Annotated in this window: 46 protein-coding genes and 1 other RNA gene (2 of these 47 running past the window's edge); 33 read left to right on the forward strand and 14 right to left on the reverse strand. The window is 52.5% G+C overall.

All coding sequences use genetic code 11. The features are described 5' to 3' along the window. On the reverse strand, positions 1 to 871 hold the 5' portion of the coding sequence (locus DUE52_RS04805) for a lysophospholipid acyltransferase family protein (protein ID WP_114404826.1). It extends 5 nt beyond the left edge of the window; 871 of the gene's 876 nt are visible here — the first part of the coding sequence; its start codon is at positions 869 to 871; its stop codon lies beyond the left edge, outside the window. A gap of 115 nt (positions 872 to 986) precedes the next feature. Here DUE52_RS04805 and DUE52_RS04810 point away from each other — a divergent pair, with 115 nt between their 5' ends. The 3 genes from DUE52_RS04810 to DUE52_RS04820 all read left to right on the forward strand — a co-directional run bounded on the left by DUE52_RS04810 (position 987) and on the right by DUE52_RS04820 (position 5,535). After that, a complete protein-coding gene (locus tag DUE52_RS04810; protein ID WP_114404939.1) occupies positions 987 to 1,640 on the forward strand; it encodes a WbqC family protein in 654 nt (217 codons plus the stop codon). A 65-nt stretch (positions 1,641 to 1,705) separates the two neighbouring features. Beyond that, positions 1,706 to 4,234 (forward strand): ATP-dependent Clp protease ATP-binding subunit, encoded by a 2,529-nt coding sequence (locus tag DUE52_RS04815; protein WP_114404827.1) that lies wholly within the window; start codon positions 1,706 to 1,708, stop codon positions 4,232 to 4,234. 191 nt (positions 4,235 to 4,425) lie between these two features. Then, the gene (locus tag DUE52_RS04820) at positions 4,426 to 5,535 is read left to right on the forward strand and encodes a hypothetical protein (protein ID WP_114404828.1); all 1,110 of its coding nucleotides are present in this window, start codon (positions 4,426 to 4,428) and stop codon (positions 5,533 to 5,535) included. Between the two features lie 11 nt (positions 5,536 to 5,546). Here the strand turns inward: DUE52_RS04820 and DUE52_RS04825 are convergent, their stop codons facing one another. Next, entirely contained in the window at positions 5,547 to 6,470 is a 924-nt protein-coding gene (locus DUE52_RS04825) for an alpha/beta fold hydrolase (RefSeq protein WP_114404829.1), read from the reverse strand. Between the two features lie 356 nt (positions 6,471 to 6,826). Between DUE52_RS04825 and DUE52_RS04830 the strand changes: the two genes are divergently transcribed. Further along, complete coding sequence (locus tag DUE52_RS04830; RefSeq protein WP_133299763.1) at positions 6,827 to 7,501, forward strand: hypothetical protein; 675 nt, start codon at positions 6,827 to 6,829, stop codon at positions 7,499 to 7,501. Positions 7,502 to 7,566: 65 nt separating this feature from the next. On the opposite strand, the gene DUE52_RS04835 is transcribed toward DUE52_RS04830, so the two are convergent. Further along, complete coding sequence (locus DUE52_RS04835; RefSeq protein ID WP_114404831.1) at positions 7,567 to 8,340, reverse strand: phosphatidylinositol-specific phospholipase C/glycerophosphodiester phosphodiesterase family protein; 774 nt, start codon at positions 8,338 to 8,340, stop codon at positions 7,567 to 7,569. Between the two features lie 198 nt (positions 8,341 to 8,538). Here DUE52_RS04835 and fabG point away from each other — a divergent pair, with 198 nt between their 5' ends. The 10 genes from fabG to trmD all read left to right on the forward strand — a co-directional run bounded on the left by fabG (position 8,539) and on the right by trmD (position 19,524). Continuing rightward, positions 8,539 to 9,285 (forward strand): 3-oxoacyl-[acyl-carrier-protein] reductase, encoded by a 747-nt coding sequence (fabG, locus tag DUE52_RS04840; protein ID WP_114404832.1) that lies wholly within the window; start codon positions 8,539 to 8,541, stop codon positions 9,283 to 9,285. A gap of 104 nt (positions 9,286 to 9,389) precedes the next feature. Further along, positions 9,390 to 11,474: a vWA domain-containing protein gene (locus DUE52_RS04845; protein WP_114404833.1), complete on the forward strand. Its 2,085-nt coding sequence runs from the start codon at positions 9,390 to 9,392 to the stop codon at positions 11,472 to 11,474. 49 nt (positions 11,475 to 11,523) lie between these two features. Next, complete coding sequence (locus tag DUE52_RS04850; RefSeq protein WP_229312066.1) at positions 11,524 to 12,447, forward strand: DUF2279 domain-containing protein; 924 nt, start codon at positions 11,524 to 11,526, stop codon at positions 12,445 to 12,447. Between the two features lie 15 nt (positions 12,448 to 12,462). Next, entirely contained in the window at positions 12,463 to 13,476 is a 1,014-nt protein-coding gene (locus DUE52_RS04855; RefSeq protein ID WP_114404835.1) for a Smr/MutS family protein, read from the forward strand. A gap of 16 nt (positions 13,477 to 13,492) precedes the next feature. Further along, entirely contained in the window at positions 13,493 to 14,893 is a 1,401-nt protein-coding gene (locus tag DUE52_RS04860) for a DUF4403 family protein (protein WP_310587776.1), read from the forward strand. Positions 14,894 to 15,018: 125 nt separating this feature from the next. After that, positions 15,019 to 15,473: RNase P RNA component class A (gene rnpB / locus DUE52_RS04865), an RNA gene on the forward strand. 108 nt (positions 15,474 to 15,581) lie between these two features. Beyond that, positions 15,582 to 17,129: an OmpA family protein gene (locus tag DUE52_RS04870; RefSeq protein WP_229312067.1), complete on the forward strand. Its 1,548-nt coding sequence runs from the start codon at positions 15,582 to 15,584 to the stop codon at positions 17,127 to 17,129. Positions 17,130 to 17,415: 286 nt separating this feature from the next. Continuing rightward, positions 17,416 to 18,147, forward strand: a complete 732-nt coding sequence (locus DUE52_RS04875; RefSeq protein WP_114404837.1) for a 30S ribosomal protein S16 — start codon at positions 17,416 to 17,418, stop codon at positions 18,145 to 18,147. 122 nt (positions 18,148 to 18,269) lie between these two features. Continuing rightward, a complete protein-coding gene (gene rimM / locus DUE52_RS04880; protein ID WP_114404838.1) occupies positions 18,270 to 18,860 on the forward strand; it encodes a ribosome maturation factor RimM in 591 nt (196 codons plus the stop codon). Then, complete coding sequence (gene trmD, locus DUE52_RS04885; RefSeq protein ID WP_114404839.1) at positions 18,850 to 19,524, forward strand: tRNA (guanosine(37)-N1)-methyltransferase TrmD; 675 nt, start codon at positions 18,850 to 18,852, stop codon at positions 19,522 to 19,524. The genes rimM and trmD overlap by 11 nt, the downstream gene beginning before the upstream one ends. Positions 19,525 to 19,545: 21 nt before the next feature. On the opposite strand, the gene DUE52_RS04890 is transcribed toward trmD, so the two are convergent. The 3 genes from DUE52_RS04890 to DUE52_RS04900 form a co-directional block, all read right to left on the reverse strand. Next, entirely contained in the window at positions 19,546 to 21,738 is a 2,193-nt protein-coding gene (locus DUE52_RS04890) for a transglycosylase domain-containing protein (RefSeq protein WP_114404840.1), read from the reverse strand. A 65-nt stretch (positions 21,739 to 21,803) separates the two neighbouring features. Beyond that, entirely contained in the window at positions 21,804 to 22,253 is a 450-nt protein-coding gene (locus tag DUE52_RS04895; protein WP_114404841.1) for a GNAT family N-acetyltransferase, read from the reverse strand. A gap of 171 nt (positions 22,254 to 22,424) precedes the next feature. Next, positions 22,425 to 23,483 (reverse strand): RluA family pseudouridine synthase, encoded by a 1,059-nt coding sequence (locus tag DUE52_RS04900; RefSeq protein ID WP_374755890.1) that lies wholly within the window; start codon positions 23,481 to 23,483, stop codon positions 22,425 to 22,427. Between the two features lie 122 nt (positions 23,484 to 23,605). Here DUE52_RS04900 and DUE52_RS04905 point away from each other — a divergent pair, with 122 nt between their 5' ends. The 3 genes from DUE52_RS04905 (at position 23,606) to DUE52_RS04915 (ending at position 26,043) form a co-directional block, all read left to right on the forward strand. Further along, entirely contained in the window at positions 23,606 to 24,055 is a 450-nt protein-coding gene (locus tag DUE52_RS04905; RefSeq protein WP_114404842.1) for a hypothetical protein, read from the forward strand. Positions 24,056 to 24,061: 6 nt separating this feature from the next. Continuing rightward, a complete protein-coding gene (locus DUE52_RS04910; RefSeq protein WP_114404843.1) occupies positions 24,062 to 24,943 on the forward strand; it encodes a 1-aminocyclopropane-1-carboxylate deaminase/D-cysteine desulfhydrase in 882 nt (293 codons plus the stop codon). 107 nt (positions 24,944 to 25,050) lie between these two features. Continuing rightward, positions 25,051 to 26,043, forward strand: a complete 993-nt coding sequence (locus DUE52_RS04915; RefSeq protein ID WP_114404844.1) for an aldo/keto reductase — start codon at positions 25,051 to 25,053, stop codon at positions 26,041 to 26,043. A gap of 84 nt (positions 26,044 to 26,127) precedes the next feature. On the opposite strand, the gene DUE52_RS04920 is transcribed toward DUE52_RS04915, so the two are convergent. The 3 genes from DUE52_RS04920 to DUE52_RS04930 form a co-directional block, all read right to left on the reverse strand. Next, a complete protein-coding gene (locus DUE52_RS04920; RefSeq protein WP_114404845.1) occupies positions 26,128 to 26,679 on the reverse strand; it encodes a cupin domain-containing protein in 552 nt (183 codons plus the stop codon). A 182-nt stretch (positions 26,680 to 26,861) separates the two neighbouring features. Beyond that, the gene (locus tag DUE52_RS04925; protein ID WP_114404846.1) at positions 26,862 to 29,900 is read right to left on the reverse strand and encodes a PAS domain-containing protein; all 3,039 of its coding nucleotides are present in this window, start codon (positions 29,898 to 29,900) and stop codon (positions 26,862 to 26,864) included. 72 nt (positions 29,901 to 29,972) lie between these two features. After that, a complete protein-coding gene (locus DUE52_RS04930) occupies positions 29,973 to 31,559 on the reverse strand; it encodes a serine hydrolase domain-containing protein (RefSeq protein ID WP_114404847.1) in 1,587 nt (528 codons plus the stop codon). A 99-nt stretch (positions 31,560 to 31,658) separates the two neighbouring features. Here DUE52_RS04930 and DUE52_RS04935 point away from each other — a divergent pair, with 99 nt between their 5' ends. The 4 genes from DUE52_RS04935 to DUE52_RS04950 all read left to right on the forward strand — a co-directional run bounded on the left by DUE52_RS04935 (position 31,659) and on the right by DUE52_RS04950 (position 36,386). Beyond that, positions 31,659 to 33,857 carry a B12-binding domain-containing radical SAM protein gene (locus tag DUE52_RS04935; RefSeq protein ID WP_114404848.1) on the forward strand — a complete coding sequence of 733 codons (2,199 nt, stop codon included), beginning with the start codon at positions 31,659 to 31,661 and terminating at the stop codon, positions 33,855 to 33,857. A 344-nt stretch (positions 33,858 to 34,201) separates the two neighbouring features. Beyond that, positions 34,202 to 34,423 carry a VF530 family protein gene (locus DUE52_RS04940; RefSeq protein ID WP_114404849.1) on the forward strand — a complete coding sequence of 74 codons (222 nt, stop codon included), beginning with the start codon at positions 34,202 to 34,204 and terminating at the stop codon, positions 34,421 to 34,423. Between the two features lie 10 nt (positions 34,424 to 34,433). Continuing rightward, entirely contained in the window at positions 34,434 to 35,351 is a 918-nt protein-coding gene (locus DUE52_RS04945) for a glycoside hydrolase family protein (protein WP_114404850.1), read from the forward strand. Between the two features lie 27 nt (positions 35,352 to 35,378). Further along, positions 35,379 to 36,386 (forward strand): glycoside hydrolase family 43 protein, encoded by a 1,008-nt coding sequence (locus tag DUE52_RS04950; protein ID WP_114404851.1) that lies wholly within the window; start codon positions 35,379 to 35,381, stop codon positions 36,384 to 36,386. Positions 36,387 to 36,512: 126 nt separating this feature from the next. Here DUE52_RS04950 and DUE52_RS04955 read toward each other — a convergent pair whose 3' ends face one another. Both DUE52_RS04955 and DUE52_RS04960 read right to left on the reverse strand, forming a co-directional pair. Further along, the gene (locus DUE52_RS04955) at positions 36,513 to 36,884 is read right to left on the reverse strand and encodes a hypothetical protein (protein ID WP_114404852.1); all 372 of its coding nucleotides are present in this window, start codon (positions 36,882 to 36,884) and stop codon (positions 36,513 to 36,515) included. A 24-nt stretch (positions 36,885 to 36,908) separates the two neighbouring features. After that, positions 36,909 to 37,616: a DsbA family oxidoreductase gene (locus DUE52_RS04960; RefSeq protein ID WP_114404853.1), complete on the reverse strand. Its 708-nt coding sequence runs from the start codon at positions 37,614 to 37,616 to the stop codon at positions 36,909 to 36,911. Between the two features lie 347 nt (positions 37,617 to 37,963). On the opposite strand from DUE52_RS04960, the gene DUE52_RS04965 reads away from it, so the two are divergent. From DUE52_RS04965 to DUE52_RS04975, 3 genes are all read left to right on the forward strand, one after another. Further along, positions 37,964 to 38,557 (forward strand): Crp/Fnr family transcriptional regulator, encoded by a 594-nt coding sequence (locus tag DUE52_RS04965; RefSeq protein WP_114404854.1) that lies wholly within the window; start codon positions 37,964 to 37,966, stop codon positions 38,555 to 38,557. An 80-nt stretch (positions 38,558 to 38,637) separates the two neighbouring features. Further along, the gene (locus DUE52_RS04970) at positions 38,638 to 39,240 is read left to right on the forward strand and encodes a DinB family protein (protein ID WP_114404855.1); all 603 of its coding nucleotides are present in this window, start codon (positions 38,638 to 38,640) and stop codon (positions 39,238 to 39,240) included. A gap of 18 nt (positions 39,241 to 39,258) precedes the next feature. Beyond that, positions 39,259 to 40,575: a gluconate:H+ symporter gene (locus DUE52_RS04975; protein WP_114404856.1), complete on the forward strand. Its 1,317-nt coding sequence runs from the start codon at positions 39,259 to 39,261 to the stop codon at positions 40,573 to 40,575. 13 nt (positions 40,576 to 40,588) lie between these two features. Here DUE52_RS04975 and DUE52_RS04980 read toward each other — a convergent pair whose 3' ends face one another. The 3 genes from DUE52_RS04980 to DUE52_RS04990 are packed head-to-tail and all read right to left on the reverse strand — an operon-like array spanning position 40,589 to position 44,492. Then, entirely contained in the window at positions 40,589 to 42,838 is a 2,250-nt protein-coding gene (locus DUE52_RS04980; RefSeq protein WP_114404857.1) for a xanthine dehydrogenase family protein molybdopterin-binding subunit, read from the reverse strand. Positions 42,839 to 42,846: 8 nt separating this feature from the next. After that, positions 42,847 to 43,845: an FAD binding domain-containing protein gene (locus tag DUE52_RS04985; protein ID WP_114404858.1), complete on the reverse strand. Its 999-nt coding sequence runs from the start codon at positions 43,843 to 43,845 to the stop codon at positions 42,847 to 42,849. Next, positions 43,842 to 44,492, reverse strand: coding sequence for a (2Fe-2S)-binding protein (locus DUE52_RS04990; RefSeq protein WP_114404859.1), 651 nt, complete (start codon positions 44,490 to 44,492; stop codon positions 43,842 to 43,844). Before DUE52_RS04990 ends, DUE52_RS04985 begins: the two co-directional genes overlap by 4 nt. 175 nt (positions 44,493 to 44,667) lie before the next feature. Between DUE52_RS04990 and DUE52_RS04995 the strand changes: the two genes are divergently transcribed. From DUE52_RS04995 to DUE52_RS05035, 9 genes are all read left to right on the forward strand, one after another. Continuing rightward, on the forward strand, positions 44,668 to 45,705 hold the full coding sequence (locus DUE52_RS04995; protein ID WP_114404860.1) for a LacI family DNA-binding transcriptional regulator: 1,038 nt from the start codon (positions 44,668 to 44,670) through the stop codon (positions 45,703 to 45,705). Between the two features lie 72 nt (positions 45,706 to 45,777). Then, entirely contained in the window at positions 45,778 to 47,019 is a 1,242-nt protein-coding gene (locus tag DUE52_RS05000; protein ID WP_114404861.1) for a mandelate racemase/muconate lactonizing enzyme family protein, read from the forward strand. 120 nt (positions 47,020 to 47,139) lie between these two features. Continuing rightward, complete coding sequence (locus tag DUE52_RS05005; RefSeq protein WP_114404862.1) at positions 47,140 to 50,274, forward strand: SusC/RagA family TonB-linked outer membrane protein; 3,135 nt, start codon at positions 47,140 to 47,142, stop codon at positions 50,272 to 50,274. A gap of 27 nt (positions 50,275 to 50,301) precedes the next feature. Further along, positions 50,302 to 51,849, forward strand: coding sequence for a SusD/RagB family nutrient-binding outer membrane lipoprotein (locus DUE52_RS05010; RefSeq protein WP_114404863.1), 1,548 nt, complete (start codon positions 50,302 to 50,304; stop codon positions 51,847 to 51,849). Between the two features lie 128 nt (positions 51,850 to 51,977). Continuing rightward, entirely contained in the window at positions 51,978 to 53,213 is a 1,236-nt protein-coding gene (gene dgoD / locus DUE52_RS05015) for a galactonate dehydratase (RefSeq protein ID WP_114404864.1), read from the forward strand. Between the two features lie 102 nt (positions 53,214 to 53,315). Further along, positions 53,316 to 54,314 carry a 2-dehydro-3-deoxygalactonokinase gene (locus tag DUE52_RS05020; RefSeq protein WP_114404865.1) on the forward strand — a complete coding sequence of 333 codons (999 nt, stop codon included), beginning with the start codon at positions 53,316 to 53,318 and terminating at the stop codon, positions 54,312 to 54,314. 11 nt (positions 54,315 to 54,325) lie between these two features. Continuing rightward, positions 54,326 to 54,970 carry a bifunctional 4-hydroxy-2-oxoglutarate aldolase/2-dehydro-3-deoxy-phosphogluconate aldolase gene (locus tag DUE52_RS05025; RefSeq protein ID WP_114404866.1) on the forward strand — a complete coding sequence of 215 codons (645 nt, stop codon included), beginning with the start codon at positions 54,326 to 54,328 and terminating at the stop codon, positions 54,968 to 54,970. A 49-nt stretch (positions 54,971 to 55,019) separates the two neighbouring features. Then, a complete protein-coding gene (locus DUE52_RS05030) occupies positions 55,020 to 56,324 on the forward strand; it encodes an MFS transporter (protein WP_114404867.1) in 1,305 nt (434 codons plus the stop codon). 168 nt (positions 56,325 to 56,492) lie between these two features. Beyond that, positions 56,493 to 57,671, forward strand: the 5' portion of a protein-coding gene (locus DUE52_RS05035) for a sulfatase family protein (RefSeq protein WP_114404868.1). 210 nt of this gene lie beyond the right edge of the window; 1,179 of the gene's 1,389 nt are visible here — the first part of the coding sequence; it begins with the start codon at positions 56,493 to 56,495; its stop codon lies off the right edge, out of view.

The raw sequence follows: 57,671 nt of genomic DNA on the forward strand, positions 1-57,671 counted from the left end.
ACTTGACCTGCGTCTTCACGTACTTGTCGCGTTGGTGCTTCCAGCGTTTGTGTGACCAGAGCCAGTCGGAGGGGGCTTTCCGGAGCGTTTTTTCCAGGAGGTCGCGGTATCGGTTCAGGATTTCTCCTTCCGGTAAGGCCAGGTATGGCGGTTCGGCGATGGGATAGAATGTCATGGCGTAGTAACCCCGCCGGACGCGTTCCATTTCAATGTAGAAAACTGGCAAGCCAAAACTCCGGGCCAGTCGCTCCGTGCCCGGATAAAACGGCGTTTCCTGGTTCATGAAAGACGTCCAGTAGCCGTACTCGGGCTGGTCGGGAATCTGATCGGCGACGAGGGCAATCAGCCGAGGGTCGTTCCGCCGGGTCACCATCTCACGAAGCAGCGCTTTCATGGGCACCGGTTTGGCCCCGAAGCTCGAACGAATGAAATGAACCAACCGCTCCGAAACGGGATTGGCCAGTCTTTTGTAAACCGCATCGGCGGGCATGCCATTCACAACGGAAGCAGAGGGTGCCCATTCCCAGTTGCACTGGTGCGATGCCATAACCAGAACCGCCTGCCCCTGTGCCAGTTTGTCCTGCACCAGTTCCTTGTTGGTGAAAAGAACCCGCTTTTGTAACTCGCCGGATGACATGCCCGGCAACTTGAACGTCTCCACCAAAACGTCCGCGAAGTTTCGGTAAAATTTTTTAGCGATCTGGCGACGTTCCGTATCAGATTTTTCAGGAAATGAGCGTTTTAAATTCGTATCGATCACTGTCTTGCGATAACGGATAACGTAGGCCAGCAAAAAGTATAAAACGTCAGAAACCACATACAGGGCGGTAATCGGGACTCGGGAAAGGAAACGAAAAAAAGAGAGTGACATTCGAAAATGGATAATCCGATCCGCAAAATCATACCTCCAAATTAAAATTTTGCGAAACCGTTTGCTTGTTCAATACGAAATTCATTTATTTGGTGCTATCAACGCGTCGAGTATATTGGAAAAGTACCACGTTGGTCAACTAAGTCAGGGAATTCGGATTGAATTGCACTATCTGCCCAGCCTGACCTATTTTACCGCTCTCTTACCCTTCGATACCGTTTGGCTGGAAGCAGCCGAACATTATGGAAAGCAAAGTTACAGAAATCGGTGTTATGTCCTGACAGCAAATGGCATCGACCGATTGACGGTTCCGGTACGCAATGGTACGCACAAGCAATCGATTCGTGACGTGCAGATCGATGACCGTCAAGCCTGGACCGATCGTCACTGGCGATGTTTGGTAACGGCTTACAGCAAAGCTCCGTTTTTTGAGTATTATGCTGATGAACTCGAAGCGGTATTTCGCAGAAAATGGGTCTTTCTGTTTGACCTGAATCTCGAACTGCTGACATTATGTCTGAAATGGCTGCGCTGGCAAAAGACGCTGTTGATGACGAAAGCTTTTGAAAAACAGGCAGGTAGCGGAGTTCTGGATGCTCATGGTCAAATTGCCGACCGGAACGATGCACAAAATGGCAGGTTTTACCGCCCGGTTTCGTACCAGCAGAACTTTGGCAATGTATTTGTACCTGACCTTAGCATTCTGGATTTGATTTTCTGCCAGGGAACAGCCGCCACCGACGTCTTAAAGCAGTCTCTCAACCCGTGAACAATACCGAAAAATTTTTCGTTACTACGAAAAGACGCAACTAAGTACGATACAACCCTAAGCGAATGGAAGCTAAATTTTCGAACCGAGTTAAAGAAGTTATCTCGCTCAGCAGAGAGGAAGCCCTGCGTCTGGGTCACGACTACATTGGTACAGAGCATCTGCTGCTGGGTATGATTCGGGAAGGCGAAGGGGTAGCCGTTGGGTTATTGAAAAAATTGGGCATTTCTCTGGACGAACTGCGCGTGACGATCGAGCAGGCGACCAAAGGAACCGCAACCAACAATGTCAAAAATCTGGCCAATATACCACTCACCCGTCAGTCTGAAAAAGTACTCAAAATCACGTACCTGGAAGCAAAAATCTTCAAGAGTCCGCTGATTGGCACCGAGCACCTGCTCCTGTCGATTCTTCGTGATGAGGACAATGTGGCCACCCAGATTTTGAACAAATTTAATGTCAACTACGAGGTAATAAAGGAAATGCTGGAATATCAATCCTCCGGTACACGTCCGCACATGGGCCCCGAAACTGACGACGACGACAACGACCGTGGCATGTTCGGTAGCAGCAGCTCCGGGTCGGGAAAAGATCCGAAAGGGTCTGAAAAGTCGAGAACGCCGGTTTTGGATAACTTCGGACGTGACCTAACCAAACTCGCCGAATTGGGGAAATTAGACCCGATTGTTGGCCGTGAAAAAGAAATTGAACGCGTCGCCCAGATTCTGAGCCGCCGGAAAAAGAACAACCCGATTTTGATTGGTGAGCCCGGCGTTGGTAAAACCGCCATTGCGGAAGGGCTGGCGCTGCGGATCGTTCAGAAAAAAGTATCGCGGGTGCTGTTTGGCAAACGCGTGGTAACCCTGGATCTGGCGTCGTTAGTCGCCGGGACCAAATACCGCGGTCAGTTTGAAGAACGCATGAAAGCGGTCATGAACGAACTGGAAAAATCGCCGGAAGTGATTCTTTTCATCGATGAGCTTCATACCATTGTCGGTGCCGGTGGTGCTTCGGGCTCGCTCGATGCCTCCAACATGTTCAAACCGGCTCTGGCGCGGGGCGACATTCAATGTATTGGGGCCACCACACTGGACGAATACCGCCAGTATATTGAGAAAGACGGCGCTTTGGCCCGTCGGTTCCAGGTCGTGATGGTCGACGCGACCTCGGTTGAAGAAACCATCGAGATCCTGAACAACATCAAGGACAAGTACGAAGACCACCACCACGTCAACTACACCCAGGAAGCGGTGGAAGCGGCTGTTAAACTGTCGGAGCGGTACATCTCCGACCGGTTTCTGCCCGACAAAGCCATCGACGTTCTGGACGAAGTGGGAGCCCGCGTACACATCTCCAACATCTCGGTTCCCGAAGATATTCTGCGGCTGGAAGACAGCATTGAGAACATCAAGAAGGAGAAAAACCAGGTGGTGAAAAGCCAGAAATACGAAGAAGCCGCCCAGCTTCGCGATAAGGAAAAACGCCTGATCGACCAACTGGACCGCGCCAAACTGGCCTGGGAAGAAGAAACCAAAAAGAAACGGTATACGGTTTCGGAAGAAAACGTAGCTGAGGTTGTCGCCATGATGACCGGTATTCCGACCAGCCGCGTAGCCACCAACGAAGGTGCCAAGTTGCTGAACATGGCCGAACAATTGACTGGTCGCGTGATTGGTCAGGACAAGGCGGTTCAGAAACTGGTGAAAGCCATTCAGCGGACGCGCGTCGGGTTGAAAGATCCCAAGAAACCCATCGGTTCGTTCATCTTCCTCGGCCCAACCGGGGTTGGTAAAACGGAACTGGCGAAAGTGCTGGCTTCCTACCTCTTCGACAAAGACGATGCGCTGGTGCGGATCGATATGTCGGAATACATGGAGAAATTCAGCGTAAGCCGGCTGGTTGGAGCTCCTCCGGGTTATGTAGGTTACGAAGAAGGCGGTCAGTTGACGGAAAAAATCCGTCGGAAACCGTACTCTGTGGTTCTGCTGGATGAGATCGAAAAAGCGCACCCGGATGTGTTCAACATTCTGCTGCAAGTGCTCGACGACGGTATTTTGACGGATGGTTTGGGTCGCCGGGTCGATTTCCGGAACACCATCATCATCATGACGTCGAACATCGGGGTTCGTGACCTGAAAGATTTCGGTTCCGGTATCGGTTTTGCCACCCGTGGCAAGTCCGAAAACCAGGACGAGATCATGAAGAGCACAATTCAGAATGCGCTGCGGAAAGCCTTCTCGCCGGAATTCCTGAACCGTCTGGACGATGTGATCGTGTTCAACTCGCTGCAACGCGAAGACATTCACAAGATCATCGACCTGATGCTGGGCAAACTGCTTGGTCGCGTTACAAGCCTGGGCTACAAAGTCGAACTGACGGAAAAAGCGAAAGACTTCCTGTCGGAAAAAGGCTACGACCCCCAATACGGTGCGCGTCCGTTAAGCCGGGCGATCCAGAAGTTCCTGGAAGATCCCGTCGCGGAAGAAATTCTGAAAGGCGATCTGAAGGAAGGCGATGTGATCATGGCCGACTACGAAGAGAACGGCGAAAACCTGACCATCACCGTGAAGAAGCACGAGCAGGTGACTGAATAAGGCGAATTAAGAACAATTAAGATACGATTTCGAATAGGCTGGACACAAGTTCAGCCTATTTTTTTGGAAGTTGATGGGAATTGCAGCGGATTGGTTTGGGAATGTTGAACCGGTATTATTATTGCTCTATTCTTTCCGTAACTCAACTTCTTATGAAATTCATAGCTACTCTGTCTTCTTGCCTTCTTTTCGTGCAACTCTCATTTGCCCAAACAGAACTAGGCCGGGCTCTCTGGAGCGGTAATCTGCAAATCAATACCACCCAACTCGCAGGCGACTACCCCAACGGTTATACCCGGCGGAGTCCTCAACTCAATTTTTCCATCAACCACGGGGTTTTTCTGCAAAGCAACTGGATGCTGGGGCTGGCGGTCAGTGGTTCCCATTACAAACAGGTGAATGCAAACACCATTCCGCTCAACCAGCAGTATACGAGGGGCGGCCTGTCGGCTTTTGTTCGAAAATATTGGGGTACCAACAACTGGCGAATTTATGCCGGGGGCGGCATCGGCGGCAGTCTCGATCAGTACCGCCAGGAAGTGTATGATGCCACAACGAGCATCCGGAGTGAAAACCGCACGAATACCTACCAGGTTTCGCCCTTCACCCAGATTGGGGGCGTCTATTTTCTGGATGGCCGCTGGGGCATGGAGGTCTCGACCAACAGCACCATTTTCCCTTTTACGTTTAGCGGATTGACAGCGGGATTGATTTACATGACCGGTCGGACGCGGTCGGAACGGGAGATTCAGGCGGCAACGCCACCGACGGTTGGCTCCCAGGCCCGCGCCGGGCGGTTTACGGTCGGGGCGAGTGTGGTTTTTTCGGGATCGAAAGAAGACGTAAACCTTCGGACTTTTGAATCCCAGAGCCTGATTGCCGCTCCGGCATTCGGTTTTTTTGTCGCCAATAATTTTTTAGTAGGTCTTTCGGTTCCCATCACCTGGAGCAAGAACCAGGGAGCCAACTCCACCAGCGAAACCAGCCTGGGCTTTGCGCCCTACGTTCGGGCCTACCTGTCTAACACCCGGCTTCGTCCGTATGTCGGAGCGACGTTCACGTATTCCGCCTATTCTTTTAAGCAGGATCCTTTTCCGAAAGAACAAATTAACCACACCGCCGGGGGGACACTCAATGCCGGGTTAGCCTATCTGATCGGGCAGAATTTCATTGCGGAAGCCAACCTGCTGAATCTCAATGTCAGCAAGCAGACGCAAAACAACGAGTTGAAAAACGGGCTGTGGCTACAGGGGTTGCAGGTGACCACCTCACCGGCTTTTACGGTTCAGTACGTTTTTTAGAAACCGGTGGTTTAAAAAGGGCTGCATACGGTTTTACTCACCAGTTGATACAACAGATCAATCGCTTCTTTGGACGTTTCGATACCGTGGCCGGTTTGGCGTAAAATCTGGCTACACTGTAGCGTCAGAATGTGCTCTTCGGCCAGCCGAATGGTTGTGTCGGGCGGGAAGAGCGGGTCGTTTTCCCCCAGAATCAGGTAAATATCCGTGGTGATCCGATGCAACTCTTCTTTCCTGAGGGGAGCCGGATAGTCGCCCCGAAACCGGTGGTTCACCAGCGCATACAGGAGGTAATCGCTGACGAGTTGTCGATAAGCGCGCGGAACCGTGTGGTTTGGAGGACAGAAAATGGCCTTATCCAGAAACGTGTTCAAATTACCCGGTGTCGGAAACACCATCGGCAGCAGGTTGTAGTAGAGATTTCGGATTGAGGTTGAAAAGGACTGAATACCTGCTGGATTGATCAGAATGGCCTTATTGACCCGTTCCGGGGATTCCAGGCAGAGCTTCAGACAGATCAGTCCGCCGAGTGAAGCACCTGCAAGGGTCGTTGTCTTCAAACCCAGCCCGTCGAGCAGTTCGGTTGCCCACATCCCATAGTCGTTCGATTTCACGCCGGGACTTTGCCCATCGCTCAGGCTGGGCTGTCCATTGACATCAACAAGGAAATACCGGTACGTTTCGCGGAAAGGCTGCAACGCATTGTCCAGATCCCAGAACAGGCCGCAGGTCCGGGCACCCGGAAAAAAGACCATCGTCGGTGCGTCCTGCAAATGCGTATTGGCCGCCCAAATCCGGGTGTTGCCGAACGACGTGGAAACCGTAATCCGCTCGTACCTAAACCCGTTCAGGGCTTCCACCTGCTGGTTCCAGTCTTCCAGAAAAAAAGTGGCTTCGGCTGGGTTTTTAAACGTTGATCGGCGGGGTGATTGCATATTAATTCGGGATAGGATGTGCCTCAATGAACAAAAATAGTGCTCCGTGGCCGAAGGATATAAAACCAATGAATAACGGGTAGCTATGGGTTGACAACTGGCAAATTCGGGAGAAAACCGGGTAGAAAACCGGTCAAAATTCGGTCAAAATAATCTCCCCGGAGCCTAATCAACAAAATTCGTACAAATCCACGTCGATTGGACCGGGCCTTTCTGGATTTATAAGACGGTATTGGGGCAAAGACCAATGGCGCGTGTTTGCGGGGGGCGGTTTATCGATTCATTACGGAATCGTTGATTACAATGCTGCCGTTACAAACCGATCGGATGAAAATTCCTTTTTCATTCAGCCATACGTGCAGGTAGGAGCCGCTTATTACCTCACCGACCGGATTGGCCTGGAAGCTTCAGCCAGTTCAAATTCATTTCCGCTTCATTTTAGCAGCTTTGGACTTGGTCTAACCATTCTGACTGGTGTGACCAGAAATGGGCCAGAGGGATACGAGGCTCCTCAAACGGGAAAGGGGCGTTGGGTGTTAGGAGGGCAACTCGGTTTCTTCACCCAGGGCACCAAGCCCGGCGTAGCCTATCCGGAAGGACAACGAACAACGGAGTTCTCGATCGCTCCTTCGGTCGGATGGTTTGTTAAAAAGAATCTTTTACTCGGTGTTTCGATTCCGATTGTTGCCCGATGGCAGGAGGAGAGGTCAGGGTTTTCTTATGGACTCAATCCTTATCTGAAAAAATACATTTCTGATAACCGGCTACGGCCTTTTGTTGGGGGCGATTTTAGTTACCAAATTTCCGGAAACAAACCGGACGGTGGCTATGGCTCCGTCCAAAAGGCGGGCCTGGCAGCGAGTGCCGGTTTGGCCTATTTTTTGGGTGATCGGTTTATCGTGGAAGCTACGCTGGGACGGATTTACGTTGATCGCAGTTTTTACCCGAAAGACCAGAAAATGGATCAATGGTCGGGTGGAGCATCGGCAACGCTGCAACCGGGCTTTTCCATCAATTATGTTCTTGATTGAAATAAAAAACTGGTCAAGTTGCCGGGGCTTGACCGGTTTTTTTGCTACTATTCTCTGGTGATCGTTTACTTCAAGGCCTTGGCACACTCCTCCACTTTGTCGGTATTGATGTAATCGACCCCAATCTTGGCCAGTTGTTTCCAGGAATTGGCATTGTCGGGGGCGGCCCAGAAACGGATGGGTTTGTCCTGAGCGTGCGCCCGTTTGATAAATCGTTTCAGCGTTTCCCGGTCCTTGTCCGGCATTTCTCCCTCGCCATTCCAGCGGGAATAGGTTTGAAAGGTGTCGCTGAAAAGGGCGACGTGTTTGATCGTTTCATCGTCGTATAATTCGCTGGGCCGTCCGTCGAACAGGATGTAGGCGGGGTAGTCGATCCAGTTGGCAATGGGCGGACGGCTGCCGCTGACCACCAGTTGAATGGCCATCGGATTCATGGCCCGGTCGAAGCAGGTACGGTAGGGTGCCACGGCTTTCTGCAACTCCTCAATGGCTTCAACGCCATTGTCCTTCAGATCGATCAATAGCTGAAACGTGTATTTCCGGTCTTTGCTCACCGAGCCATTGGCCGACTGGCGGCTTTTGTTTTGCCCAAACAAGGTGGCAATGGGCTTTAAATACAGCGAATCCAGTGTGCGGCCCGGCTGAATTTGGGATTTATCGTGGGCAACCATTAACTTACCGTCAACCAGAAAAACGTCGGCTTCAATAGAACCGGCCTGGCTGCGGATTGCGGCCGTTAGCGGCTCCGGTTTTTCGTAATCGTTATGAGCGTGAACTTTCTGGGCAACACTCCATTGACTCCAACAAACGATCAAACAGATACATATAAACCTTGCCATAATGATGAGAGAATGTTCGGTGAAGGGACAGGGATTCGTTTCGCAACAGAAATTGGGTTTTCTTTCCGGTTTGCTGTGGAAAATAAATCGCTGATGCGACTCTTTGCAACGTTTCGGGCAAAAGTAGTCGGATGATCGAATATATACTACTATTTTTGCGGCCAATCTTACAAAGCCTCGTTACTTACATTTTACTCCATGAGTTTACTTCAAGGAAAAGTTGCATTGATAACCGGAGCCTCCCGGGGCATCGGTCGGGCCATTGCCATTCGGTTTGCCCAGGAGGGCGCCGATATCGCGTTTACGTATCTCTCCAGCGTTGAAAAAGGGCAGGCACTGGAAGCCGAACTGGCGGCTTTTGGGGTCAGGGTAAAGGGCTATCGTTCCGATGCTTCGGATTATAAAGCCGCCGAAGAACTGGCGAACCAGATCATAGCCGATTTTGGCACCATTGATGCCGTGGTCAACAATGCCGGCATTACCCGCGACGGCCTGCTGATGCGGATGAGCGAAGAACAATGGGATGTCGTTATCAACGTTAATCTGAAGTCGGTCTTTAACCTGACCAAAGCCGTGATCAAACCGATGATGAAAGCCAAGAAAGGCTCCATCATCAACCTGACTTCCGTGGTCGGGATCCGGGGCAATGCCGGTCAGGCCAATTATGCCGCTTCCAAAGCCGGTATTATCGGATTTACCAAGTCGGTCGCGCTGGAACTGGGCTCCCGCAACATTCGTTCGAATGCCATTGCGCCCGGTTTTATCGAAACCGAAATGACCGGCGAAATCAACGAGAAAGCCGTAGAAGAATGGAAGCAGTCGATCCCGCTCCGGCGCGGTGGACAACCGGAAGAAGTCGCTGACTGCGCCGTTTTCCTGGCTTCCGACTTGTCCCGCTACATCACCGGACAGGTGCTGCAGGTGGACGGGGGAATGCTTACTTAAATGAGTTAAGAGTTATGAGTTAAGAATGAAGAGTTGGTCGCCCAAATGGTTGACTGACATATTATTTAACTCTTAACTTTTAACTCTTAACTCTTAACTGAAAGATGCGCTCCGAACTTTATTTCCAATCGTCTCCCTGGTGGTTACTGCTGTGTCTGGCGGTTGGGGCGGCCTATGCGTTTGCGTTGTACCAGCGGAACTCCGGATGGAGTCAGCGGATGAATCTCTCCCTGGCCGCGTTCCGGTTTCTGGTGGTCAGCACCGTGTGTTTTCTGCTGCTCAATCCACTGATTCGCAGCACGCAGACCATCACCGAAAAACCCAAAGTGGTTCTGGCGATTGATAATTCGGAGTCGATGATGGTGGGCGGAAGGCCACAGCTCGACCGCGCCCTCGAAGCAGCCAACCAACTGCGCGAGCGGCTGACGAGCGACGACATCGACGTGTCGGTGCAAACGCTGGGAGACAGCCTGGTAGCCGGTGACCTGAAAACGATTCCGTTCAACCAGCGAACCACCGATTTGTCGAATCTGCTGGGCGGAATTCGAAATGCCTACGAAGGCCGGAACCTGACCGACGTGGTGCTGATTTCGGACGGCATTGCCAACCAGGGGCTTTCGCCAACGTTCGGGCGGTATAACTTTGCCCTGCACACTGTGGGCGTGGGTGACACCATTTCGAAGCGCGATATACAACTGAAAGACGCCGTTGCCAATAAAATTGCCTACCTCGGCAACCAGTTTCCGATTCAGGCCGATGTGGTCAGCTACGGTTTTCAGGGCCGCAGCGGAACCGTGGTGTTGCGGCAGAACGGCAAGGAACTGAGCCGGCAAACCGTCAACTTCAGCCAGGCCGAAACCTTTCAGCAACTGACTTTTCAGGCGTTTTCGAACCAGAAGGGCATGCAGCATTACGTCGTCGAAGTGTTGCCCCAGGACGGTGAATTTACCCCCCGCAACAACCGCCGGGATGTGTATATCGACATCATCGACGGCAAGGAGAAAATTCTGTTGCTGGCCCTGAGTCCGCACCCGGACGTGAAAGCCCTGCGCAGCATTATTGAGAAAAACCAGAACTACGAGCTAGACATTCGCATTCTGAACGGCGGAACCGCCGAGATTCCGGACAAGGTCTACGATCTGGTGATTCTTCATCAATTGCCGGATAACCAGAACGCCGGTGCCGCCGTGGTGCAGCGCGTCATGCAAAAAAATACACCCCTGCTGTTTATTCTAGGGACTCAGTCGGGCCTGCAATCGTTCAATGGCCTGAATCCGGTGGTTCAGGTGGTGGCGGGTGGTGGTCAAACCGACAAAGTAACCGGACGGTTTAATCCTGATTTCCGTCAACTGAATCTGGATGCGCAGAAACTGACCCTGCTGGATCGGTTGCCGCCCATGCTGGTTCCATTCGGCGATTACAAGCTGTCGCCGGGCAGTGAAGTGGTGCTGTGGCAGCAGGTGGGAAGTGTTCGGACGAGCAAACCGTTGCTGGCCATCAACATCACGACGCCACGCAAAGCCGCCGTTCTGGCGGGGGAAGGATTCTGGGAATGGCGTCTCGAAGAATTTGCCCTGACCGATAACCAGGCCGTTGTGGACGAGCTGATCCAGAAAGTGATGCAACTGGTTTCGATCAAGGAAGACCGCCGGAAACTGCGGGTGTATCCGATTCGGAACGAATTTCTGGCGGGCGAGAAGGTGACGTTCGAGACCGAAATGTACAACGACATTTACGAAAAACTGTTCGACCGGCCGGTTCGGCTGGAAATCACCAACGAGCGGGCGGTTCCGCGGAGTTTTAACTACACACCGACCGGCAGTAATTCCCGGTTTGAGGTGAGCAATTTGCCGGAGGGCGTCTATCGCTTCCGGGCCACGGCCTCACTCAATGGCCGGACGGAAACCGCCAGTGGCGAATTTATCGTGCGGGAGCAGCAGTTTGAAGCCATCAACACCACCGCCGACCACATGATGCTCCGGCAGTTGGCGCAGCAAACCGGTGGCCGTTTCTACAACGCGTCGACGCTGGCATCGCTGGCAGACGATCTGGTAAAAAACAAACCACCCGGACGACTGAGCAGCAATGAAGAACTGAACGAACTTATTAATTTACGCTGGTTGTTTTTCCTGATCGTCATTCTGATCAGTGCCGAGTGGGGATTGCGGAAATATCATGGAGCGTATTAATAAGAAGGACGGAATCAAGGAGGAAGGAAGGAGAGTAAGCGAAGAAAGGATGATGAAATGGAAAGGAATACGAACTATTTTTCTGCTGTTTTTCCTCCTTTCCTCCCTTCCTCCCTTCCTCCCTTTTTCCTTCGCGCAGGACACGACCAGTCGGGCGGCTGAACCCTGCTATCGCTGCCGGCTCCGTAATTTGCTCATTGCCGAAACCGTCGTCTACGGGAGTACCATTTACGGCCTGAGCCGGGCGTGGTATGACAACCCGCTGACCAATTTTCATTTTTTTAACGACAACCGGGAGTGGCTGCAAATCGATAAGGTGGGCCACATGGTGACGGCCTACCAGATTGCCCGGGTTTCGGCACAGGCGTACCGTTGGGCGGGTTTGTCGGATCGGAAAGCCGCCATTTATGCCGGGATTACCGGTCTGGTTTTTCAAACGCCCATCGAAATTTTGGACGGTTTTTCGCCCGAATACGGTTTTTCGGTGGGGGACATGATTGCGAACATGGCAGGCCCCGCTTTGTATACGGGACAATACCTGGCCTGGGGTGAACTGCGGATTCAGCCGAAATTTTCGTTTCACAACACCGCGTTGGCAAAAGTGCGTCCGAATTTGCTGGGCAGTAGCTGGAATGAGCGGTGGCTGAAAGATTATAACGGGCAAACGTATTGGTTATCGATTAATCCGTCGACCTTTGCCCGGCGGGATTCAAAATTGCCCAAATGGCTGAATATTGCCGTGGGGTATGGAATTCAGGATATGGTTGCGGCCGAAACATCGAAAAGCATCGAGCTTGGGTACCGGCCCTACCGGCAGTATTACCTGTCGCTGGACATTGATTTCACCCGGATACCGACCCGAAAAAAAGGCTTGAAAACGTTGTTCTTTTTGTTGAATACGCTGAAAATGCCCGCACCGACGCTGGAATACAACGGTCGGAACGGTTTTCAGTTTCATGCGTTATACTTTTAGTAGAGTACATTAACTATGAATATTGGTGACAAAGTGCGCATGTTGCGGGCGAAGGAACAGGGGGTCGTTACGCGCTTCCTGCCCGGCAATCAGGTAGAAATTGAAATAGAAGACGGTTTCCGGATTCCGGTTTTGCGGTCGGAGATCGTGGTGGTGTCGGCTCTGGAATCAACGCGGTTTCAGTCCGCTCCCGGTATTGAAGCCCAAAAATCGGCGAAACCCGAAATCATCAGTAGTGCAGGCATTTACCTGGCTTTTGTTCCACAAAACGGCCCCGGTAACCTGAAAATAGTCGTTGCCTATCTGGTGAACAATACCGACTGGGATCTGCCTTTTTCCATCGGTGAAGAACGCGAAAACCGCTATTCGGGGCTCTATGCGGAAGTACTGAAAGCGCGCTCCTTTTTTAAACTGGGCCAGCCGTATGCGCTGGCCACCTTCGAAAACTGGCCGACTTTTTTGATTCAGGCTCTTTGGCACCGGCGCGGTGCCGCTTCGTTGCGCGAACCGTTGATCCGGCGACTCAAGTGCCGGACGCAGTCGTTTCAGGCCAGCAGCGGCCCGATTCCGGTGTTGAACCAGACTGGTCATGTTTTTCAACTCGATGTGGAAGATGTGGAGGAGGAAAAACCGGTTGCGAAGGAAGCCGCCAAACCGCTGGATGCCACAGCCCTGCGCGAAAGTTTGATGGGAAATACCGGAAAAAAAGAACTGTCGGCCAAAGAACCGGCTAAGTTGGTACGGCCGTCGTCGATCATCGACCTGCACATTGATAAACTGCTGCCCAATGGATTCGGGAGCCGAACCAATGCCGAGTTGCTGGAAGTTCAGCTTCAGGAGTTCGAGAAAAACCTGGAAAAAGCGATTGCCAGCGGCATGGACGACATTACGTTTATTCACGGGGTTGGCAATGGTGTTCTGCGAAACGAACTCCACCGGCGGCTGGGCAAATACCCCGGCGTTGCCTATTTTGAAGATGCTCAGAAGGAAAAATTTGGCTACGGTGCGACCAAGGTTAAGATTAAATAAAATAATTTTTACTACATTGACCCGATTCCTGAGTCTACTGCTGGTTTTTCTGGCAGTACAGGCTTGCAAACACACCGCTACGACAAATCCGAAGCCGCCGAAAGCCGCCTATTCGGTAACCAAAATGGAGGTACAGAACGACAAGTTTTTATCGACTGTAAATATTCCTGTATCCATTGCGCTGACCGACGTCGAGCGGCAGATCAACAGTCAGGTAAACGGCCTGGTGTATGAAGACAACAGCCTGACCGACAACGACGACGATCAGTTTATGACCAAAGTCTGGAAGCGGGCTCCCATCCAGGTGACGGCGCAGGACAGCCTCTTTTTCTTTCAGGTTCCGCTGAAAATCTGGGCCAAAGCCGGCATGTCCGTACTGGGTTTTACAAAATACCAGGAGACGGAATTCGAACTAAACCTCAAATTTGCCACCCGGTTTTCCATCGACAAAAACTGGACGGCCAGCACCCAAACCACCGCTCAGGGCTACGACTGGGTAAAAAAACCGGCCTTAAAAATTGCGGGGATTGACGTTCCGGTCACCAGCATCGTGGGACGGCTCATCGACAAAAATCTGGGTAAGATCACCAAAGCACTCGATGAACAAATTCATAAGCAAATCGATCTGCGAACGCCGGTGCTGACGGCCTGGAACACCATCCGACAGCCCTACCTGGTTTCCGAAAAATACCGCACCTGGTTGCTGGTCGTTCCCAAACGCATTCTGATCACGCCTTTTCGGTTTGAAAAAGGAGCCATTCGGTCGACAATTGGCATCGAAGGGTATACCTTGACCCAGACCGGAGCCAGACCCGACGTCCGCCCGGCAGTTACTATTCCGGAATTAATCGTCTCAAAAGAAATCCCCGATCAATTTCGCATCGGTTTGCTCAGCGAAGCGACCTACGCCGAAGCAGCGAAGGTGGTTTCGGACGAATTTGTAGGGCAGTCCTACGAATTTCGCGACGGACGTTACAAGATTACAATTCGGGGGATCGATTTATACGGACAGAATAACAATCTGATCATCAAGGCCACGCTGGAAGGCAGCATCAACGGTGCTATTTATCTGCGGGGACAGCCTTTTTATGACCAGAAGACCCGGACGATCTCGTTGCGGGACCTGCATTATGACCTGGATACAAAAAATATCCTGTATAAAACGGCGAGTTGGTTATTACAGGGTAGCTTTGCACGCACGTTGGAAAAACAACTGACGATTCCGGTCGGCAGTCAAATTGATGAAGCCAGAAAGTCGCTTCAGGCCCGATTAACGAACAATCAAATCACAAAGGGAGTTATTATCAACGGGAAGCTCGAACAAGTATCGCCGGATCAGGTTTACTTGACACAGGAGTCGATGCTGGCGGTCGTATATGCGTCCGGTCGAATCAATTTGAAGGTCGAAGGATTATAGTTAAACCCGGATTGATGCATCTTTTTTGGCAATAGGCTCGAAAAATTTGCAGTTTTTCGATACCAGGTTTTTAAAGAACCTAAGTATTTATAGATTTGCGGTAATCACGGAATGGCAACCAACGCGAGGTAAATTGTCTTATCGCTCCGGAACGGTTTACCGAACCGGGGAGGAAAGTCCGGACAGCACAGAGTACCATACTTCCTAACGGGAAGGCAGGTGGCAGAAGGCGCTCGCGCTGACGGCCGTTTGACAGAAAGTGCCACAGAAAACGAACCGCCGGCGCTGCGTTTAGTTTCTAAACGAATCGACGGTAAGGGTGAAAAGGTGGGGTAAGAGCCCACCGCCCGGCTGGTGACAGCCGGGGCAGGGTAAACCTTATGGGCTGAAAGATCAAATAGGCATCAGAATGGGGGCGACTCGTTCCCGTAGTTTCGACCCCGGTCGGAATGATGCTGATGCGGGTAGATCGATAGAGTTTCGGAGTGATCCGGAATCGAGATAAATGATAAGAACCCGAGCAGGGTTGTTTCGGCAATCTGATCGGAGACAGAATCCGGCTTATAGATTTACTTCGCGGAAAGTTGCCGAATAATGAAAAAGAGTAGTTTTTAAACGGTCCGCCGTAGCGCCGGCTTGCCGAGCGATTGTTCTACGTTAAAGGCTTATGAATTAAACCTGAGTTCTCATGAAGAAAATTTCCATTTTCGCTTCTCTGACGCTTCTGTTACTGACGCAGGCTGTCGGGTATGCCCAAACTGACACCACCACCCGTTCCTCGGCCGGAACATCGAACCGTAATCGCTCCTACGAAGGCGACTACAAAATGAATACCTGGTCAGTGACCGTCACACCTGCGCTCACCCGTTTCTTTGGCGACCTGGACAATTACGGTTTTTACAAAGGATTCCCGCAAAAAGGGCCCAACACCAAAACCACCGGTGCGCTTGGCGTGTCGATCAACAAACAGCTTAGCCATCTTTTTGGGGCCTCTGCCGATTTCCACATCGGCTCGCTGCGGGGTTCGAAACAGTCACTCTACAATGCCTCGTTCCGTTCAAACTTCCTACAGGGAACACTGAACGCCAACGTCAACATGAAATCACTCCTGTTTGGAACCCGCAAGCTGAAACGCTGGAAATGGGATCTGCACGCCGGAGCCGGTTTGATGTGGTTCGACACCCGGGTGTATGACCTGACCACGGGCGAAATGATCCGGTATAGCAACGACCGGCGCGACTACAGTTCGGTTACCCAGGGAAAATGGGAAAGTGACGGTTCCGTTTATACCCGTGAGTTCGTTTTCCCGCTGGGGTCGGCTCTGCATTATGAACTGACGTCGCGGCTGGACATTGGCCTGGATGCAACGTTGTATATGGTCAATACCGAGAAACTGGATATGACCGTTGGAGGAGTTGATAACTCGAAAGCCGGTAACGTATACGGCTGGAGACGGGGTGACTCCGGTTTGGACAAATGGGCTGGTCTGGGCCTGTCACTGACCTACAAGATTGGGAAAGATGCGGTTCGGGTTGGAAAAGATGGTGTTTATGACCCTGCCAAAGGCCGTTATCACCTGCGTTGGGCCGATCCGAAAGATCTGCTGAAAGAGCCTTACAACCCAACGATGAACGACGCGGATTCGATTGCCAAGGCCAACATGCCAAAACCGGTCGATCCCCGTTTGTATACGGATACGGATAACGACGGTGTTGCCGACCTGTTTGACAAAGAACCCGCTACGCCAGCCGGTAGCATTGTATCTGGTGCCGGGGTTGCCATGAACCTGGACAGCATCATCAGCTCGATTCTGCGCGGTAAATTCGCCCCGGAATGCGAAGCCTTGTTTAGTAACATCGAATTCGATACCGATAAAGCCACGATTCGGCCGGCTTCGCAGGACATCATGAAGAAGGTGGTTGAACTGTTGAACCTGAAAACCAACTGCGGTATCATCCTCGTTGGACACGCCGATTACCGGGCTTCTTACGGTTACAACATTCAACTGTCCAAGCGCCGGGTGGATGCCGCCAAGCGGTATTTGACCCGTGCCGGTTTAACCGACCCGAGCCGGGTGACGGTCGAATACTACGGTGAGTACCGACCGATTGCGCCAAACACATCCGGGGATAATCTCCAGCGAAACCGTCGGGTCGAAATCAAGATTGTTCCGATGAACATGCTCCGGTCTCCGTACCAGTCTGGTCAACGGTTCGACTCAAGAGAGCCGAGATAACAATTGACAACCCTGTATGCAGAACCCCGGCGTTCGTCGGGGTTTTGTTGTTTATAGCGGTTTGAGTTTTGCCCCCAACCCCCTGAAGGGGGCTCACACATTCGGAATTTTTTAGCCCCCTTCAGGGGGTTGGGGGCAAATTGACGTTTACCAGAAAAAATCCTGATCGCTTCCCTTCATTATTCAGCGATTTCAAGAAAAATCAGTACCTTTGCACCCTAATTCTACTGAAGGACGGCCTCACTTTTGTGAGCCAACCGTATCCCTCAGAAAACAAACCAATAAAATGGCAGTTAAAATCCGTTTATCGCGTCGGGGACGCAAAAAACTGGCTATCTACGACATCGTTATAGCCGATGCCAGAGCACCACGTGATGGTAGCTTTATTGAAAAAATCGGTTCGTACAACCCGAACACCGACCCTGCAACCGTGGTCCTGAAAAGTGACCGGGCTGTAGATTGGCTGATGAAAGGGGCACAACCAACCGACACGGCTCGTTCAATATTGTCGCACGAAGGCGTGATGTTGAAAAAACACCTGCAAGTAGGTGTGATCAAAGGCGCCATCTCGCAAGAACAGGCTGATGCGAAGTTCGAAGACTGGAAAGAAGGTAAAGAAGGCCGGAAACAGGGCAGTGCCGACACCAAATCCCAACTGAAAGCCGATGCCAAAAAGGCGCGTCTGGAAGCTGAGAAAAAAGTGAACGAAGCGCGTGCGCTGGCTATTGCCAAGAAAAACGTGGTTGAAGAACCCGTTGTTGAGGCACCGGAAGTGGTTGAAGAAGCCGAAGTGGAAGCACCCGTTGCGGAAGCAGCCGTTGAAGCACCTGCCGCTGAACCCGTAGCCGCTCCGGTAGAAGCACCTGTTGCCGAAACCGCTCCGGTTGCTGAAGAACCAGCCGCTGAAGCCGCACCGGTTGTTGAAGCCCCTGCTGCTGAGGCTCCCGCCGAAGCACCGGTTGCTGAAGCACCAGCCGCCGACGAAAAACCCGCTGATGAGGGTGAAGCAAAGGCTTAGTATTTCGTAAGAAATTGAGTTAACAACTGATGGAAGTCTGTTTCTTGAAATGGAATTCTGTCAGTTGTTGTTTTATATAGACCTATCCCGAATCATCGGCGGGATGCAAAATGTTGTAAGTCGTGACCAAAGACGATTGTTTTCAATTAGGAAAAATAACGAAAACGCACGGCGTGCGGGGCGAACTGGTGTTCTTTCTCGATGTCGATATGCCGGAACTCTATGCCGAAATGGACTCGGTTCTGATCGAAGTGAAAGGGGATCTGGTTCCGTATTTTATCGAGTCGATTTCGGTGAACCGCAACCGGGGCATTGTGGCACTGGAAGGCGTGGAGACGATTGAGGAAGCGCAGAAGCTGGTGAACTGTGACTTGTTTTTACCCCTCGATAACCTGGACGAACTGGACGAAGGGCAGTTTTATTTCCACGAAATTGTCGGGTTTCTGGTTCGGGACGAAAAACTGGGCGATCTCGGAACGGTTCGTACCGTGTATAATGTGGCGCCCCAGAATTTGATTTCGATGGATTACCAGGGCAAGGAAGTCCTGATTCCGGTGAATGACGAACTGACCCCCTCGGCGGATAAAGTACACAAAATCCTGCACGTTCGACTGCCGGATGGCCTGGTCGATATTTACCTGGAAGAACCATCCGCTAAAATCGGGAAGAGAACAGAGGCCGACGACGAAGAGGAATCACTCGATGAGGATTGATATTTTAACCTGCCTGCCCCGGTTGCTGGACAGTTTCTTTGCGCATTCCATTTTGCAACGCGCCCAGCAGGGCGGTTTTGTGGAAGTGGTTGTTCACGACCTGCGCGATTATACGCTCGACAAACACCGGCGGGTCGATGACTATGCGTTTGGGGGTGGAGCCGGCATGGTGATGTCCATCGAACCCATTGCCCGCTGCATCCGTGCCCTGCAAACCGAACGTTCCTACGACGAAGTAATTTATGTCACGCCCGACGGTGAGCGGTTTGAACAACGAACAGCCAACCGGCTTTCGTTAGCCCGAAACCTGATCATTTTGTGCGGTCATTACAAAGGCGTCGATGAGCGGGTTCGGGAACTGTTTATTACCAAAGAAATCAGCGTGGGGGACTATGTGCTGTCGGGGGGCGAACTCCCCGCTGCGGTTATTTCCGATGCCATCATCCGCTTGTTGCCCGGCGTTCTGAATGATGAAACTTCAGCCCTGACGGATTCTTTTCAGGATGATTTGCTGGCTCCTCCCGTTTATACCCGCCCGGCCGAATTTGAAGGGCATAGCGTGCCCGACGTGCTGCTCTCAGGCCACGAAGCGAAGATCAACGAATGGCGGTTTGAAAAAGCCCTGGAGCGCACCAAACAGCGTCGCCCGGATTTGCTTTCCTGAAACCGGGCGACACCCGTCGACTCACTGCGACGGCGGATTGTTTTCCTGGGCTTCTTTTTCCTTTCGCCGTTGTTCCCGCCGTTCCTTGCGCAATTGCCGGCGCGATTTCGGAATCGAATCGGTTTGAACGGCAGCTCCCTTGGCGGGTTCCTGCTCGGGCGTGACCACTTCAGGCTCCGCCCGGTCGCGTCCTAAAACCCGGCGGAAGAAATCATTGATGCCATTGGTCGTTTCGTCCGTTTCTTCTTCCGGCATCATGAGCGAGTCGATCTCGATGGAGTCGACCGGTGCCACTTCCTGCCGCAACCCTTCCCGCAGTCGCACGCCATAGAATCCATACGCCGTTGTGTCATAGGGCGTCAATCCCCGCGAAGCCATGATCCGCCCAATCAGCCTGAAATAGCCCCGCAAATACGTTTTGACGGACCCATCCGGATAAAACCGGCTTAGGGTCGCTTTCGGTGAAGGAACGACATACGATAAAAGAATGCTTTCTCCAATGTCGAGATTGGACGGGCTTTTGGCAAAATAATACCGCGATGCTTCCCCGATTCCGTAGATGTTTCGACCCCACTCGATGAAGTTGAGATAAATCTCATACATCCGTTCTTTACTGATAATGCGCTGGTTTTCAATGAGCCACACGATCAGAATTTCTTCGGCTTTCCGGGAAAGCGTTTTATTTCGATTCAAAAACGCATTCTTCACAAACTGCATCGAAATGGTACTGGCCCCGCGTTTGAACTTTTTGGCTTTGAAGTTGGTCGCCAGCGACACTCGAAACGCCTTTTCGTTAAAGCCATTGTGGGTAAAAAAGTTGTAATCCTCCGCCGTCAGAATGGCGTTGCGCAGGTTGGGCGAAATGGCGTTGAGGGGCGTAAAATCCGGGTTGGCAGGGCCAACGATGAACTTGCGCACCAGCTTGTCTTTTTCGTAGACCTCGTGTTCAAACGGTTTGTTGACCCGACTGAAATCTTCCTTCCCAAATTGCAGAATCTTGAATTGATCCGGGGTGAGGCTGGAGTTGAACTGCACCGAATCGGGGAGAGAGCTGTCGAGGTGCAGCACCGCATCATATTTCAGTTTACCGGCAACCTTCATGCCTTCCAGCGATTCAAAAAGACCCTGCGGAAAGGCATCGAACAGATCCTGCGCGTCAAGCGGATCGGTGTGGATCTGAACGTCGTAGATTTTGACGGGCGAAACCGTGTATTTGATGAACGGCCGGGCTTTGGCTTTTCCGAGATAAATGGTAGAGGAACTGTCGATGCCGATGTAATTCTCCCCAAAAAACAGATTGGCGTCCATCGCGGCCCGTTCCACCACCACGTCGCCCAGCGCCACAGCCGGGTGATTGATGCGCAGATTCCGGACGGCTCCGGCACCTTCAATCTTGAACTCACCGCCGGAACTGGCCACATCGCGGAGTTCGGCCCGCAGCGTATCGGCTTGTAGCTTCAACTTGAAGCGTTGTTCCAGGTACGGTAATTCGAGCGGTTTTCCATCGGCGTAGAGGGCCACGCTGGCTTCCTGATCGGAAGCGGCCACGGTGCCCATCAGGTGCCAGACCGACTCGTTGCCGTTGATCCGAATGGTCGATGTCAGTTCTTCGTCGTCAATGGTGGCCGTTTCCGTCAGAAAGCTAAGTTGACGGTCATCGTCGGTCAGCCGGAGTTCCAGATTCTGAATGTCCATGTTGTCCGGAATCTTGGCCAGCAGGTTATCGACCAGGTTTTCGGCCACGTCCGCCAGATCGACCCGGCGCGTACTGGTTTCTTTGTCGCTGACTGAAGCGGTGGAATCTTTCTTTTGCGATTTGAGCAGGAAGTCGATGTTGGAGGTGCTATCCCGCCGGACGATATGGGCGAGGCCATTTTGTAGCGTGAGGGATGAAACCGCTACCCGGCCGAACAAAAGCGGCCAGATGCTGACCCCAACTTCCGTTTTGCCGACCCGCAGCAGACTGTCGCGCGATGCCGGAACGACGGTAACATTGGAAAAGGCTACAGTTGACAGGCCCGTAAATTGAGCTTTGCCAATGGTTACGGTCAGGTTATAGTCCCGCTTCGCTTTCCGGATGCCTCTGGCCAGCCCTTCTTTCAGCAGCGCTTCCCGTTTGGTGTAGATAATACCGGCTCCAATGGCTCCCAGAACAACAAATCCCAGCAGCACCCAGCCTGAAATAATCAGTATACGTTTTTTATTGACTTGCATTGTAAGCTAGTAAAGTGGTCCGAAAAGGCATTCCGGCACTTTCATGGTGTGGTGCGAAGTTACGGCTATTTATCAAAATCCAGGTGGCAATTCCACCAACCGGTATCGAAGCGGGTGTTAAATTGCTTGTAAAACTGAATGGCGGGCTCGTTCCAGTCAAGCACCTGCCACATCATGCCCGTACAATCCGTTTTGCGGCCTTCTGCAATGGTGGCATCGAACAAAGCCTTGCCCAATCCCCGGCCCCGAAAGCTTTCGTTGACAATAATATCTTCCAGATACAACCGTTTGCCTTTCCAGGTCGAATACCGGTAATAATACAACGACATGGCCACAATCTTGTTTTCGATTTCGGCCACCAGCACCCCGAAAAGCGGGTTGTCGCCAAAACCGTCTTTCAACATCTGTTCAGGCGTGTTGGTCACTTCATGCGGTGCTTTTTCGTACAGGGCCAGTTCCTGAACCAGTTCAAACAACTGCGGAACATCGGCAGGGGTACCTTTGCGGATGGTCATTCGGGGAAACGAAATTATGTTTTAAGTGAGTTAGTTCTAGCTTTCAAAATTCGTTATTCAATATTCATTATTCGATATTTTTTATCAACGTTTAAATATCGAATAATGAATATTGAATAACGAATTTTGAACAGACAATAACGAACACCGAATATCGAAATATAAAACCAATCATCGGTTTTCGAGGTATTTTTCCCATTTCTCCAGCACCGACCGGAAATCATCCGGTAGTTCGGACTCGAACTGGAGCCACTCGCGGGTTCGGGGGTGTTCGAAACCGAGCGATTTGGCGTGGAGGGCCTGCCGGGGCATCAGGGCAAAACAGTTCTGAACAAATGATTTGTAGGAACCGTTGGCATTTCCGCGCAGAATACGGTCACCGCCATAGGTGGCATCGCTGAAAAGCGGATGGCCCAGATACTGCATGTGCGCCCGGATCTGGTGGGTTCGCCCGGTTTCGAGCTTGCATTCCACCAGCGAAACGTAATGCAGCGGTTTTAGAACTTTATAATGGGTAACGGCACGTTTGCCCTGACTGCCGTCGGGAAAAACCGCCTGCACTTTCCGGTCGCGGAGACTCCGGCCAATGTTCCCGTCGATGGTGCCTTCGCTTTCTTTCAGTTCGCCCCAGGCCAGGGCATTGTAGGTTCGTTCGATGGTATGCTCAAAAAACTGCCGGCCGAGGTGGGTCATGGCGTATTCGGTTTTGGCAATGACCATCAAACCCGAGGTGTCCTTGTCGATCCGGTGTACCAGACCGGGGCGGATGCTGCCGTTGCGCGAAGTGGGCAGGTTCTGGAAATGATACACGAGGGCGTTCACCAGCGTGCCGGTCCAGTTGCTATACGCCGGATGCACCACCATGCCGGCCGGTTTGTTCAGCACCAGCACTTCATCGTCTTCGTAAACGATGTTCAGCGGAATGTTTTCCGGCAGAATATCCGTATCGCGGGGCGGATGGGGCAACGAAACCGTGATGACATCCTGCGGTTTGATTTTATAACTCGCCTTGATGGCATTGCCGTTCACCTTCACCGCTTCCGTATCAATTCCGTTCTGAATTTTGGTTCGGGTCGCGTTCGGCAATCGTTCGGTCAAAAACCGGTCGATTCGCACCAGATTCTGGCCGGGGTCGACCACGATGCGGAAATGTTCGTAAAGTTCGTCTTCATCCGGGTCAGCAAGCACCGGTTCTTCATCCTGCTGGGCCATGGTCTCAGGTTGTAACATCTTACAAAAGTACCAAGAATCAGACGTTTTAGCGAACGGTCACTGGTTTTTGTTAAAATATCGCGTGACCTTGTTACTTTTGTGTCGTCGTAAGGAAAACGGCGTGTTGCAACCTGATACAAATGAAAACGTATATCCCACCCCGCATGTGGCCTTTACGGGCTACCTGTCTGAAAATTGCCCTCATTCTGCCCTTCGCACTGACGACCCTTTCCAGTTGCGAACCCGATGCCGTCGTCGTCCCGGAAATCGAGTATGGCGGTATTTTTACCGTGCAGGAAGCCGATCCGAAGGAAAGTTATTTGTTGACACTGCGTAAAAATCCGGAAAAAGCGAAAACTTTTACCATCGAAAATCTGGCCAATCTGGTCAAAGAACCGCTTCAGGCGACGGTAACAAACAACAAACTGGTGATTTTAGACCAGGCTTTTACCAACTATTTAGGCGACAAGTATACCGTCTCCGGCGAGGGGGAACTCATCGACGAAACCCTGGTTCTTCGCTATTCCATCAATGGACATAACGGGTATGCCGGATCGGTTTTCGCGAAAAAACAGGGCGACGGGAAATAAACGGACGTGAACGACTTGTCGGCGGTTTCTGATTTTTCCCGACTGCAATTTCTGCCAAACCCTTTTCCGGAAGCGGTGCCCATTCAGCTATATCTGAAGCGGGATGATGAGTTACATCCGGCGGTGTCGGGCAACAAATGGCGCAAGCTCAAATATAACCTTGCCGAAGCGCGTCGGTTGGGTCACCAAACGCTATTAACCTACGGCGGGGCCTATTCCAACCACATTTATGCCGTTGCGGCCGCCGGTCGCGAATACGGTTTTTCGACCATTGGCGTCATCCGGGGGGAAGACCACCGGGAGCGCGACACCCCAACGCTGGCCTTCGCCCGTTCGCAGGGAATGTTGCTTCATTTCGTCACCCGGCAGCAGTTCCGGAACCTGAGCGATGCGGTTTTTCAGCACGATCTTCGGCAACGCTTCGGTACCTGCTACGACCTGCCGGAAGGCGGCACCAACGTGTTGGCCGTGCGCGGAACGGCGGAAATTATTCCGGAAGTTTTGCAGCAAATCGATTCTTTACCAGACTACGTCTGTTGCCCGGTTGGCACGGGTGGAACGCTGGCGGGTCTGGAACAATCGGCCCCGAACGGCTTGAAGGTGTTGGGCTTCTCGGCTCTGAAAGGCTTCATTCCTGACCTGAACCAGCCCGGAAACGTGCAAATTGACTATCATTTTGGCGGTTATGCCAAAACCACCTCCGAATTGCTGACCTTCATTCGCCGTTTTGAACAGAAAACCGGCGTGCGAATCGAGCAGGTATATACCGGAAAAATGCTGTACGGTATTTACGATCTGGCCCGAAAAAACTACTTTTTACCAGACAGTAAAGTCATCGCGATTCACACCGGCGGTTTGCAGGGGAGAAGTGACAAGCTGGATGAATAAAACTGACTTTCCAGCGTAGTCGTGCGAGTTTTGGGACGAAAACGAAGACCAGTAAAATCACCAGCCAGTCCACTTTTAAAGAAAATCAATCAACTCAGAATAGACAGATGGAATATCGGAAATTGGGCGAGTCGGATGTAACGGTTTCGGCCATTGCTTTTGGCGCCTGGGCGGTTGGCGGCTGGATGTGGGGCGGAACGGAACGCAAGGAAGCCGTCGGAGCCATTCAGGCAGCGTATGATCTGGGCGTTACGTCCATCGACACGGCCCCGGTTTATGGCCAGGGAACGAGCGAAGAAATTGTTGGGGAAGCCATCAAAGACATTCCCCGCGATCGGGTTCAGATTCTGACCAAGTACGGGATGCGGTGGGATCTGGCGAAAGGAACACTGGCTTTTCATACGAAAAACAACGACGGAACGCCGATCGATGTATACAAATACGCGGCTAAGGAAAGCATCATCAAAGAATGTGAAGACAGTCTGAAACGACTCGAAACGGATTACATCGACCTGTACCAGATTCACTGGCCGGATGTTACCACCCCGATTTCGGAAACGATGGAAGCGGTAAGCCGACTGATCGAGCAGGGGAAAATCCGGCAGGCCGGTGTTTCCAACTACAGTGTCGAGCAGATGAAGGAGGCCGAACAAACGCTGAAACTGGCTTCTAATCAGGTTTCGTATAGCATGGTCAAGCGCGAAATTGAAGCCGACCTGGTACCGTATTGCCTCGAAAACCGGAAGTCGATTCTGGCTTACAGTCCGCTGGAACGCGGTTTGCTGGCGGGCAAAATCAAACCGGGACACCAGTTTGCCGAAGGAGATCACCGGGTCAATTACAAGGCTTATAAAGATGGGAACATCGACCGGGTGTGGCCCTTCCTGGATAAAATCATTCCCCTGGCCGAACAGAAGCAGGTAAGCCTGAGTCAGTTGGTGATTCGCTGGACGATTGACCGACCCGGCATTACCGTCGCTCTCGTGGGTGCCCGGAATGCCGAACAGGCGGTTCAAAACGCCAAAGCCATCGACGTCCGGCTGACGGCGGAAGAGACGGCTTTTATCAACGAGCAACTGGAAGCGGTCGTGTTGGTGTAACCCTGTCAGCGGTCGAAGACCCTGACAGCGGTTAAGCATTAACGAACCCTCAACCGCTGTCAGGGTCTTCGACCGCTGACAGGGTTAACCCAGGTATTTCCGGTAAAACGGCCGGTAGCCGAGCAGCAACGCAAACGGCGTCAAAAGCCCAAATACTATTTTCTGAACGGCAAAGGGCGGTTTGGCCAGACGGAACACGTGGTCAAAATGATTCATCATGAGGGCTACCTGCAAAAGGCCCGGCACCCCGTCGGCGTTGGTTTTGCCGTCAGTCGCCAGCCCGGTGTTTAGCTCAAGCAAATATTCTGTATCCATCGCCGGAATCGTTTTCCAGGCAACAACGGTTTTGTCGTCGGTGGCATTCCACATGGAATGAACGATATTTTTTCTGATGTGGATCTTGTCGCCGGGCTGGAGAGTCTGTAGGTTTCCACCCAAACGAATGGTTAATGCGCCCTGCAACACTTCAAAATATTCGTCCTGATGCGGATGGTAATGGGCCATGGGCTCTTTGGAGTGAGCTTCATAAGTCGTTATCAGTTCCAGAAGCTGCCCGTTGGTATCGGCCTGTGTCTGCACAAACTGAATGATCTGCCCGGTTTTCGGGTTCCGAATTTCTTTTCCTTTATGTGCCATGGTGTGTATTTGTTGTCAGGCGAAGATAGCAGGGCCTGTTCGCAGATACCAAGACATTATTAGGAAGCGGTTGGAAGGTATGAACCCCAAGATCTTATTTCAACTTCGTTATTCATTATTCGATATTAATTTATTTGTGAAGTTAACATATTGAATAGCGAATAACGAAGTTTAATTTCGAATCAAACCGGCAAATAAATCGTGAAAGAGGCTCCTTTGTTTAATTCACTTTCGGCGGTGATCAACCCTTGGTGGTTTTCAACAATCTTTTTGCACAATGCCAGACCAATGCCCGTTCCACTGTATGACTTTCGCCCGTTTAGGCGGTGGAAAATGGTGAAAATCTGTTCGGCATACTGCTGTTCAAAACCGATACCGTTGTCTTTAAAATTCAGTTTCACGTAAGGCCGGTCGGATTGTAGATTTGGCATAGCGCGAACCTCTTCCGGCAGAAGAAGGGTCGATGAAATACGGATTTCAGGATTCTTCTCCGAAAACTTGAGTGAATTACCAATCAGATTGGAAAAAAGCTGATTTAACTGCTGTGGAATTGCGTTTAAGATCGGTAATTTATCCTGAATAATAACCGCATTTTTTTGCTCAATTAATAACTCGAAATCCGTTTTAACGTTCGCCAATATTAAATTGAGATCGGTTTTTATAAAAAGTTCATCCGTTCTGGAAAGGCGTGAATACTCCAGCACATCTTTGATTAAATCCGACATGCGCTGCGCCGAAGAACTGATTTTAGACATTAGATTGATTGACGATTCTTCGTCGTGAAGACTCCCCGTCAACAGTTCCGTAAACGTTTGGATTTTCCGCAGCGGTTCCTGCAAGTCATGGCTGGCGATGTAGGCAAATTGCTCCAGTTCGTGGTTGGTGCGCACCAGCTCGGCGTTCGTGTTCCGGAGTTCGAGCGTTCGCTCCGTCACCCGTTTTTCCAGTTCCTCGGCGATTTCTTCCAGATTTTTCCGGGCCTCCACCTGCTGCGTAATGTCGATGGCCGATCCCAGCAACCGGACGGGTTTCTGTTGTGCATCAAAAATCACTTTCCCAATTGCCCGCACCCAGTGAACGGCATGGTCGGGCCGGGCCAGCCGGGCTTCGTAATACAGGCGCCCCGTTTTAAAAGCTTCTTCGTGCGCTTTGGCCCGAATCGGAAGGTCATCCGGGTGGATGGCTCCACTAAATTCAGCATGTTGATGGGGCTGATTCGGGGCCAATCCGAAAATTTCTACGAGCCGTTCCGAATACTGGAAAATGCCATGCTCGATGTCCCAGTCGTACGTTCCCATTTCGGCGGCTTCGACGGCCAGCCGGGATCGCTGTTCGGCTTCGAAAATCGAATTCCGGGCTTCCACTTTCTCCGTCACATCGTTGACAGTCACCATAATACCGGAAACACTAGCATCAGATTCGAACAAGGGGGCATACTCAAAATCAAAGTAATATTTGCCCATGCCCTCCGGGGTGTTCACATAGGCGAGGGCTTCTTTTTCCGTGCAGGATTGGCCCGTTTTGAAAACGTTGGCAAGTAGATCGGGAAACGGCTGATCATGCAATTCCGGGAATACCTCGAGGAGCTTTTTTCCCTGAACCTCCGAAAAGGGTCGTTTCCACAGCGTTTTCAGCATGGTCTCGTTGGCAATTTCGATGATCAGATCGGTTCCTCTGAAAATCGCCATCGCGATCGGTGACTGAATGACCAGATTCCGAAATTGCCGTTCACTTTCCTGGGTAGCGTGTTTGGATTTGACCAGCTCGGTCACCTCATTGGCTACCACGATGATACCGCTCACCGACTGGTCGGCTTCCCGCAGGGGCTGGTAGACAAAATTGACATAGACGATGTCCGTTTTTCCAAACCGGTTGAGGGCGACGGCAAATTCGTTGCCGAAGAAAGGTTCGCCCGTTTCGACAACCCGGATGAGCAATTCCAGAATGCCCTGATCACGTACTTCCGGCAAGGCTTCCAGAATTGTTTTTCCGAGCGTCTGCTCCGCCGACTTTCCAATCAGATTGAGATAGGCAGCGTTGGCAGCTTCAAAAACAAAATGAGTTCCCTGTAAAACCGCAATGCCCACCGGGGCCTGGTTGATGACATTCCGAATGTGATCTTCGGCTTTCAAGCGGTTGTGTGCAATCGTCAGTTGAGCCTGGCGGTCGATTTCCGCTAACCACTTCGCCTGATTAAATTCGGTTTCGTGGAGTACGAGAATATCAATGGTTATTGCGATCTGCGTACCAATCTGCTCCACAAAGTGCTGGTAATCCGTATCAAAATTGCGATGCGGATTAAGGCCGACCACCAGAATCCCTATCTTGTTGCCCGAACCGGTTTTTTGAACCGGTACAATGTAGGCACTGTCGGGCAAACGGTCGGTCAGGGATTGGACAAGCATTCTGATTTTTTTCGATACCCCCTGAATCCGAACCGGCTGGCCGGTTTCAACTGCAGTATGGAGTTGCCAGAACTCGTCGGTGGTGGCGTCGGCAAGCGAAACGGTTTTTTCGAATGGATTTTCGTCCGGCCGAACACCTGAACAATGAATCAAATGGGCTTCCTGCCCGCTCGGATCGATCAAATAAAAGGCGGCAAACGGAATGTCTTTGTAATTCTGTCCCAGGATGTCAATGGCCATCCGGCCCACTTCAACTTTGGTTTTTGCGGATAAAACCTGGCTGGTTAGCGCATTCAGCGTCTGCAACCGGCGTTGTTGCAGAACCTTGTCCGTTTCTTCGTGACAGGCGCAGAACAAGCCGCCTACTTCCCCGTTCTCGTCGATAATCGGGCTATACGAAAAATTGAAATAGCCCTCTTCCGGAAATTCTTTTCGTTCCAGCAACAGCATCAAGTCCTGGCCGTAGATCGATTCCTGCTGTTCAAACACCAGGGTTTTCATCGGAAGCAGGCTTTCTTCCCAGATTTCGGACCAGAGTTCGTTGGCGGGTTTTCCCAGAAAGGCCGGGTGCTTGTGGCCCATCAGCGGCACATAGGCATCGTTGTGAAGGTTGATCAATTCCGGCCCCCACCAGATAAACATGGGATAGCTGGACCGAAGCACGATGCTGACGGCGGTTTTTAAACTTTGCGGCCACTGATCGGGTTCGCCCAGTGGCGATTTGGACCAGTCGAAAGCCCGCAGGAGTTGGCCCACTTCACCACCGCCTGCCAGAAAGCGGGGTAAATTGGGATTTGGTGTCTGTTTACTTACCAATTCGATGTTCGAAAATAGCCGGTTTTACGATAAAGTTACTAAATATAAAAAAGTACACCGGATAACGCCCGCTTACTTCTTCACTTCCCTGAAATCCAGTTGCTGAATCAGGGCCGGGTTTTCGGGCGTAAGCGTAAAAAAGACGTCGATATTGGCCTTTTCTCCTTCGATCAGGAAGCGGCCCCGCAGTTGATTTTCGGCAATTAGATCACCCACACGAACAATAGTCCCTGCTTTGGCGTACAAATCCTGTACCGTTTTTCGGCGGATTTCCAGCGACAGATCGGGGAAGAAATTTTCCGCAAAGAGTTTGCTTTCAGCCGCATTCGACCAGTCGGGGAGGAGTTGAAGCAACTCGGCTTTGCGTTGCGCCAGAATTTTGGAAACCGGAATCATGCGGGGTTTTAGGCCCGCCGTCGTAATCAGCGTATCCAGTGCCGCCCAGTTTACCGAACCCATGCCGGCGTAGGTGAGGTTCCCGAAGGCCACCACGCCAATCCCGTATTCCGGCATGATCCACCATTGGCTGCCAAAACCGGGGAGTCCGCCCGTATGACCCACATAAACCCGCCCGTCGCAATCGCGGCTCCAGCGCAGGCCGTAGGCGTAGCTGCTGACCATCGGGCAGGCCCGGCCACTGGGGTATTTGAAGCTGGCACTGAGGCTGTTGAATGTCCAGGGTTGCTGCATTTCGCGTACCGAACTGCGTTTCACCGGCGGTCCGTCGCCACGGCCGGTTTCGGCAGCACTTCGCGCGGGCCAGGCCGACTCATGGAACGCCATGTATTTACTGAAATCCTCCACGGATGTGATTAACCCGCCCATCGCACCGTATGATCCATCGTGCAACAACGGCTCTTCGAGCCAGGCGTTGTCCTGCCAGCGGTAGCCGTGCGCCAGCAGGGCTGGCGGTATTTTGGTATATTCCCAAACGGTATGCGTCATGCTCAGCGGTTTGAAAATCGCTTCGTCGATGTACTGCTGGTACGGTTTTCCGGAAACTTTGGTGATGATGGCACCCAGCATCGCAAACCCCAGGTTGCTGTATTCATAGGTAACGCCCGGAACGTTTGAAAGCGACAATCCCCCCGCGATCAGTTTGAGCAAATCGGCCGGGCTGTCGTCCAGTTGCCGGTCACCCCAGGGATTGTCTTCGGGAAATCCCGCCGAATGCGTCATCAGATTCCGAACCGTAATGAGGGGCGAATCCGAGGTCAGATACGGCAGTTTTTTCAACTCGGGAATGTAGAGATAAGCCGGATCATCGAGCCGCAGTTTACCTTCGTCCCGCAGTTTCAGAATCGCCATCGTGGTCACACTCTTGCTCATCGAGGCAATGCGAAACAGCGACTTCGGCGTGGCAGCTATCTTTTTTGCTACATCCGTATAGCCAAAACCGCCCGCGTGAACCAGCTTTCCGTCGACAACGATGCCAAACGCCAGCCCCGGAAAGTGGTTTTTTTCGGCATGTTGGCGGTATAAACTGTCGATGATCGGAAAAACCGCTGCGATCTTTTCATTCCGCTGGGGATCGGCAAAAACCGGTGCCTGGTAAGTGGTCGAATACGAGGCTGGAAGTCGATCACCGGCAGCGGGTTTGGGCTGGCTCTGGGCGAGCGACGCAACGAGTAGGGCGAGGGGAAGGAAGTGTTTTTTCATGGCTGTATTCGGTTGCGCTAAAATAGGACGCATTTATGAAAAGAGCTATTTCTGACCAACAAGAACTACCTTTGTCGGGAACGAAGCCCCGGCAGCATCTTGGAACAGAAGATCCTTTTTATTACCCCGCCTTTCACGCAGCTCAACACGCCGTATCCGGCCACGGCTTACCTGAAAGGCTTTCTGAATACGAAAGGGTTTCGTTCGCATCAGGCTGATCTGGGTATTGAGGTAATTCTGGATCTGTTTTCGGGAAAAGGTTTGCGGACGTTGTTTGCCGAACTGGACGCTTCAGATGCCGAACTGTCTGAGAATAGCTTTCGCATTTTTTCGCTCCGCGACGATTACATCAGCACCATCGACCCGGTGATCCGGTTTTTGCAAAATAAAAATCCAACGCTGGCCCACAGCATTTGTGATCGTTCTTATTTGCCCGAAGCGTCGCGGTTTGCCCAACTCGATGACCTGGACTGGGCGTTCGGCACGATGGGCATTCACGACAAAGCACGGCATCTGGCCACCCTGTACCTCGAAGACCTTGCCGATCTGATCACCGAAGCCGTCGATCCGCACTTTGGATTCAGCCGCTATGCCGAACGACTGGGACGCTCGGCCACGCACTTCGATGACCTTCATGCGGCTTTACAAGCTCCCGAAACCCTGATTTCGTTAACTTTAACGAACCTGCTCGAACAACGGCTGCAGGCGTGGCAACCCACGGTGGTTTGTCTGACAGTTCCGTTTCCGGGAAATCTGTACGGCGCGTTGAAATGTGGTCAGTATCTCAAGAAAAACCACCCCGAAATCGCCGTGATCATGGGGGGCGGGTATGCCAACACGGAACTCCGTTCGCTGAAGGAACCCCGGGTTTTCGATTACGTCGATTACATCTGCCTCGACGACGGCGAAGCGCCCTTGCTTTCGTTGCTGGATTATCTGGCGGGTCAGCGCGACCGGGCCGGTTTGAAGCGGGTCTATGCCCGAACGGATGGCGTCGTGACCTACCACAACCAGAACCGGGAGCGCGATGTAGCGCAGCGCGATACCGGCACGCCCGACTACCGCGATCTGCGGCTGAATGACTATTTATCCGTCATCGAAATTGTCAATCCGATGCACCGGCTCTGGAGCGACGGTCGCTGGAACAAGCTGACGCTGGCGCACGGTTGTTACTGGGGAAAATGTTCATTTTGCGACGTTTCTTTAGACTACATCAAGCGGTATGAACCCCTGACAGCAGCCCTGCTTTGCGACCGCATCGAAGAGATTATCGAACAAACCGGGCAGAACGGTTTTCACTTTGTGGACGAAGCGGCTCCGCCCGCTTTGATGCGCGATCTGGCCCTCGAAATTATTCGCCGGAAGCTGACGGTGGTGTGGTGGACCAACATCCGGTTTGAAAAAAACTTCACGCCTGACCTCTGCCAGTTGCTGAAACTGTCGGGCTGCATTGCGGTTTCGGGCGGGCTGGAAGTGGCGTCGGATCGCTTGCTCGAACGCATGAAAAAAGGCGTTACGGTGGCGCAGGTGGCGCGGGTTGCCGACGGTTTCACGCAGGCCGGCATCATGGTTCATGCATACCTGATGTACGGTTTTCCGACGCAAACGGCGCAGGAAACCATCGATTCGCTGGAAATGGTGCGGCAATTGTTCGAAATCGGGATTGTGCAGTCGGGGTTCTGGCACCGGTTTGCGATGACGGCTCACAGCCCGGTGGGGCTGCATCCGGCGGGTTTCGACGTTCAACGGATTGGCCCCGACACTGGTTTGTTTGCCGACAACGACCTGGACCACGACGACCCCCTGGGGGCCGATCACAGCCGGTTTTCGGAGGGCTTGCGGAAGTCGCTTTTTAACTATATGCACGGCGTCGCTTTTGAGTTTCCGCTCAAAAAGTGGTTTGATTTCAAAACACCTCCGACCAGCATTCCGCCGAAGTATATTGAGCAGAGTATCCGTCAATTGCCGGACAGTGAGTTTCGTTCCAATGCGATGGTGATCTGGCCGGGAAGTTTGCCGGTCGTATCCATTCTGGAAGTTAAAAAAGGCAGTAAAATAGCGGAAGTGGCCGAGTTGGTTTTCTACACGAAAAAAAGTGAATGGGCGCTGGAAACGAGCGTTTCGGTGGGAGAGTGGCTGGAGGGCGCGATGCCTAAACTGGTGATTGGGAACCACGAACCCTACTCCCTCGACGGCTTGAAAGCGGACTTTGAAGCCGTCGGTTTAGGGAGTTTTGGGACCTTTATGCAGTCGGCAATCTGGCGAAATTTGCGTCAGAATGGACTGCTGATTGTTTGAGATTAATAATCTTTTTTGTTGTCGCGTTTCGCCTGTTTGTCGGCCCGTTTTTCCTTCAACGTTTTCTCCGACGGTTTTTTTGCGCTTCCTTTTGTAGGTGCTTTTTGCTGTGCCATGGTTTTGGGGATTAGAAGTTGTAAATCGAAGGATGTACAGACTGGAAATCAATCCGGGTTTTATCCCTGTTCTCTTGTCTAACGTCTTTTCTCTTCAATCTGGCTTAAGATAGCCTTAAAAAACGAAAAAAAACTAGCATTGGCGATTAATAAAGAAGATTTGCCCCGGAAAACCCGCGTTTCGCAACTTGGGCTATCTTTGCAGCCGAATGTAACCGTTTTCTGACCATGACCCCACTTCAGCCCAACAATCCGCTTCACGGCAAAACCCTCGAAAATATCCTGACGGAGTTGGTGGAACACTATGGCTGGGCGCGGTTGGGGCAACGCATCACCATCCGCTGTTTTACCGATAATCCGAGCATCAAATCCAGCCTGACGTTCCTGCGTAAAACACCCTGGGCGCGGCAGAAAGTAGAAGAGCTTTACCTAACCCTCAAAACCAAGTGACCTGTTTTTTATGAGAAAACCCTACCTGATCTTCCTGATTTCCACCTTATTTTTTGGCGGCATGGTGTCCGAAAAACCGGCTGCCGATCCCGAGTTTCCGGATGAACTCGTCCATTTTACACCCTACGAAAACAACCCGGTTTTTGCCGGTACGAAAGCATCCACCTGGGATCATCATATTCGGGAGCGGGGCTACATTCTGCGGGAAGATAAGAACTGGTATCTGTGGTATACGGGTTATAAAGACGGAAAAAACACGACGAAATACCTGGGCCTGGCCACGTCTTCCGACGGGTTTACCTGGAAACGGCATCCGGAAAACCCCATTTATACCGCGGGTTGGGTGGAGGACATGTCGGTTGTAAAATCCGGCAGCACGTATTATATGTTCGCAGAAGGCAAAGATGACGTTGCCCACCTCCTGACGTCGACTGACCGCCTTCACTGGGAAGAACGCGGCCCGCTCGATATTCGCAGTGTCGACGGAAAACCGCTCAGTGCCGGGCCGTACGGGACGCCGGCCATCTGGAAGGAAGGCAGTGTCTGGTATTTATTTTATGAACGGAACGATGCTGCGGTTTGGCTGGCCACCTCCAAAGACTTGAAAAGCTGGAAGAACGTGCAGGATGAGCCGGTTTTGAAATGTGGGCCGGAAAAATACGACCAGTTTGCGGTGGCAACTAACCAGATTATCAAGTACAAAGGGCTTTACTATATGTACTATCACGCATCAGCTTTCAAAGACTGGCGGGAGTGGACGAACAACGTGGCGGTTTCGAAAGACCTGATTCACTGGAAGAAATACGCTAAAAACCCCATTATGGAAAAAAATACGTCGAGCGGATTTCTGGTTCACGACGGCTCGAGATACCGGCTTTATACGATGCATCCGGACGTCCGGGTTTTTCTGCCCGCTTCTCAACCCTAACCAATTGATTCAAATTTCCCTATCCTGATGAAACACTATATTCTGCTTGTCGCCTTCGTTTGTTCATCTCTTTCAGTTTTTTCACAAGGTTCAACGGCTTCTCAATCCAATATTGGGAAAAAGCCGACATCTGGTAATCCGGTGTTTCCGGGCTGGTACGCCGATCCTGAAGGCATTATTCTGGGGAATAAATACTGGATTTATCCGACCTATTCGGCACCGTATAACCAGCAGGTTTTCATGGATGCGTTTTCGTCACCCGACCTCGTGAACTGGACGAAGCACAGCCGGATTATCGACACCACGGCCATCAAATGGGCCTGGCGAGCCATGTGGGCACCGGCCATCGTTGAAAAAGGCGGCAAGTATTACCTGTTTTTCGGGGCCAATGACATTCAGAATGATCAGAAAGACGTGGGCGGTATTGGCGTGGCTGTGGCTGACAATCCGGCGGGACCGTTTAAGGATTATCTGGGTAAACCGCTGATCGACAAGATCATCAACGGAGCGCAGCCCATCGACCAGTTTGTTTTCAAGGACAAAGATGGTCAATATTACATGATTTACGGCGGCTGGCGGCACTGCAACATTGCCAAACTGAAAGACGATTTCACCGGATTTGTACCGTTTGCTGATGGTACGACGTTTAAGGAAATTACGCCTAAAGGCTACGTGGAAGGGCCGTTCATGTTCATTCGCAACGGCAAATACTACTTCATGTGGTCGGAAGGTGGCTGGACCGGCCCCAACTATTCCGTCGCCTACGCCATGGCGGATTCGCCGTTTGGCCCTTTCGAGCGGATCGATAAAATCCTCAAGCAGGACCCCAGCGTGGCAACCGGCGCGGGGCATCATTCGGTGATTCAGGTGCCGGGGAAAGATCAATGGTACATCGTGTATCACCGCCGTCCGCTAACGGAAACCGACGGCAACCACCGCGAAACCTGCATTGATATCATGGAATTTGATGCGAAGGGATTGATTAAACCGGTGAAAATCACGGTAGAGGGCGTGAAACCACAGCCGTTGAAGTAGCAGCGTTCAGTGTTCGTTATTCAGTGTTCAATATTCGGTGTTCAATATTCAATTTTTAAAAGTTAAGCCAAATCGAATATTGAATAACGAACACCGAATGTTGAATAGCAAATAACGAACCCGCGATCATTTACCGACCGCCCGTTTCAAAATGCCGCCGACGAAACTTCCCAGAAAGGTGAGGAAAATGGAACCATAGAGGCAGAAAAGCTCCAGTTCCTGTTTGCCGCCGTTTTCGGGAGCCGCCGTAAAAAAGGTATACCCAACCCACAGAAAAACCGCTTGTAAAACCGCCAGGATCCAGCCTTTCCGGGGTTCCAGAAAACCGATGATGGCAGCACTGACAGCCGCCAGAAAATAGGGCCAGTGTACCACATCCGCCCATTTGATCACAAACAGCAGCAGCGCACTGTTGGCCAGCACCAACAGGGTGTTGATGATGAGCCGCGTGTTGAAAAACGGTTCGCGGGCGTAGGAGCTTTCGGACGATTGTGGCATCTGGGTGGCTATTTTTTTGCGAAATTAGTCACAATTTCCATCCGGTGTACATACCGGACCGGCAATGGTTTCCGCTTCGGTCAGCGGGTTAACGTCTTTCCATTCACCGTACGACTTGATGAGCGCACCCAGAAAAGTCTCGGGGGCCTGCGCACCGGAAACGGCGTATTTCTGGTTGAAGACAAAAAAAGGAACGCCGGTAACGCCAACCTGCCGGGCTTCCCGAATGTCCGCTTTTACTTCGGCCGCAAACTGATCGGATTCCAGCACCTGTTCGACGTCAGGAGCCGCCAGACCGATGTCGGTTCCGAGTTGCAGCAGGGTGTCGTGATCGGCGGTATTGAGTCCTTCGGTAAAATACGCTTTGAATAGGCGTTCTTCCATATCGTCGCCTTTGCCCTGGGTTTTGGCGAGCTGCACCACGCGGTGGGCGTCGAAGGAATTGGCTACCACGGCTTTGTCGAAGTCGTAGTGCAGTCCTACTTCAGCGGCCATGTTGGTTACATAATCATTCATTTGCTTGGCATAGCCGAGCGTCCAGCCTTTGGCTTCGGCCAGGTATTCGGTAATGCTTTTATCCGGATTGGTCTCCTGAGCCGGATTGAGCTGAAAGCTTTTCCAGACAATCTCAATCGACTCTTTTTGGTCAAACTGCTCCAGAGCCGCTTCAAATTTGCGCTTTCCGATGTAGCAAAACGGACACATTACGTCCGACCAGATTTCAACTTTCATTTTCTTGGGTAGTTATAAAAAAACGAATTTATCTCAAATTCCGGGGAATCGAACGATTCCCGCCAACCATTACATGTTGTTACATCAATAAGGATTTGACGAGAAATTTGGTTCAGGAAATCGGTCATAATCCAACGATAGAGTTTAGCACTCCCGCATGTTACCCCTAAATCCCCTAAAGGGGACTTTCAGCACCCGGAGGATTCGCGTCCAAGTCCCCTTTAGGGGATTTAGGGGTAACATGCGGGAGTGCAGCAGAATGACCCACGTAAGTCCTGGTTTTTTACTACGACCTTTTTGTACATTTACTTCCGGAGTTGCCGGGGCAAAACCGCTTGATAACGGACATGAATGAAGTAGAGAAATCATTAGAAAGTCTGAAAAAAATGATTTTTCAGGCCGGTGAACTGAGTGACGTGGAGTGGGAGGCTTTTGCGCCTTGTTGGCATCCGGTCGACTACCGACGGAAAACCACGCTGACTACCGCCGGTGAAATCGAACGCTACCTGTATTATGTGGTCGAGGGCGTTCAGCGGGCGTATTATGTGGGGGAGGGGAAACGGGATGCCACGCTGATTTTTTCGTATAACGGCTCAATGTCGGGCATTATCGACTCGTTTCAATTGCAAAAACCGTCGCTGTATTACCTTGAAACCTTGACGACCAGCCGGTTGCTCCGGATTTCGTACGCAGATTTTAACCGGGTTCTCGGCACCTATCCGGCACTGGAACGCTGGGGACGCATCGGTACGGCGGCTGCGATGTCGGGCCTGATGGAGCGGTATATCGAACTGATGACGTTCAGTGCCGAGGAGAAATTTCGGGTGTTGCTGACCCGCAGCCCGCACGTCCTGCAACTGATTCCGCACAAGTATCTGGCGTCATACCTCGGTCTGGACCCCACCACGTTCAGCAAGCTACTGGCTTCCGTCAAATTGTAGCAGAGAACAAGAATCTTGGTCTGCGCCAACATTTTTTGGTAGGAACCGTCGTAGGTTTGTCTATATAAACGCCCGTAGCCATGCCCGCTTTTCAACCCAATGACTTGCTCGGTCAGTTAGCCCGCGAAACGCAAACGCTCGTCGAACTGGTCCTAACGGAATTCAGTCCGCTGTCAGTCGATGAGTTAAACCATCAACCGGCTCCGGATCGGTGGAGCATTGCGCAGTGCCTGGATCATCTAAACAGCTACGGGCATTACTACCTGCCGCAGCTCGAAGCCGCCGTTTTGAAAGGCGAAAAAGAGTCGATTCGGGCTGCTTCGACATTTCGCAGCGGCTGGCTGGGCAACTACTTCGCCAATTCAATGCGACCCAAGGCTGACGGTTCGATTGGGTTAAAAATGAAAGCCGTCAAGGAACACACGCCCGTTTCGAACCTGAACGCGTCGGCGGTTTTAGCGGTTTTTCTGGAACAGCAACACGCCCTGCTGGAACTGCTGGAACGCGCCAAAGTCGTGAATATTCAGAAACTCCGCATCCCCATTTCTATTGCCCGATTCATTCGGCTTTCGGTGGGCGACACCTTCCGGTTTCTAATTGCGCACGAGCAAAGGCATGTGTTACAGGCCCGTCGTGTTTCCTCCGAGCTGATTCTTCGCCCGAACGTTTCGGTTGAATCGTAATATTTCCTAAGTTTGGTCATGCTCCTGACCATAACCATCCTCGGCATTCTTGCCCTCATTGCGCTTATCTCGTTTGTCCGCCTGCACACCTTCCTGGCCTTTCTGGCGGTTTCATTGGGCGTCGGCCTAGCCCTGGGCCAAAAACCGCTGGAAATTCTGGATTCGATCCAGAAAGGCATCGGCGGCACGCTCGGTTCCATCACCGCCATCATTGCCCTGGGCGCGATGCTCGGCAAGCTGGTGGCACAAAGCGGGGCGGCCCAGCGCATTGCTATCAAACTCATGGATCTGGTGGGCACCCGCCACGCCCGCTGGGCTTTTCTGGTAACCGGTTTCATTGTCGGGCTGCCGTTGTTTTATTCCGTGGGATTTCTGCTACTGGCTCCGCTGGTCATCACGGTTTCGTACCGGTATAAACTCCCCGCGCTCTACATCGGCCTTCCTATGCTGGCGTCATTGTCGGTGACGCAGGGCTACCTGCCGCCCCATCCGGCTCCGCTGGCAATTCTGCAACAGTTCAACGCCGACATGGGGCTGACGCTTTTTTACGGCATCATCGTTTCCATTCCGGCCATTTTGATTTCCGGTGCCCTGTTTGGCTCAACGCTGAAACGCTTCACGACCCCGGCCAATCCGGCCTTCATTGCCCCCGACCTGAGTGAAGACCAGATGCCTTCGGCCACCACCAGTTTCCTGACGGTTTTGCTGCCGATTTTATTGATTGGCCTCAGCACCTTTCTGAATCCGTTGTTGCCGGAAGGCTCGCTGGTTCAGCAAGTGATTGGTTTTGTGGGCGAACCGGTGGTGAGCATGTTCCTGTCGGTGCTGGTGGCGACTTATACGCTGGGGCTTCGGCGGGGGAAAACCATGCCGGAAGTGACCGGACTGTTTGGCGAAGCGGTCAAGGATGTGGCGATGCTTTTCCTGATTTTTGGCGGGGCCGGGGCCTTGAAACAGGTGTTGACCGACGGCGGGGTAAGCCAGTCCATTGCCGGAATGATGGAAAATTCGACCTTGCATCCCTTCGTGCTGGCCTGGGGCATGGCCGCGCTGATTCGGGTTTGCACCGGCTCGTCGACGGTTTCGGGCATTACGACGGCCGGTTTTGTCGCGCCGATGCTGGCGGCTACGGGCGTGGAGCCTAACCTAATGGTGCTGAGCATCGGGGCTGGTAGCATGATGTTTTCCCACGTCAACGACACCGGTTTCTGGCTGTTTCGCGAATATTTCCAGTTGTCGATGGCCGATACGCTCAAAACCTGGTCGGTAATGGAAACGCTGGTGTCGATTACCGGTTTGGCGGGGGTGATGGCTCTGAATCTGATTCTTGGCTAGAAACTTTTGCCGTTCAGACCAGCTTGTCCACGGTAATCGGCAGTTCCCGAACCCGTTTTCCCGTGGCATGAAAAACCGCATTGGCCACCGCAGCGGCCACGCCAACGATTGCGATTTCGCCCAGCCCTTTCGCACCGATCGGGTTGACGTGGACATCGGGCTGATCCACAAAAAAGACTTCAATTTGCGGAATATCGGCGTGAACCGGGATGTGGTAGCTGGCAAAATCGCTGGTTACATAGCGGCCATACCGGTGGTCCATCACGGATTCTTCCATCAACGCCATACCTATTCCGCCCACGACGCCCCCGATGGACTGGCTGCGGGCGGTTTTGTAGTTGATGATTTTGCCGACATCAGCGCAGGTTACCACCCGTTTGACGCGCACCTCACCGGTGACCGGACTCACGTGAACCTCCACGAAATGACAGCCAAACGAATACATAGAATACTGATCCCGCTCCGGCCCCGATTTTGATTCTTCCGTCATTTCCACCTGGGGCAGCTTGTGATACTTCAGAATGTCCGTGTACAAAACGCTTGACCGGGACTCGGCATTTGGATAAATCCGGCCATTCTTAATCACGATTTCGTCGGGCCAGGCACTGCTCAGAATGGAACCGGGCATGGATGCGCCCAGAATCAGGAGCTTGTTTTTCAGGGCTTTGCAGGCATCGTGAACGGCTGATCCTACGCTGGGAATGGTAGCAGAACCGTTTTGGCCGGGGGCATCGGGCAAACTGGAATCGCCCAGATCGAAGCGGATTTTTTTGGGACTGACGCCCAGAATTCGGGCGGCAATCTGCGTCATGGCCGTGCCGGTTCCGGGGCCAATGTCCATCGTCGCACTTTGTATCACCACAGAACCGTCGGCTTGCATAACCGCTTTCGCTTTGGAAGGATGGCGGTGAAAACCGTAGAGGCTGGACGCCATGCCGTAGCCAACCAGCAGGCCATCGGCTTGCATCGACCGGGGTTCCGGCTTGCGGTTTTTCCAGCCAAACTCCTCAGCGCCAATGCGGTAACATTCCTTCAGCGACTTGGCCGACCACGGCAGGTTGCGTTCGGGGTCGGCATCGGCGTGGTTCCGCAGCCGCAGTTCCAGCGGGTCGAGTTGGAGGGCAAACGCCAGCTCATCGAGCGCCGATTCCAGGGCAAACATCCCCGTTGCGTCGCCGGGGCCGCGCATCCAGGTAGGCGTGTTCACATCCAGGTTGAGCAGCCGGTAGCGGGTGGACACATTGAGACAGGCATACATCGCCCGCGTGGCCAGGATCGTTCGTTCAAGGTGTTCTTCGTAGGCCGAAGTCTGCCCGGTGCCTTCGTGCGTGATGGCCGTCAAAATGCCGGTTTTGGTGGCACCCATCGCAATTTTTTGTACGGTAAAAGGGCGGTATCCCACCGAGGTAAACATCAGTTCGCGACCCAAAACCAGTTTGACCGGCCGTTTGACCTGTTTGGCCGCCAGCACAGCCGCAACCGTGTGGGGCCAGACCCGGATGCCCGAGCCAAAGGCACCGCCGATAAATTGGGCGTTGACTTTTACCTGTTCGCGCGGTAGTTTAAACGCCTGCGCCAGATTGCCCTGCGCCGATTTAACCCCCTGATTTTTATCGTAAACCGTTAGTTTATCATCGGCTTCCCAAACCGCGATAATGGCGTGGGGTTCCAGCGGCTGGTGGTGCTGGGTGGGAATGGTGTAGGTGGCTTCCAGCTTGACTTCCGCCGATGGCAGAGCGTCAGGATCACCCCGGTCGTAATCCTGAAACGGGGACGTTTTGTTCCGCTGCACATTGACCGCAATGGCGGCTGTTGACCGATTGGCGACAAAGTCAGTCTGGTGTGTTTCAGTCTGGTAATCAATCTCCACCAGCGAAGCCGCGTGCTGGGCCTGCTCGAGCGTTTGGGCCACCACCATTGCGACGGGCTGGCCACTGAAATAGATCAATTCATCGTAAAACACCCGAAAAGCCGTGCCGATCGGAGCCCGTTCTGCGGGTTGTTTAACGGGTGGGTAAGCGGGTACGCCGGGCGTATTCTTATGGCTGATGACGGCCAGAACGCCCGGTGCTGCTTCCGCCGGTTTGGCGTTGATGTTCGCAATGCGGCCTTTGGCGATGGTGCTGGTAATCAGAACCGCATGGGCCAGGTTGTCGAACGGGTATTCGGCGGAATAGGTAGCCGCTCCCGTTACTTTCAATCGGCCATCAACGCGGTTGAGCGAAGGTTCCGGTTCGGCAGGACGTAGGTGGGCATTTGCCATAAAGTTAATCAGGAAAGACCGGCGGCTAGTTTTAATGCCTGAACAATGGCGTTCGGTGCGACTCTCAGTTTGTAGGCATTGTGTTCAAACGCCCGCGCGCCCTGCATGGCGGCTTCGGCAGCCTGGCGAAAAACCGTTTCAGAAACTGCTTGCCCGGTCAGCATTTTTTCGGCATCGAACAACCGCCAGGGTTTGTGCGCTACGCCCCCCATCGACAGGCGGGCGGTTTTGATCCGGTTTTGGTCGATGTCGAGCGCGGCTGCTACCGAGACCAGCGCAAAGGCGTAGGAAGCCCGGTCGCGCACCTTGAGATAATGGACGTGTTTCTGAAAAACCGCATCGGGAATCTCCACCGCCGTGATCAGTTCACCGTTCGACAGGGTAGTATCCTGCTCGGGTCGGTTGTTTGGTAATCGGTAAAAATCAGCCATCGGAATTTGACGTTCTCCACGGTGACCCTGCACCAAAACCGTTGCTTCCAGTGCCGACAAGGCCACACTCAGATCGCTGGGGTGAACGGCAATGCAGCTTTTCGGATCGGGTTTTTCGGGAACCCCAAAGATGGCGTGCATCCGGTTGATGCCTCCCAAAGCGCCACAGCCCGAACCGGGAATCCGTTTGTTGCAGGGGAACGCGCGGTCGTAAAAATACGGGCAACGGGTTCGCTGGAGCAGATTACCGCCCACCGTCGCCATGTTGCGCAACTGACCCGACGCCCCGGCATTGAGGGCCTGTGCCAGCAGCGGATGGCTGGCCAGAACCCGCTTGTGGCTGGCGACCTCGCTGTTCAGAACCAGTGCCCCAATTCGGAGAAAATCGTCCCGCTTTTCGATCTTTTTCAGCGGTAAGTGGTTGATATCGACTAGTTTTTCCGGAGCCGCAATACCGTGTTTCATCAGGTCGATGAGGTTGGTACCTCCGGCAATGAACTGCGCTTTCGGATTAGTAGCGACCAGTTCGATGGCTTCCCTGATGGTTGAAGGTCGGACGTATTCGAAAGCTTTCATGCGTTTTGACCACCGGTTTTAACGTCCAGAATGGCCTTCACAATGTTGGGATAGGCTCCACACCGGCAGAGGTTGCCGCTCATGTATTCCTGAATGTCGGCTTCGGAATTGGCGCGCCCCTCGCGAACGCAACTCACCGCCGACATTAGTTGGCCGGGGGTGCAATAGCCACATTGAAAACCGTCGTGTTTGATGAACGCTTCCTGCATCGGATGCAAACGGTCGCCTTTTGCCAGCCCTTCGATGGTGGTTATTTTCCGCCCGTTCTGCATGACCGCAAAGCTCAGGCAGGCCAGCACCCGCTGCCCGTCGACATGAACGGTACAGGCTCCGCACTGTCCGAAATCGCACCCTTTCTTGGTGCCGGTCAATCCGAGTTGTTCGCGCAGCAAGTCGAGGAGGGTGGTTCGCGGATCGGTGGAAAGCCGGTGTTTTTTGCCGTTGATTGAGAGGTTGAAGCTCACTTTTTCGGCATTTCCGAAGGGCGCTTCATCAGCATCCGGTTCGGCGGTTTTCAGAAATGAGAGGGGAGAAAGAGTCAGGCCGGCCACCGCCAGCGACTGTTTCAAAAACAACCGGCGGTCACTCTGCTCAAAAAAGGTACCATCGTCCGGTTGGGTCAGGTCGTCCGGTTTTTCGTCCGTCATCAAAAACTAAGGTTAAGGGTCGTCAGGGTAAAGTTAGTTTATAGTGGTCAGATTTGTATTTTCTGACACGGCTGACGTAATTAAATTCAAATAACAAAACTAAATAAAAAAAATATACCATTTTGTTTTTTGTTTAATCGATTAAACATACATTTGAAGCGCCTGACTGCTCCTCATGAACAAGAAGAAAGTTTCCCTGAAAGACATTGCCGAGAAAGCGCAGGTTTCAACCGCCCTGGTTTCGTATGTTTTGAATGGAAAGGAAAAAGAAAGCCGGGTCGGGCACGAGATCGCCGTTAAAATCAAACAGATTGCCAAAGAACTGAATTACCAGCCAAATTACCTGGCAAAAAGTTTGCGGAGTGGAAAAACCCAGACGATTGGGTTGATTATTGCCGATATATCGAACCCGTTTTTTGCCAACATCGCCCGCATCGTGGAAGATGAAGCGAAAAAAAACGGGTATACGGTTATCATCGGTAGTTCGGACGAGAAAGCGGAGAAATCCTGGGATCTGATCACGGTTTTTCTGAACCGGCAGGTGGACGGTTTTATCATCGTCTCGTCGGAAAATTCGGAAGAACAGATTCAGTACCTGATTGAGAAAAACGTTGCTTTTGTCTTGTTAGACCGGCACTTTCCCACCATTCCTACGCATTTTGTTTCACTGAATAGTTACAAAGCCGCCTTCGATGCGGGCGTTCATTTGATTCAGGGCGGGTATAAAAACATTGGGCTCATTGCCTATAAATCAAACCTTTTTCACATGCAGGAGCGAATCCGGGGCTATCGGGAGTCGCTGGCGGAAAATGGGATTGTGTTTCATCCGGCGTGGCTGAAAGAGGTGGGATTTGATACGATCGACGAGGAAATCAAAATCGGTATCGACGAGATGCTGGCGTCGGCGTTTCCGGTGGATGCCCTGATTTTTGCGACTTACCGGCTGGCCGTCACCGGTTTGAAATACATTAACGCGCTGGGATTGAAGGTCCCGGATGATCTGGCCATCGTCAGTTTTGGCCAGGCCGAAGTGTTTGATCTGTACTATTGCCCGATTACCTACGTCCTGCAACCGATGGAGGAGTTGGGAAAAACCGCCGTTGAAATTTTGATACATCAATTGAAAGAACCTCATGCTGAAAAAAGACAGATTCTGATGGAGGCTCAACTCATGGCGCGGGATTCGTCCCGATCCAAAGCGGCCATTTCCTGAAAATTCATCATTTTGGAAATTTGCTTAATCGTTTAAACAGCTATTCCTTACCCTTAATTTTTCTGTTTTTGTATGCAACGAAGACATTTTTTGAAATCTGCGCTGCTGGGTTCCGGAGCCATTCTGACCGGTATTCCCTTGTTGAGTGAAGCGGCCATTCCCAAACTGAAAATTACCAAAATCCGGTATTATGCGGCCCCCGGCTACAACAAACCGCTGTTTAACCAGGCGCGGGGCATTGTCGAGATCGAAACCGACGGCGGTATTATAGGCATCGGTGAAGGTGGTTCGAAAGACATGATCGAGCAGTGTGCGCAGATGATGATTGGCGAAAATCCGTTCCGCATCGAACACATCTGGCAGAACCTGTACCGGGGTATGTTTTACCCGCCGGGCCGCGAAAAACTGCACGCCCAGGGTGCGCTCGACATGGCACTTTGGGATCTCAAGGGCAAGGCGCTCGGTGTACCGGTGTATGAGCTGCTCGGCGGTGCGACCCGCGATTACGTCGAATGCTACGCCACCGGTTTCCGGGCGTCCAAAGCCACAACGGAAGAAGGTCGTGCGCAGGACTGCATCAAGGCCGGTTTGCGGGCCTACCGGATCGGGCCGACGGGCGGAAACGGCACTGAACCGTTCGATTTTTACGATAATGCGAAGAAAACCATCGACTTCTGCAAACGCATCGACGCGGCCGTTGGCGGAGGTGGCAAATGGGCTGTCGATCTGCACACCCGGTTCGACACCACCGAAGGCATCAAAATTTGCAAGGCGCTGGAATCGCTGGAACCGTATTTTGTGGAAGACATCGTCCGGTCGGAAAACCCGGATGTCTACAAAACCGTGCGGGCCATGACCAACGTACCCATTGCCGTGGGCGAACAGTTTGGCGACCGCTGGGACAGCAACACCTTCATCGAGCAGCACCTGATTGACTACACCCGGTTTACGGTTCCGAATACCGGCGGTATTTCCGAATTCAAAAAACTGGCGTCGATGTGTGAAACCCATTACGTGGGTATGATTCCGCATTTTACCGGCCCGTTATCCACCGCCACGCTGGTTCACGTCCTGGGCTCGAGCAGTCCGACGCGCTGCCTGATGGAACTGGGTGGGGGCGAACCCGAACGACCGCCCTACTTTAACGAAGACTACGTGAATTTTAAAAACGGCAAATTATACCTCAATCCTGAACCGGGGCTGGGCGTCAAATTTGACCCAAAAAAAGCAACGTTCGTCCTGGAAGTTTCCGCTAACACGAAGTTTCCGCACCCGATTCTGAAAGCCCCGGATGGCTCCATCCATAACTGGTAAAATTAAGAGTTAAGAGTGATGAGTTAAGAGTTAAAAAGAACGCGTCAGACAACTCTTAACTCATCACTCTTAACTCATCACTCTTAACTCATTTCCTACACCCTTATCTCTATTCCTGACATGAAAAAACCTGTAAAAATCCTGGTATTTCTGCTGGTTCTGGGCCAAACCCTGGCCTTTGCCCAGAACAACCGTGTGACCGGCAAAGTCACCGGTGCCGACAACAAGGCGCTTCCCGGCGTGAATGTGCTGGTGAGCGGAACCACCGTAGGTACGGTTGCCGACGCCGACGGTAACTACGCCATCAATGCGCCCTCCGATGCTTCGCTGGTCTTTTCGTACATCAGCTACATCACCCAAACCGTTGCGGTCAACGGCCGTTCGGTGATCAACGTGCAACTGGTGGAGGATACCAAAAATCTGAACGAAGTGGTCGTGACGGCCCTCGGGATCAAACGGGAAGCGAAAACGTTGGGGTATGCCACGGCCACGGTCAACGCCGACCAGATTTCGACCAACCGCAGTCCGAACCTGATGACGGGTTTGCAGGGCAAAATGGCGGGGGTCAACATCTCGACCATGTCGACCGGGCCGGGCGGCAGTTCCAAAATCCGGATTCGGGGCCAGTCGTCGTTCAGTGGACAAAACAATCCGCTGATTGTGATCAACGGCGTTCCGGTCGATAATTCCAATTATGCACTCGGCGGCAATTTTGGAAACCGCTCGGCCAACAGTTCGGACGGGGGCGACGGTCTTTCGAGCATCAACCCCGACGACATCGAAACGATGACGGTTCTGAAAGGTGCCACGGCAGCCGCCCTGTACGGGTCGCGGGCGAAAGACGGCGTGGTGATGATCACGACCAAAAGCCGGGGGGCTGGCAAAGGCTTCGGGGTGGAATACAACACCAATTTTACGACCGACACGCCCCTGGATTTCACGGATTTTCAATATGAATACGGCCAGGGCGAAGGCGGTTTGCGGCCCACGACGCCCAACCCGACTTCGGGCGTCTGGAGTTTCGGCGAAAAATTCCAGCCGGGCATGACGCAGGTGCTGTTCGACGGGGAAGTGTATCCCTACGAACCGGTGCGCAACCGTGTTCGGAAATTCTACAACATCGGGACCAATTTTACGAATACCCTGACGGTTTCCAACAACACCGAGTCGGGCGGTTTCAGCCTTTCATTTGCGAATACGGACAACAAAGCCATTACGCCCAATTCGGATTTTAACCGGAAAACCATCAACCTGGGCTTTTCGCAGAACATCAATAAGAATCTGGTCGCCAGCGGGAATATCAACTATTCCAACGAATACAACCGCAATCCGACGCAACTCAACACCCAGGACTTTGCCACGCCCACGGTGGTGATGACCCTGGCGAATTCGATGCCGTTTGAAGCCCTCAAAAACAACCAGGTGCTGCCCAATGGCGATGAGTTCGTGTTTTCGCGGTTTCTGGTGCGGAACAATCCCTATTATTCGGTGAACTACCACTTCGAAAACATCAAGCGTGACCGGCTTTTTGGCAACGTCGCGCTGAAATACCAGTTTACGAAGTGGCTGTATTTGCAGGGACGGCTGGCGCAGGATTTGTATACCCGGAACCAGGATTACAACATTCCGAATGGGTATGCTCCGATTGCCAAAGCCCCGGCGGGGTACGTCAACGGGTCGTATACGCAGGATGTACGCAAGTTTGTGGAACGGAATTATGACTTCATTCTGGGCGGAAACCACACGTTCGGGAACATTGGCGTCGATGTAACGCTCGGTGGAAACCAGCGGTTTGTGCGCATGGATTACAACAGCGTGGCGGTGCAGGATTTTGTGCAACCCGGTTTGTATACCGTAATGAATGGCCGGGTGAAAAACCCCCTGTACAGTTTGTCGGAACGGAAAATCAATTCGCTGTACGCGGCTGCGACCATCTCCTACAAGGAGTATCTGTTTCTGAATGCCACCGCGCGGAATGACTGGTTTTCAACACTTTCGCCCGAAAACCGCAGCATCCTTTACCCCTCTGTGACCGGTAGTTTTGTGTTTTCGCAGGCATTTACCAACCTACCGACCTGGCTGACGTTTGGGAAGATCCGGGCCGCGTATGCGCAGGTCGGTGACGACAACGTAAGCCCGTATTCCAACGCGCTGTTTTATGCCGTCAACAACAACAACTTCCCGACGCCTTCCGGTCAACTGGTTCCGGTGGGGGGCATCAACGCATCGTCGGTGCCGAACCGCAACCTGCGGCCGTTGCGGGTTTCGGAAGCCGAAGGCGGTATTGAGCTGAAATTCTTCAACAACCGATTGGGCCTCGACTTTACGTATTACCGGAAAATAACCGAAGATCAGATTCTGGCGACGCAGGTTTCGGATGCATCGTCGTATACCAACAAACTGATCAACGTCGGCAAAAGCATGAACAAAGGGATCGAGGTATTGCTGACCGGCACCCCGATCAATACTTCCGCATTCCGCTGGGATGTCAGCGCCAACATTGCCTACAACACCTCCGAAGTGCTGACGCTGGGGTTGGGCGTGGCCGATACCATGATCACCGTCGGTGGTTCGGGGGGCAGCACGCTCCGGCAGGTGGTGGGCAAACCCATTGGCCAATTGTTCACGTTTAACTACCTCCGCGATGCGCAGGGACGGCAGGTTTTCGATAAGGGGAGTGGACGGCCGTTGCGCAACAACACGCCGGTGAACGTCGGGAATGCCTTGCCGAAATATTTTGGCGGTTTTACCAATACCTTCAATTACAAGGGAATAACGCTTTCCGCCCTGATCGATTTCAAATTAGGTCATAAAATGATCGGCGGTCAGAACATGAATTACCTGCGCCACGGTCTGCACAAAAAGACACTCGATGGCCGGGCCGAAGGCTACGTCATTGGCAAAGGCGTGAACCCGGACGGCGAAGTGAACACGACGCGCTCCGCCGTTCAGCCATTCTACGAAACGCCCAACGTGCTCGGGATTTACGAGGATTTTATCTACAACGCCGGGTTCTGGAAACTCCGGCAGCTTACGCTGGGCTACGATTTTACGAAGCTGCTGCCCCAGAAATTCTTTATCAAGGGCATTCGGTTGAGCGCCGTTGCCAACAACGTGGCGGTTTTGAAAAAATGGACCGAAAACATGGACCCGGAGATGGTGAACAACGCTTCGGATAATGCGACCGGTCTGGATTTCTGGCCGAGTCTGCCCCCAACCCGCAGCATGGGTTTCAACCTGAATATCAAGTTTTAATCCGTTGAACGATCCTGAAAAGAAACCATGAAAACGAAACTAAAACTCATCTTGAGCTTGCTGACGACGTTCAGTCTGCTCACCGGTTGCGACGATCAATTCGACGAAATCAATACCAACAAAGTTGACCCTACGACGCTGGCGCCGTCGTTCGTGATGAACAAAGCCATCATCGACGCGACTTACCTCGACGGTTTCGGGACGCTGCAAATGCTGTGTTACGAATTCGGCATTGTGCAGCAGATCATCACGCCCTACGGCAGTTCGCTGGCCGGAGCCAACTACAACCAGAACAACGTGAGCAACACGCCCCTGGTCTGGCAGAATTTTTACCGGAACGTGCTGAAACAGATTGTCGATGTCGTCGAGAAAACGAAAGAAGATGCCAACCGAACCAATCTGTACCACTCGGCGCGGATCTGGAAGGCGTATGCCTTTATGATTTTGACCGACACCTACGGCGATATTCCGTATACCGAAGCGGCCAAGGGTTACATCAGCGAAATTACCTCGCCGAAATACGACTCGCAGGAAGTGATTTACAAGGACATCCTGAAGGAACTGGACGAAGCCTCGGCGGCCCTGGATGCGACGAAAGCCATTGAAACGACCGACGTTTTATACGGCGGCAATGTGGCCAAATGGAAAAAACTCGGGTATTCGCTGATGTTGCGGGCCGCCATGCGCCTGACCAAAGTAGACCCGACCACCGCCAGAACCTACGTAACCAAAGCCGTGACCGGTGGGGTCATGCAGTCCAACGATGACAACTCGGTGATGCGGCACACGGCTTTGTATAACAACTGGATTGCCAACCACTTACAGGCCCGCGAGAAAACCAATTTTTACCTGACTGCGCCGTTTGTGAATTACCTCAAGACCAACAACGATCCGCGTCTGGGTTCAATTGCCGTCCGGTATGTGGGCGCGAAAGGCGGGCCGGAGCAGGTGGCCTCCCGCGCTTCGACCGATCCGAAAGTGCAGATTGGCATGCCGATGGGCTACGACAACGTGACGGTTTCGACCCCGGCGGTTCTGGCGCAATACGGCGTTGCCAGCCTCTGGGATTTCACGCAGGTCAACCTGAACACGGTGTTGAAACTGGACGCGCCGGAGTTTCACGTCACGCACTCGCAAACGCAATTGCTGCTGGCTGAAGCCGCCGTGCGTGGCTGGGTGACGGGGAATGCGGCTGATTTTTATGCCAAAGGCATTCGGGCCAACATGGAGCAGATGGCTTCGTACGACGCCACAGCCGCCATCAAGGAAGATGCCATTCAGGCGTATCTGGCGGCTCATCCCTTCGATACGGCCAGGGCGCTGGAGCTAATCAATACGCAATACTGGGTGTCGTCGTTCCTGAACGGCCCCGAACTGTTTGCCAATTTCCGCCGAAGCGGCTTTCCGACTTTATCCAAAAACCCCTATCCGGCTTCTGAAATAACCGAGGATTTCATTCGCCGGATGCCGTACCCCGACAGTGAAACCATTGTCAACCAGCAAAATGTCAATGCCGCCATCGCCCGGCAGGGGCCAAATACGTTGAGTACGCGGGTTTGGTGGGATAAGAAGTAAAGTTAAAAAGTTATTTCGCGGAGTTGAGCGGAGGGAAAGGAGTTTAGCGGAGTTATTTTTTCTCTACTTTACTCCGCTCAACCGCTCGGGCGGCCCCGTCCGCGAAACAAAATCTTGACCCTTAACATATGAAATCCTCGAAAGTATCCCGGCGCACCGCCATTCAGTCGGTTCTGGGCGTAGCGGGCACCGCGATCACGGCTTTGCCCCAGTCATCCTATGCCTCCAGCCCCGGCCAGTTCCGGGATTATGGCAAGGTGAAAATCACCAAACTGGAAACCTTTCTGGTCAAACCCCGCTGGATTTTCCTGAAAATACACACCGACGTGGGCGTGGTGGGGCTGGGCGAACCCCTGCTGGAAGGCCGGGCGTTGACGATCCAAACCGCCATCAAGGAAGTCGAGCCGTATCTGATTGGCAAAGATCCCCGACACATTATTCACCACTGGCAGGCCATTTACCGGCACGCGTTTTACCGGGGCGGTCCCATTTTGACGAGCGCCCTGAGCGGGATCGATCACGCGTTGTGGGACATCAAAGGCAAGCTGCTGAACGTGCCGGTTTATGAACTGTTTGGTGGCCCTACCCGCGACCGCGTGCGAATTTATGGCCGGGCGAGTAATGCCGAAGACATGAAAAAACGGAAGGCGGAAGGCTATACGGTGATTAAAACCGGGATTGCCAAGAAAAATCCGGCCAATATTGTGGAGAACCCCCAGTTTGTGAAGTACGCAATCGATAATTTTGCCTCGCTTCGGGAAGCCGGTGGGCCGGAAATGGACATTGCCATCGACTTTCACGGGGCCATTTCGCCCCAACTGGCCAAGGTGCTGATCAAGGGGCTGGAACCGTATCAGCCGATGTTTATCGAAGAACCGTGTCAGGCGCAGAACGTGGATACGATGGTGGACATCGCGCGCGGAACCCATTTACCCATTGCCACCGGCGAGCGGATTTTTACGAAATGGGGCTTCCGCGAGATTCTGGAAAAGGGTGCCGCCAGCATCATCCAGCCGGATCTTTGCCACGCAGGCGGGATTACGGAAGGGCGGATCATCGCCGGCATGGCCGAAGCCTATTACGTGCCAATTGCCCCGCACAACCCGATGGGACCCATTTCGCTGGCGGTCGGCTTGCATCTGGCCGCGAGCGTACCCAATTTTCTGGTACAGGAGCAGGTTTCGCTGGGTGAGGGCTACCTGAAAAAACCGTTTAAACTGGAAAAAGACGGGACGGTTTTGATTCCGTCGGGGCCGGGTCTGGGCGTCGAACTCGATGAGGCTCAGCTCAAAGACAAAATTGGCCACGACTGGAAAAACCCGGAAACCTACAATGCGCTGGACGGTTCCGTCGTCGACTGGTAATTGATTTACGGTTGTCGGTATACGGTTTTTCGGTGCAAATGCGTCAGCCACCGTAAACTGTATACCGAAAACCCAACACCTAAACTTAAACGAGACTAGTGAATGAGTACTTATTTATTGTGTTGTGACTGGGGGACTTCTTTTTTTCGATTGCGACTCATTAACCGGTCCGATTATCGATTGATCGAAGAAGTTACTTCGCAGCAAGGTATCGCCAGTATTTACACCAACTGGAAAGCGATTGGGGAACGGGCTGGCATTGGAAAGGAACAGTTCTTTCGGGATGCGCTGCTAAAACAGATCGATTTACTGGCCAGCAACGCCGGAATTAAACTGGATCAGGTTCCGGTGGCGGTTTCGGGTATGGCTTCTTCCTCTATAGGAATGGATGAAATACCATATGCTTCATTGCCGTTCGCGATGGATGGCAGTCAGGCCAGTTTTCGCCACTTCGATGCGACCGAAACGTTTCCGCACGAGCTGATTTTGATTTCCGGCGTGCGGAGCCAGGAAGACGTGATGCGGGGCGAAGAAACGCAGTTGATTGGCTTGACGGCCCTCCTCGACCGGGAAGGAAACCGCCCCAACGAAGCCATTTTCATCTTTCCGGGCACCCATTCCAAGCACATGTACGTGCAGGGGGGCCAACTGCTGAATTTTGAAACGTATATGACCGGCGAGGTTTTCAACCTGATGGCTTCCACCAGTATTTTAAAAGACTCCGTGGATGTCAGTGGTTTTAACGACTTTTCGGAGGGCAATCTGGCCGCATTTAAAGCGGGTCTTTCGGAGGCCGGTTCGCCCTTGTTGAACCGACTGTTTACGGTCAGAACTAATCAATTGTTTGGGAATTTAACAAAGCAGCAAAATGCGTTTTACCTGAGTGGATTGTTGATTGGTGCCGAACTAAAACCGCTTCAGGAAAAGGAAAACTGGCAACTGGTTTTGTGCAGTGGAACCAACTTATTTCCCTTTTATAAACAGGCGATTGAAGACCTGAAGTTAGCCGGCCGAACGACCACCATGGCCGCCGAGCGGATTGACAAAGCCGCCATTATTGGGCAGGTTATTCTGTTTCAGAACCAGAACCTAAACGTCTAAGCTGTTTTCGAATGAGTCAAACTCTTTTTTCGTGGGATTTATTTAAAAAAGCCCCCATCATCGGAATTGTCAGAAATCTGGCGGTTGAGGATGTAATTCAAATCCTGCCGATTTATCGAAATGCCGGACTTACCACCATTGAAATTACGATGAATACCCCCGGTGCCGAGGACCTGATCCGGTATGCCGTTGCGCAGGAACAGACCGGGCTGAACATTGGTGCCGGAACGGTTTGCACGGAGCCGGAACTGGAGCGGGCGCTGGCGGCTGGTGCGCAGTTTATCGTAACGCCCATCCTCAACGAGAATGTGATCCGGACGTGTGTGGCGCGGAACATCCCCATCTTTCCGGGTGCTTTTACACCCTCCGAAATTTACAAAGCCTGGTCGCTGGGAGCCAGCATGGTCAAGGTTTTTCCCGCGGTTTCCCTCGGTCATTCGTATCTGAAAGAAGTCAAAGGGCCGCTGAATCAGATCAGGCTGGTGCCAACCGGCGGGGTGAGTCTCGCCAACATGAGGGACTTCCTGAAAGCCGGAGCCGACGGACTGGGGATTGGTGGGCAACTCTTTGATAATAAGTTAATTAAACAGAAAGATTGGGGCGGTTTACAGCAGCATTTCCGGCAGTTTGTCAACCAGCTCACGGCCAGTCAATGAGTTCCACCTGACGTTTCCTACTGACTATTCACCCAAGACCCTAACCCGCGTGTCGACCGTTCAAATTAAAAATTACCGCTGGATTGTTGTCGCGCTGGTGTTTTTAGCGACCACCATCAATTACCTTGATCGCCAGATTATCGGCTTGTTGAAACCCATTCTCGAAACCGAATTCAACTGGACGGAAACGGATTATGCCCGGATTGTGATGGCGTTTACGGCCGCCTACGCCATTGGCCTGGGGCTTTCGGGCTGGCTGATCGACAAAACCGGTACCAAGCTCGGCTATACAATCACCATTGTTTTCTGGAGCGTGGCCGGGATGCTCCACGCCGTGGCCCGTGGAGCCGTGGGGTTCGGTCTGGCGCGGATTGGGCTCGGGCTCGGCGAAGCCGGTAATTTTCCGGCGGCTGTCAAAACCGTGGCTGAGTGGTTTCCCAAAAAAGAACGCGGACTGGCGACCGGTATTTTCAATTCGGGAACCAGCGTCGGCGTTGTGCTGGCGTTGGTGCTGGTGCCCTGGATATTAAGTGCCTACGGCTGGCAGGAAGTGTTCTGGATTACCGGCGGTCTGGGCTTCGTCTGGCTGATTTTCTGGTTGATTTTTTACGACATTCCTGCCCGGCAAAAACGCCTGACTTCAGAAGAATTTTTGCTCATAACGAATGGGCAGGAAAAGGAAGAAAACTTAGCCGACGGCCATGTTTCGATCCAGTGGTTTAAACTGTTCACACTGCCGCAAACCTGGGCGTTCATCACTGGAAAAGCACTGATCGATCCGATTTTCTGGTTCTTTTTATTCTGGCTGCCGTCCTATTTTTCAAGCACTTACAACCTGGATTTAAAAAAAATAAGCCCGGAGTTAATGATCATTTATACCGCCACAACCGTAGGCAGCATTGGCGGTGGGTATTTCTCATCGTGGCTCATTAAAGCGGGCTGGCCGACCCTGAAAGCCCGCAAAACCGCCTTGTTCATTTTTGCCATTCTGGAAGTATCGATCATTCTGGCGCAATTTGCTACCAACGTCTGGATGGTCGTCGCGCTGATCAGTCTGGCGGTGGCGGTGCATCAGGCCTGGGCCACGAACATCTTCACGATGGCTTCCGATCTTTTTCCCAAACAGGCCGTTAGCTCGGTGGTTGGCATTGGCGGAATGGCCGGAGCGGTTGGCGGAATCTTTTTTCCGATGCTCGTGGGGGATTTACTGGACACTTACAAAGCCGCCGGTAATCTGTCGGCAGGGTATAATATTCTGTTCACCATTTGCGGATTTACGTATTTAATTGTCTGGACGATTATCCATTTCTTAACCAGAAAGGCTAAATTGGTCGAGTTAAATCAATTGATCTGATTCCGAATGACTCGCCAAAAACTTAAACGTTTGCCCCTAAATCCCCTGAAGGGGACTTGGACACTGCTTAATCCGGATCTGAAAGTCCCCTTCAGGGGATTTAGGGGCAAACAGCAGAAAATCCTGTTCCTTACCCTTTCATTACTTCTTCTCGCCGGACTTTTGCCCATGCTCAGCGGCTGGGTCAGTCCACCGGCGCCGACGAAGCCCAATGTGGTCCTGTTTTTTATCGACGATCTGGGCTACGGTGATTTGTCCTGCTACGGCGCGTTGGGCTACAAGACGCCCAACCTCGACCGGATGGCGGCAGAGGGAACCCGGTTTACGAGTTTTCTGGCGGCTCAGGCGGTTTGCAGTGCCTCGCGGGCGGCTTTGCTGACGGGCTGTTATCCCAACCGGCTCGGTATTTCCGGTGCTTTTGGACCCAATTCACCGGTTGGGCTTAATCCTGAAGAAGAAACCATTGCGGAGTTGCTGAAAGAAAAAGGCTACGCGACCGGTATTTTCGGGAAGTGGCATTTGGGCAGCCAGACGAAGTTTTTGCCTCAGCAACAGGGCTTTGATGAGTATTATGGCGTGCCGTATTCGCACGACATGTGGCCGCTCCATCCCAATCAGGCGAAGGCTAACTACCCGGCTTTGCATCTGATCGAAGGCAATTCGCCCGGCAAGGAAATCCGGACGCTGGAGGATGCGAGCCACCTGACGCCCTCGATCACGGAGCGGGCCGTCGGTTTTATTCGGAAACATAAAAAAGAACCGTTCTTTTTGTACGTACCGCACCCGCTGCCGCATGTGCCGCTGGCGGCTTCCAGCCGGTTTCGGGGCAAAAGTGCCATCGGGTTGCTGGGCGATGTGATGATGGAACTGGATTGGTCGGTGGGGCAGATTATGCAGGAACTGAAACAGCAGGGACTGGACAAAAATACCCTCGTCATTTTCACGAGTGACAACGGCCCGTGGTTGAATTACGGCGACCATGCCGGTTCGGCGGGCGGTTTTCGGGAGGGGAAAGGAACGTCGTTCGAGGGTGGTCACCGCGTCCCCTGTATCATTCGCTGGCCGGGTGTGGTTCCGGCGGGGCGGGTTTGCAACAAACTGTTGACGACGATGGAAATCCTGCCAACGGTTGCCAGTTTGTGCGGTGCCCGACTACCGAAGAAAGCCATCGACGGCGTCGACATGGTCGCGTTGCTGAAAGGCGACGAAACCGTGACACCCCGCGATCATTTCTTCTATTACTATCGAAAAAACAGCCTGGAAGCCGTTCGGAAAGGGGATTGGAAACTGGTGTTTTCCCATCCGGGTCGCACGTACGAAGGGTTTCCGCCGGGCAAAGGTGGACAG

The sequence above is a fragment of the Larkinella punicea genome (assembly GCF_003334855.1).
Classification (GTDB): Bacteria; Bacteroidota; Bacteroidia; order Cytophagales; family Spirosomataceae; genus Larkinella; species Larkinella punicea.

Excerpts from the sequence above, each read along its gene's own strand:
- DUE52_RS04870 (WP_229312067.1), top strand. The coding sequence starts at position 15,582 with ATGAAGAAAATTTCCATTTTCGCTTCTCTGACGCTTCTGTTACTGACG.
- DUE52_RS05020 (WP_114404865.1), top strand. The coding sequence starts at position 53,316 with ATGAGTACTTATTTATTGTGTTGTGACTGGGGGACTTCTTTTTTTCGA.
- trmD (WP_114404839.1), top strand. The coding sequence starts at position 18,850 with ATGAGGATTGATATTTTAACCTGCCTGCCCCGGTTGCTGGACAGTTTC.
- DUE52_RS04845 (WP_114404833.1), top strand. The coding sequence starts at position 9,390 with ATGCGCTCCGAACTTTATTTCCAATCGTCTCCCTGGTGGTTACTGCTG.
- DUE52_RS04930 (WP_114404847.1), bottom strand. The coding sequence starts at position 31,559 with ATGAAAAAACACTTCCTTCCCCTCGCCCTACTCGTTGCGTCGCTCGCC.
- DUE52_RS04920 (WP_114404845.1), bottom strand. The coding sequence starts at position 26,679 with ATGGCACATAAAGGAAAAGAAATTCGGAACCCGAAAACCGGGCAGATC.
- DUE52_RS04875 (WP_114404837.1), top strand. The coding sequence starts at position 17,416 with ATGGCAGTTAAAATCCGTTTATCGCGTCGGGGACGCAAAAAACTGGCT.
- fabG (WP_114404832.1), top strand. The coding sequence starts at position 8,539 with ATGAGTTTACTTCAAGGAAAAGTTGCATTGATAACCGGAGCCTCCCGG.
- DUE52_RS04995 (WP_114404860.1), top strand. The coding sequence starts at position 44,668 with ATGAACAAGAAGAAAGTTTCCCTGAAAGACATTGCCGAGAAAGCGCAG.
- DUE52_RS04905 (WP_114404842.1), top strand. The coding sequence starts at position 23,606 with ATGAAAACGTATATCCCACCCCGCATGTGGCCTTTACGGGCTACCTGT.
- DUE52_RS05000 (WP_114404861.1), top strand. The coding sequence starts at position 45,778 with ATGCAACGAAGACATTTTTTGAAATCTGCGCTGCTGGGTTCCGGAGCC.
- DUE52_RS04955 (WP_114404852.1), bottom strand. The coding sequence starts at position 36,884 with ATGCCACAATCGTCCGAAAGCTCCTACGCCCGCGAACCGTTTTTCAAC.
- DUE52_RS04965 (WP_114404854.1), top strand. The coding sequence starts at position 37,964 with ATGAATGAAGTAGAGAAATCATTAGAAAGTCTGAAAAAAATGATTTTT.
- DUE52_RS04915 (WP_114404844.1), top strand. The coding sequence starts at position 25,051 with ATGGAATATCGGAAATTGGGCGAGTCGGATGTAACGGTTTCGGCCATT.
- DUE52_RS04990 (WP_114404859.1), bottom strand. The coding sequence starts at position 44,492 with ATGACGGACGAAAAACCGGACGACCTGACCCAACCGGACGATGGTACC.
- DUE52_RS04980 (WP_114404857.1), bottom strand. The coding sequence starts at position 42,838 with ATGGCAAATGCCCACCTACGTCCTGCCGAACCGGAACCTTCGCTCAAC.
- DUE52_RS04970 (WP_114404855.1), top strand. The coding sequence starts at position 38,638 with ATGCCCGCTTTTCAACCCAATGACTTGCTCGGTCAGTTAGCCCGCGAA.
- DUE52_RS05025 (WP_114404866.1), top strand. The coding sequence starts at position 54,326 with ATGAGTCAAACTCTTTTTTCGTGGGATTTATTTAAAAAAGCCCCCATC.
- DUE52_RS04850 (WP_229312066.1), top strand. The coding sequence starts at position 11,524 with ATGATGAAATGGAAAGGAATACGAACTATTTTTCTGCTGTTTTTCCTC.
- DUE52_RS04950 (WP_114404851.1), top strand. The coding sequence starts at position 35,379 with ATGAAACACTATATTCTGCTTGTCGCCTTCGTTTGTTCATCTCTTTCA.
- DUE52_RS04825 (WP_114404829.1), bottom strand. The coding sequence starts at position 6,470 with ATGCAATCACCCCGCCGATCAACGTTTAAAAACCCAGCCGAAGCCACT.
- DUE52_RS04855 (WP_114404835.1), top strand. The coding sequence starts at position 12,463 with ATGAATATTGGTGACAAAGTGCGCATGTTGCGGGCGAAGGAACAGGGG.
- DUE52_RS05005 (WP_114404862.1), top strand. The coding sequence starts at position 47,140 with ATGAAAAAACCTGTAAAAATCCTGGTATTTCTGCTGGTTCTGGGCCAA.
- DUE52_RS04975 (WP_114404856.1), top strand. The coding sequence starts at position 39,259 with ATGCTCCTGACCATAACCATCCTCGGCATTCTTGCCCTCATTGCGCTT.
- DUE52_RS05010 (WP_114404863.1), top strand. The coding sequence starts at position 50,302 with ATGAAAACGAAACTAAAACTCATCTTGAGCTTGCTGACGACGTTCAGT.
- DUE52_RS04835 (WP_114404831.1), bottom strand. The coding sequence starts at position 8,340 with ATGGCAAGGTTTATATGTATCTGTTTGATCGTTTGTTGGAGTCAATGG.
- DUE52_RS04890 (WP_114404840.1), bottom strand. The coding sequence starts at position 21,738 with ATGCAAGTCAATAAAAAACGTATACTGATTATTTCAGGCTGGGTGCTG.
- DUE52_RS04945 (WP_114404850.1), top strand. The coding sequence starts at position 34,434 with ATGAGAAAACCCTACCTGATCTTCCTGATTTCCACCTTATTTTTTGGC.
- DUE52_RS04900 (WP_374755890.1), bottom strand. The coding sequence starts at position 23,483 with ATGTTACAACCTGAGACCATGGCCCAGCAGGATGAAGAACCGGTGCTT.
- DUE52_RS04940 (WP_114404849.1), top strand. The coding sequence starts at position 34,202 with ATGACCCCACTTCAGCCCAACAATCCGCTTCACGGCAAAACCCTCGAA.
- DUE52_RS04960 (WP_114404853.1), bottom strand. The coding sequence starts at position 37,616 with ATGAAAGTTGAAATCTGGTCGGACGTAATGTGTCCGTTTTGCTACATC.
- dgoD (WP_114404864.1), top strand. The coding sequence starts at position 51,978 with ATGAAATCCTCGAAAGTATCCCGGCGCACCGCCATTCAGTCGGTTCTG.
- DUE52_RS04815 (WP_114404827.1), top strand. The coding sequence starts at position 1,706 with ATGGAAGCTAAATTTTCGAACCGAGTTAAAGAAGTTATCTCGCTCAGC.
- DUE52_RS04985 (WP_114404858.1), bottom strand. The coding sequence starts at position 43,845 with ATGAAAGCTTTCGAATACGTCCGACCTTCAACCATCAGGGAAGCCATC.
- DUE52_RS04895 (WP_114404841.1), bottom strand. The coding sequence starts at position 22,253 with ATGACCATCCGCAAAGGTACCCCTGCCGATGTTCCGCAGTTGTTTGAA.